Source organism: Streptomyces sp. NPDC039462 (genome assembly GCF_055639375.1).
Window position 1 is genome coordinate 1 of sequence record NZ_JBVKAO010000011.1, and the last position, 55954, is coordinate 55954.

Here is a 55954-nt window from a genome sequence, read left to right on the forward strand (position 1 = left end):
AGGGGTCCCCGTCGGCCCCACCCCTGGCCGTCCGGGTCAAAGTCAACGTGCGGTGGAGGGGCGGGAGTCAAGGGTGGAGCGGAGCGGAATCGGCGCAGCCGACGCGCAGCGCAGCGGAGCGCCCTTTACTGCCGGCCCGGAGCCGCCACACTCCGGAAAACACCGGGCGGCCCCGGTCACCATCCAAGGTGCAGGCCAACCGAAGTCACCGCCCCTCCACCCCGGTCGGCTTCGCGACAGAGTTGAAGGCCCCCAGCGGGAGCCGGCCCGTGGCGAGTTGGCCGACGCGCCGCGCCCCGCCAGGGTGCGGCGGCAAGGAACCCCCGTACGACCCAGGCCAAGGCCCCCCACCCCACCCGTCACACGCGTACGCGGCCGAACTCCCCCTGTCCGAAAGGCCCCCGGCCCCGGCGCGGATTGCCGCGAGCGGGTGTCGGCGACTACTCGACGTATCAAAGATGGCACCGGACGTCACCACACCAGCGCGACCGGAGGGGACCCTCATGAGCAAGCGCAACGAACCCGACCGGCCGGACCGGGCCGAGCAGCCGGTTCAGCCCGATCTGCAGGAGATGGACGAGCGGGAGGTGGCCGAGGCGATCGGGTCGGCTGCCCGCATCACCCTCGCCCCGGGCCCCCGCGAGGCCCGCGAGGCCCCCGCCGCCGCCCCGCAGCCCGACGACGAGTGGGCGCTGCCCGGCGGCACCGCCTGGGTGTACCTCGCCGACCGGGCGAAGGGCCTGACGCGGCCCGTCGTCATCAGCGACGGCTTCAGCTCGGGGCCGAGCGATCTCGACTTCTCCTGGGAGATCATGGAACGCGGCCCGTTCCCGTTCCTGAGTGCCCTGCGCGGCCGCGGGTACGACGTCATCCTCGTCGGCTTCGACGAGCGGAGCGCGTCGATCCTGGAGAACGCCGAGGTCGCCAGGGCCGCGATCCTGGAGACCATCGCGCGGCGCAACGGCGATCACCCGCTGGCGGTCGGCGGATTCAGCATGGGCGGACTCGTCACGCGGTACGCGCTCGCCAAGATGGAGCACGACGGCGGGACGGGCGAGAACGACCACCAGACCGCCCTGTACTTCTCGTACGACAGCCCCCACCGCGGCGCCTGGATACCCGTCGCGCTGCAGTCGTTCGCGCACTACATCCGGCGCCTCAACGCGGCGTTCTCGAACCAGATGAACAGTCCGGCCGCTCGCCAGCTGCTGTGGCAGCACATCAGCGAGTGGGGCGACACCCCGGACACGGACAAGGAGCGCGGCACCTTCCTCGCCGAGCTGGACCGGGTGGGCCGCTGGCCCTCGCGGCCGAAGAAGATCGGTGTGTCCAATGGCTCCCGCATCGGCGAGAGCAACGGCATCCCGGCCGGCGAGCAGGCCTTCCACGGCAAGGGCCTGGCCATCACCGGCACCCACCTGTACACGCAGTCCGCGGGCGAGGACCAGCTCGTCGCCCAGCTGCGGGTGGTGACCCTGCGCAGGCCCCGCATCCGCACCACGGGCCTGCCCGAGATCGACGGCGCGCCGGGCGGCACCCTGGAGGGCTTCGGCATCCTCGCCGACGAGCTGAACAAGATCCCCGCACTGATCGGCCTCGGCTCCGAGGCGGACTTCCGCGAGCACTGCTTCGTGCCGACGGTCAGCGCCATCGCCCTGCGCGACATCGACACCCACGAGAAGCTCTACGCGCCGATCACGGCCTCCGCGGAGGAGGAGAGCGAGCTGGACGAATTCCTCTGCGCCTCCCGGAACGAGGGCCACACCCTGGTCACCGAGGAACTCTGCACCTGGATCATGGACCGACTGCCGTAGAGCGGGACGGGAAACGCCCGAGGGCGGCACCCCTTCGTGAGAAGGAGTGCCGCCCTCGGTACGTACGGGACAGTGATCAACCAGAGGTCGATCAGAAGTCCATGTCACCGCCCGGCATGCCGCCGCCGGCCGGGGCAGCGCCCGCCTTCTCCGGCTTGTCGGCGATGACGGCCTCGGTGGTGAGGAACAGCGCGGCGATGGAGGCGGCGTTCTGCAGGGCAGAGCGCGTCACCTTCGCCGGGTCGAGGATGCCCTCGGCGATCATGTCGACGTACTCACCGGTCGCGGCGTTCAGGCCGTGGCCGACGGTCAGGTTGCGCACCTTCTCGACGACGACACCGCCCTCGAGGCCGGCGTTGACCGCGATCTGCTTCAGCGGGGCCTCGAGGGCCAGCTTCACAGCGGCGGCACCGGTGGCCTCGTCGCCCTCAAGCTCCAGCTTCTCGAAGACCTGGGAGGCCTGCAGCAGGGCCACGCCACCACCGGCGACGATGCCCTCCTCGACGGCCGCCTTCGCGTTGCGAACGGCGTCCTCGATGCGGTGCTTGCGCTCCTTGAGCTCGACCTCGGTCGCGGCACCGGCCTTGATGACGGCCACGCCGCCCGCGAGCTTCGCCAGGCGCTCCTGGAGCTTCTCGCGGTCGTAGTCCGAGTCGCTGTTCTCGATCTCGGCGCGGATCTGGTTGACGCGGCCCTGGACCTGGTCGCTGTCACCGGCACCGTCGACGATGGTCGTCTCGTCCTTGGTGATGACGACCTTGCGGGCGCGGCCGAGCAGGTCGAGACCGGCGTTCTCCAGCTTGAGGCCGACCTCCTCGGAGATGACGGTGCCACCGGTGAGGATGGCGATGTCGCCGAGCATGGCCTTGCGGCGGTCACCGAAGCCCGGGGCCTTGACGGCGACGGACTTGAAGGTGCCACGGATCTTGTTGACGACCAGCGTGGACAGGGCCTCGCCCTCGACGTCCTCCGCGATGATCAGCAGCGGCTTGCCCGACTGCATGACCTTCTCCAGGAGCGGAAGGAGGTCCTTCACGTTGGAGATCTTGGAGTTGACGATCAGGATGTACGGGTCGTCGAGCGACGCCTCCATACGCTCCATGTCGGTGGCGAAGTACGCCGAGATGTAGCCCTTGTCGAAGCGCATACCCTCGGTGAGCTCCAGCTCCAGACCGAAGGTCTGGGACTCCTCGACGGTGATGACGCCTTCCTTGCCGACCTTGTCCATCGCCTCGGCGATGAGCTCGCCGATCTGGGTGTCGGCGGCGGAGATGGAGGCCGTCGAAGCGATCTGCTCCTTGGTCTCGACATCCTTCGCCTGCTCGAGCAGGGCGCCGGAGACGGCCTCGACGGCCTTCTCGATGCCGCGCTTGAGGGCCATCGGGTTGGCACCGGCGGCCACGTTGCGCAGACCCTCGCGCACCAGGGCCTGGGCCAGGACGGTCGCGGTCGTCGTGCCGTCACCGGCGACGTCGTCCGTCTTCTTCGCGACCTCCTTGACCAGCTCGGCGCCGATCTTCTCGTACGGGTCCTCGAGCTCGATCTCCTTGGCGATGGAAACACCATCGTTGGTGATCGTGGGGGCGCCCCACTTCTTCTCGAGGACGACGTTGCGACCCTTGGGGCCCAGGGTCACCTTGACGGCGTCGGCGAGCTGGTTCATGCCGCGCTCGAGGCCGCGCCGTGCCTCCTCGTCGAACGCGATGATCTTGGCCATGTGAAGTGGTCCTCCCGGACGGGGTGGAAACGCAAACGGACCGTGCTGGTGCCCGCGACGGACGGACTGCGTGCCGTGTGGTTCCTTGCCCCACGCGGCCTGCGGACCTCACCGACCCGATCCAAGTTCTGTCACTCTCACTCGGAGAGTGCTAAGCCCAATGATTAGCACTCGACCCCCACGAGTGCAAGGTGCTCCCGCCAGATCCGCCCGGCGCGCGGGAGCACGGACGCACCCCGGGGGCCCGCACCGGACGCACACGAGGGGCCCGTACCCCTGTGGGATACGGACCCCTCGCGATGCTTGCTTCGGTGGTCGATCGCGCCGAGCTAGACGGCGAGCTTGACCATGTCCGCCTGCGGACCCTTCTGGCCCTGCGAGATCTCGAACTCGACTCGCTGACCTTCTTCAAGGGTGCGGTAGCCGTCCATCTGGATCGCGCTGTAGTGGACGAAAACATCCGCACCACCGTCGACCGCGATGAAGCCGTACCCCTTCTCCGCGTTGAACCACTTGACGGTGCCCTGAGCCATGCCTAACTCCCCTATTACTGGCCCTTGCACAGGACCGCACTTCGCGGACCCGGGTCAGACCTCACCCCCCACTGATTGGGGGTGTGCGCCGGAACGCGTCGACCGCCGCTGAATGTATCTGTCCAACTGCCGTCTGCAACAGGTCAATCGGACGAGAATTCTGGGCGCGCCCGATCGGTAATATGCGGAGAATTCACCGGAATCCAGGGCAAGTCGGGCCGGGCAAAAGGCACATGAGGCTCAAATGGGCAGTGCGCTTTGGCTACTTCTTGTCGGCTCCGGGCCGACTTCGTATATGCACTCGGCACTGACGGCGAAGCACGCTTCCCAACTGTACCGCGCTCAACCAAGCAGAATTGCCCCCTCCGCTTCTCTCGCGGAGGGGGCAATTCGAATTACGCAGGGTGCTTGCGAAAAGGTCAGCCGCCGGCGACGGCGGGAATGATCGAGACGCCCGCGCCGTCCGGCGTGGCCGTCTCCAGGCCCTGCTCGAAGCGGACGTCGTCGTCGTTCACGTACACGTTGACGAAGCGGCGCAGCTTGCCCTGGTCGTCCAGGACGCGGGCGGCGATCCCGGTGTGGTTCTTCTCCAGGTCGGCGATGACCTCACCCAGATTCGCCCCCTCGGCGGCGACCTCGGCCTTGCCGCCGGTGTAGGTGCGCAGAATGGTGGGGATGCGAACGTTGACACTCATGGTTCACCTCAGGGGGATACGGGCCCCGTAAGGGGCGCGGGGAACTGCGCGACCAGCCACAACGGCCCCGCAGGGAAGCAACAACCTCAGCCGGCAAGCCCCGCGGAGCGAAACGCCTCAAGGCTCGGCTTGATCGTGGCGGTGGCCTGCGAAGTCTCGGCGACAGCGTCAAGCGTCTTCAGGCCGTCCCCGGTGTTCAGGACCACCGTGGTGAGGGCCGGGTCGAGAAGCCCCGCCTCGAAAAGCTTCTTCGTGACGCCCACCGTCACACCCCCCGCGGTCTCCGCGAAGATCCCTTCCGTGCGGGCGAGCAGCTTGATCGCCTCGACGACCTGCTCGTCGTTCACGTCCTCGACCGCCCCGCCCGTGCGGCGCGCGATGTCCAGGACGTACGGCCCGTCGGCGGGGTTGCCGATGGCCAGCGACTTGGCGATGGTGTTCGGCTTCTGGGGGCGTACGACGTCGTGCCCGGCCTTGAAGGCGGTCGACACCGGCGAGCAGCCCTCGGCCTGCGCGCCGAAGATCTTGTACGGCTTGTCGGCCACCAGGCCGAGGGCGATGAGCTCCTTCAGCCCCTTGTCGATCTTCGTGAGCTGCGAGCCGGAGGCGATGGGGATGACGAGCTGGTCGGGCAGCTCCCAGCCGAGCTGCTCGCAGATCTCGTACGCGAGGGTCTTGGAGCCCTCGCCGTAGTACGGCCGCAGGTTGACGTTGACGAAGCCCCAGCCCTCGCCCAGCGGGTCGCCGATGAGCTCGGAGCAGAAGCGGTTCACGTCGTCGTAGTTGCCCTCGATGCCGACGAGTTCACCGCCGTAGACCGCGGCCATGACGACCTTGCCCTGCTCCAGGTCGTGCGGGATGAACACGCAGGAGCGGAAGCCGGCGCGGGCCGCGGCGGCGCCGACGGCGCCCGCGAGGTTGCCGGTGGAGGAGCAGGAGAGCGTGGTGAAGCCGAAGGCGCGCGCCGCTTCGAGGGCCTGCGCGACGACGCGGTCCTTGAAGGAGTGCGTGGGGTTGCCGGAGTCGTCCTTGACGAACAACTTGCCCTGCTCGAAGCCGAGTTCACGGCCGAGGTTGTCGGCCTTGACGAGCTGGGTCCAGCCGGGGTTGAGGTTCGGCTTGTCGGCCACGTCGGCGGGGACGGGGAGCAGCGGGGCGTAGCGCCAGATGTTGGCGGGGCCTGCCTCGATCTGCTTGCGGAGGGCTTCCGGGTCGCCGAGCGGCAGGTCGTACGCGACTTCGAGGGGGCCGAAACACTCGACGCAGGCGAAGATCGGGCCGAGCGGGAACGTGGTGCCGCACTCACGGCAGGAAAGGCCGGAGGCGGGCCCGAGGTCGACGGAAGGGGTGGTGCTCTGGGTGGCGACGGTCTGCACAGCCATGGAGGCGAGGCCCTTTCTCCTCATCTTCCTCGCGACGCATCTCGCCGCGAGACGGAATTGGCACCTTCCCCACCGTGACCTCGCGGTCGGCGGGAGGGTTGCCGGGGCTTCAACGGGCCGTTTCCCTCTGCCCCTCTGGATGAGCGGTTTTCGATTATGGGTTTCAGTTGTCGATCTCAACGCGGCGGTGACCCCGACATGCGATGGTCACCGGCGTTGTTCAAGACTGTAACCGAAGCCCCGGACCCTTGAGATAGTCGTCCGAACCGCGAGATGGATCACATCGATCACCTCATCGATCACCTATGGGAGGACCGCGACCGTGCTGGAAGAGGTCGAGCGCTGGCTCAGCAGGCGTTCCTGGTCCGTCGCCGACCGGCCGCCGGCCCGGCTCGCCGAGGCCAAGCGCGCCGGCGGCGCCTCGGTGAGCGTCGTGCTGCCCGCGCTCGACGAGGAGGGGACGGTCGGCGAGATCGTCGCCGAGATACGCCGCGAGCTGATGGAGAAGGTCCCGCTGGTCGACGAGCTGGTGGTGATCGACTCCGGCTCCACGGACCGTACGGCCGAGGTCGCCGCGGCGGCGGGCGCGAAGGTCGTCCGCAGGGACGAGATCCTGCCGCGCGTCCCCGCGGTCCCGGGCAAGGGCGAGGTGCTGTGGCGCTCGCTGCTCGCGACGAGCAGTGACATCGTCGCGTTCGTCGACGCTGACCTGCGGGAGTTCTCCGCGGACTTCGTCTCGGGGATCGTGGGACCGCTGCTCACCGACCCGGACGTGGCCTTCGTGAAGGCGATGTACGACCGCCCGCTCGGCGAGGCCGCCGGGCAGGGCGGCCGGGTGACGGAGCTGATGGCGCGGCCGCTCCTGAACATGCACTGGCCGCAGCTGGCGGGGTTCGTCCAGCCGCTCGGCGGCGAGTACGCGGCCCGCAGGTCGCTCCTCGAGCGGCTGCCGTTCCCCGTCGGGTACGGCGTGGAGCTCGGCCTGCTCGTCGACGCGCTGCACACGGTGGGTCTGGACGCGCTGGCGCAGGTGGACGTCGGGGTGCGCAAGCACCGGCACCAGGACGGGCAGGCGCTCGGGCGGATGGCGGCGGCGATCTACCGGACGGCACAGCTGCGGCTCGCGCGCGGGCATCTCGTACGCCCCGAGCTCACGCAGTTCGAGCGGGGCGAGCACGGGTTCGTGCCGCGGACGTACGCGGTCGACACGGAGGAGCGGCCGCCCATGACGAGCATCGCCGAGTACGCGCACCGCCGCGTGGCGTGACCGGGAGCCCGTACGTTTGCCCGACCCCGGGACGGGCTACGTTTTGCCACATGGTCTCCGAGCACGGTTCGTCAGCAGCACAGGTACTCGTCGCGTCCAACCGCGGCCCCGTCTCGTACACCGTCGGAGAGGACGGTGAGCTGACCGCCAGGCGTGGCGGCGGCGGCCTGGTCTCCGGGCTCAGCGCCATCGGTGACGAGGCGGACGCCCTGTGGGTGTGCGCGGCGCTCGGCGACGGCGACCGCGAGGCGGTGCGCCGGGGCGTCGGTGAGCCGGGCGTACGGATGCTGGACATCGACGCGGACGTCCACGCGGACGCGTACAACGGCATCGCGAACTCGGTGCTGTGGTTCGTCCACCACCTGCTCTACCAGACGCCGTTGGAACCGGTCTTCGGACCGGAGTTCCGCGCACAGTGGGCGGCGTACGAGACGTACAACCGGGCGTTCGCCGAGGCGCTCGCCGAGGAGGCGGGGCCGGGGGCGGCCGTCCTGGTGCAGGACTACCACCTGGCGCTGGTGCCGGGCATGCTGCGGGAGCTCCGCGAGGACCTGCGCATCGGCCACTTCTCGCACACCCCGTGGGCACCCGCCGACTACTTCCGGATGCTGCCGGACGACGTGGCCGAGCAGTTGCTGCGCGGGATGCTCGGCGCCGACCGGCTCGGCTTCCTCACCGGGCGGTGGGCGGACGCGTTCACGGAGTGCTGTGTGCGGCTCGTCGGCGGGACCTCGGGCACCAGGATCGGGGTGCACGGGCTCGGCGCCGACGCCGACTTCCTGCGGGAGCGGTCGCGGCGCGACGACGTCGAGGAGCGGATGCGGGCGCTGCGGGAGCAGGCGGGCACGCAGGACGGCGAGGACCGGAAGTTGATCGTCCGGGTGGACCGGACGGAGCTGTCCAAGAACATCGTCCGGGGCCTGCACGCCTACCGCGAGCTGCTCGACACCCACCCCGAGTGGCGTGAGCGCGTCGTGCACGTCGCCTTCGCCTACCCGTCCCGGCAGGACCTGGCGGTCTACCGCGACTACACCGCGGAGGTCTCCCGGGTCGCCGAGGACATCAACGCCACGTACGGGACGGACGGCTGGACCCCGGTGGTCCTGCACGTCAAGGACGACTTCGCGCGCTCCCTCGCGGCCTACCGCATGGCGGACGTGGCCCTGGTCAACCCCATCCGCGACGGCATGAACCTCGTCGCGAAGGAGGTCCCGGTCGTCTCCGACGAGGGCTGCGCGCTGGTCCTGTCGCGGGAGGCGGGCGCCCACGAGGAGCTCGGCGAGGACGCGCTCTCCGTGAACCCCTTCGACGTCACGGCCACGGCGGAGGCCCTGCACACGGCCCTCCTGATGCCGCCGGAGGAGCGCGCCGAGCGCACGAAGCGCCTCGCGGCGGCGGCGACGGCGCTGCCGCCCGCGCAGTGGTTCCTGGACCAGCTGCGGGCCCTGACGGGCTGAGGCGCCCCGCGCGCCCGCGCGCGCTCAGGTCAGCCGGGCGCCGATCGCCGACAGCAGCCGTACGACACCCTGCGGGCCGTCCACGACCAGGTCGGCCCGCCCGGCCAGCTCCTTGACCTCCGCGCTGCCGCTGCACACGAGCAGGCCCGCGACACCGTCCGAGCGGAGCTTCTCCACGGCGCCGAAGGCGGGCAGGTCGCCGAGGTCGTCGCCTGCGTAGAGAACGGACTCGGCGCCCACCTCGTGCAGGTACTCGGCGAGGGCCACGCCCTTGTCCATGCCGGGCGGCCGCAGCTCCAGGACGAGCCGGCCCGGCTCGACGATCAGGCCGTGCCGGTGCGCCAGCTCGCCGAGCGGCTCGCGCAGCGCCTCGAAGGCCGCCTGCGGGTCCTGCGCCCGGCGCGTGTGCACGGCGACGGCGCGGCCCTTCTCCTCTATCCACGATCCGCGCCAGGCGCCGATCCCGTCCAGGAAGCCGGGCAGCTCGGCGCGGACGGCCGCGACCCCGGGGTGCGGCTCGGCGGCGCGGACCGTGCCGGTGACGGCGTCCCAGCGCTCGGCGCCGTAGTGCCCGAGGACGACGAGGTGCTCCAGGCCGGGGACGCCCGCGAAGCCGCCGTAGCGGACGGCGACACCCGCCGGGCGGCCCGTGACGACCGCCACCGACCGCAGGCGGGGGGCGAGCGCGGCGAGCGCCGGCACGGCGTCCGGGTGGGCGCGCGCCTGTTCGGGATCGGGCACGATCGGGGCGAGCGTCCCGTCGAAGTCCAGCGCCACCACGGCGCGTTCCGGCCGGGCGAGGAACGCCGCGAGGCCGTCGCGCCCCGCAGACGTCACGGGCTCGGGCAGGCCGGGCGGCTCGGGCAGGTTCGACAGCGAGTACGTAGGGTCACCCATGGGCCCGACCTTAGCCGCGTCAGCGCTCGGCGCGCCGGGACTCCCGCACCCGGCGCAGCCGATTGACCGTAATCGGGTCGTGGGCGAGCGCCCGCGGGTCGTCGAGGAGGGCGTTCAGGAGCTGGTAGTAGCGCACCGGCACCATGCCGAGCTCCTCGCGGACGGCGCGCTCCTTGGCGCCCGGGCCCGGCCACGGCCGCCGCTCGAGGGCCAGCACCGCGCGGTCCCGCTCGGAGAGGCCCTCCCGCTCCTGATCGGTCATGCCCGCCACGCTACCGGCCGCCTCGGACAAGGCCGCATCGGCTACTCGGCGTTCTCCGCGGTCATCGCCCGGGTCTGGATCCGGCCGAGCACCGACTTGGGGTCGCCGCCCTCGCCGACGGTCTTGCCGATGTCCTTCTTGATGTCCGCCGAGACCTGCGCCCAGGACGTCTTGCCCACCGGGTAGAGCTCCGAGGTGGGGAGCTCCTTGAGGAACTCGCCGAGCGCGGTGTGGCCGCGGTCCTTCGCCATCGCCTGCGAGGCGGAGGTCGTCACGGGCAGGATGTCGTACTCGTTCGAGAATTCGAGCACGTTCTTCTTGCTGTAGACGTAGTCGAGGAACTTGCCGGCCTCCTTGCGGTGGCCGTTCTGCTTGAACGCCATCATCCAGTCGGCGACGCCCATCGTGGCCTGCGCCTTGCCGTTGACGCCGGGCGCCGGCACCATGCCGAACTTCACGCCCTTCTTGGCGGCCATCTTCATCAGCGTCGGGTGACCGTTGAGCATGCCGACCTCGCCGCGCGAGAACGCCGCGAACGCCTCGGCGCGGTTCAGCTGCGCGGGGGGCGTGGGACCGGTCAGGCCCTTGCCGACGAGCTCGTCCCTGAGCCAGGCGAACGTCTTGGCGTTCTGCGGGGAGTCGAGGGCGTACGAGCCGACGTTGTCGGTGTAACCGCCGCCGCCGCTCAGCATCCACATGAGCGTCTCGGCGGGGGCCTCCTCGGGGCCCAGCGGCAGCGCGTACGGGATCTTCACGCCGCGCGCCTTGAGCGCCTTCGCGTCGGCCTGCAGCTCGCTCCAGCTCTGCGGCGGAGTGAGGTGGGCGTCCTTGAAGAGCTTGGTGTTGTAGAAGAGCAGCCGCGTGGAGGAGGCGAACGGCATGCCGTACTGGATGCGGTTGACCTCGCCGGCCTGCGAGAGCGGGGCCAGGAAGTCGGCCTGCGTGGCGATGGAGAGGAGCTCGTCGGCCTCGTAGAGCTTGCCCTGCGCGGCGTAGTCGGCGTAGGCGCCGATCTGTGCCAGGTCGGGGGCCTCGCCCTTCTTGACCATCTCCTTGACCTCGCGGTCGACGTCGTTCCAGGAGTGAACGGTCACGTCGACCTTGATGCCGGGGTTCTCCTTCTCGAACCCCTCGACGACCTTGGCCCAGTACTTCTTCGAGCTGTTCGCCGCCGAGTCGCCGTAGTCGGCGGCCACCAGCTTGAGGGTGACGTCGCCGGAGTCGCCGGGACCGCCGCAGCCGGCGAGTACGCCCGCCATGCCCAGTGCGGCCACCGCCGCGGTCAGTCCTGTCACGCGCCGCTGCACAGCTGTCCCACCCTCGTTGCTTCCACAATCCGCTTGAACCGCGAGTTTCCCCCGAGTCCGGACACAAGGTCTACACCACCCGCGTATCACTTGTGCAACGGCGGTCCCGCCGATGACCATGGCGGGAGTCCCGCACCAGCCCCGCACTGACGAGGAGCCCCGGCGCATGTCGCGTACCGCAGCAGAGATAGCCACCCAGCCCGCCTGCTGGCACCGGGCGGTGGAGGCGGCCGCCACATTCGAGGCCTTTCCGCAGCCGGGAGAGCGGGTCGCCGTCACCGGGTGCGGCACGTCGTGGTTCATGGCCATCGCGTACGCGGCGCTGCGCGAGGCGGCCGGGCTCGGCGAGACGGACGCCTTCGCGTCGTCGGAGTTCCCTGCCGGGCGGACGTACGACCGCGTCGTCGCGATCACTCGCTCGGGCACGACGACGGAGGTCCTTGACCTGCTGACGCGCCTGAAGGGCACGGTTTCGACGCTCGCCCTCACGGCCGACCCGAAAACCCCCGTCATGGACGCGGCGGACACCGTGGCGGTCCTGGACTGGGCGGACGAGGAGTCGGTCGTCCAGACCCGCTTCGCGACGACGGCCTTCGCCTTCCTGCGGGCCGGGCTCGGCCACATTCCCGGCCTCAAGACGGTGGCCGAGGCGGCCGTCGACGCGGAGCTCGCGGTGACCGAGCCGCTGCCGGCGGCGGTGCTGGGTGCGGAGCAGTGGACGTTCCTGGGGCGCGGCTGGACGTACGGTCTGGCCCTGGAGGCCGCCCTGAAGATGCGGGAGGCGGCCGGCGCCTGGACGGAGGCGTATCCGGCGATGGAGTACCGCCACGGTCCGATCTCGATCACCGGTCCCGGCCGGGTGGCCTGGATGTTCGGCACGCTGCCGGAGGGGCTCGCGGGGGACGTGGCCCGTGTCGGCGGGGAACTGGTGGCCCGCCAGGAGGCGGACCCGCTCGCCGACCTCGTCCGCGCCCAGCGCCTGGCTGTGGCCCTCGCGGAGTCCCGTGGCCAGGACCCGGACCGCCCCCGCAACCTGACGCGCAGCGTGATCCTGAGCTGACCCTGGTGGGCCGCCTTGGCGGCACCGTCGCCGCGGGGCTACGGCCGCTCCCGGCTCGGCACCGGGGCGGGGCCCCTGTTTGCCTCCCGGTCGTCCGACCCGCCCGGCCGAGGATGTGGTCCCCTGCACCGCCACCGCACCGAACGCTGCCGCCGCCCGGTCCTCACCTCTCGCTCGTGGGGCCCACGCCCTGAACCGCCGCTCCGCGGCGGCCACCTCCCACCCACCCACCCGTGCACCCCGCACCGAAACGCAACGTAGGGCAACGGGTGGGTGGGGTTCTGCCAGCGGTCGTCAGGTGCGGAGCAACGGGTGGGCGGGTGGGAATAGATCCGCCGCGAAGCGGCGGGGTTGTGCCAGTGGTCGTCAGCTGCGGAGCAACGGGTGGGTGGGTGGGGCAGTTTCGCCGCGAAGCGGCGAGGCAGTGCGGCAACCGATCGTTGCGGAGTGCCGGGTGGGCGGGTGGGAAAGATCCGCCGCGAAGCGGCGAGGAAAGGACGGGCGGAACAGCCCGGGGCGCGAAACGCCGACCACCCCCCGCCCCGGAGGGGCCGCCACCCCCTCCCCCGAGGCCCCCACAAGCGGACAGCTGCGCCCAAAAAGATCGCGCGCCCGGCACGGGAGCACGAAGTGGACTAGACCTGTCACGGCCGACGCGCGAGACTGTCCCCGTGAGACACGTCATCGCCCTCGATGTGGGCGGCACCGGAATGAAGGCCGCCCTGGTCGGGGCCGACGGCACCCTGCTGCACGAGGCGCGCCGCCCCACGGGCCGCGACCGCGGCGCCGACGCCGTCGTCGAGTCCATCCTCGGCTTCGCCGCGGAGCTGCGCGCCCACGGCGTCGAGCGGTTCGGGGAGCCCGCCGCCGCGGCGGGAGTCGCCGTGCCGGGCATCGTGGACGCGGAGCGGGGTGTGGCCGTGTACGCGGCCAACCTCGGGTGGAGCGACGTCCCCCTGCGCGACCTCCTCAGCGCCCGCCTGGAGGGCGTCCCCGTGGCCTTGGGCCACGACGTCCGGACGGGCGGCCTCGCCGAGGGCCGCATAGGGGCGGGGAAGGGCGCCGACCGGTTCCTGTTCGTACCCCTGGGCACCGGCATCGCGGGCGCCATCGGCATCGGCGGCGCCATCGAGCCCGGCGCCCACGGCTCGGCCGGCGAGATCGGGCACATCGTCGTCCGCCCTGGCGGCCCGCCCTGCGGCTGCGGCCAGCGCGGCTGCCTGGAGCGCCTCGCCTCCGCGTCCGCGGTCAGCAAGGCGTGGGCCGAGGCGAGCGGCGACCCGGAGGCGGACGCCGCGGACTGCGCGAAGGCCGTGGAGTCCGGCGACCCGAGGGCCCAGGAGGTCTGGCGGAACGCCGTGGACGCCCTGGCCGACGGCCTGCTCACCGCCCTCACCCTGCTGGACCCGCACACCCTGATCATCGGTGGCGGTCTCGCGGAGGCCGGGGAAACCTTGTTCACGCCGCTGCGGGCCGCCGTCGCGGCGCGCGTCGTGCGGTTCCAGACGCTGCCGGAGATCGTGCCCGCGGCCCTCGGCGACACCGCCGGATGCCTGGGCGCTGGCCTGCTGGCCTGGGACCTCATCGGCCCGACGACCGACGGCCCGACCACCGACGGCCCGCCCACGGAAAGCCCCACCACCGACCCCGACCCGACACCCCACCACCCCACGGAGGTAGCCACCTGATGGCCACTAGCAAGGTTCTCGCCGGTGCCCAGGTGGTGCTGCCCACCGGAACCGTCCCGAACGGCCGCGTGATCGTCGACGGCACCCGCATCGCGGGGAGCCCGCCCGCCGGCGCCGAGACCGTCGACCTCACCGGCCACTGGGTGGTCCCCGGCTTCGTCGACATCCACAACCACGGCGGCGGCGGCGCCTCCTTCACCTCGGGCACGGTCGAGGACGTCTTGAAGGGCGTCCACACCCACCGGCTGCACGGCACCACGACCGTCGTCGCCTCGACGGTCACCGGCGAGATGAACTTCCTCGCCCAGCGGGCCGGCGTGCTCTCCGAGCTCGCCGAGCAGGGCGACATCGCGGGCATCCACTTCGAGGGCCCCTTCATCTCGCCGTGCCGCAAGGGCGCGCACAGCGAGGGCCTGCTGCGCCACCCCGACCCCGCCGACGTCCGCAAGCTCCTCGACGCGGCCCGCGGCCAGGCGAAGATGTGCACGCTCGCCACCGAGCTGCCGGGCGGCATCGACTCCGTGCGGCTCCTCGCCGAGCACGGCGTCATCGCCGCCATCGGCCACACGGACGCGACGTACGAGCAGACCGTCGAGGCGATCGACGCGGGCGCCACCGTCGCGACGCACCTCTTCAACGCCATGCCGGGCCTCGGCCACCGCGCCCCGGGCCCGATCGCCGCGCTCCTGGAGGACGAGCGGGTCACCGTCGAGCTGATCAACGACGGCACCCACCTCCACCCGGCCGCCTTCGAGCTGGCCTTCCACCACGCGGGCGCCTCCCGCGTCGCCCTCATCACGGACGCCATGGACGCGGCGGGCTTCGGCGACGGCCGCTACATGCTCGGCCCGCTGGAGGTCGAGGTGAAGGACAGCGTGGCGCGGCTCGTCGAGGGCGGCTCGATCGCGGGCTCCACGCTGACCCTGGACCGCGCGTTCAAGCGCTCGGTGACCGTCGACGGCCTCTCCGTCGACGACACCGTCCGCGCCATCTCCGCCAATCCGGCGAGGCTCCTCGGCCTGTACGACCGGGTGGGCTCCCTGGAGCCGGGCAAGGACGCGGACCTGGTGGTCCTGGACGCGGCCTTCGACCTGAAGGGCGTCATGCGGAAGGGCGAATGGGTGGTTGAGCCCTTTTAACCCCCAACTCGGGTGATTTCACCACCCGTTCGGGTGTCCTGAACAGAAGGCGGTTGGCCCTCCCCCCTGGGCCAACCGCCTTCTGTTTGGCATGATCAGGGCCCAAGAGAGGCGAACGGCAGGCACGTTCGACAGGCACTTCGGGGGTGGTACGCGTGATCCTCACCGTCACGCTGAACGCGGCCCTCGACCTCACCTACCGCGTCCCCGCCCTCGTCCCGCACACCACGCACCGCGTCACCGAGGTCGTCGAACGCCCGGGCGGCAAGGGTGTGAACGTCGCCCGCGTGCTCGCCGCCCTCGGCCACGAGGTGACGGTCACCGGCTTCGCGGGCGGCGACACCGGCCGCACCCTGCGCGAGCGCCTCGCCGCCGAGCCGCGCGTCACGGACGCGTTCGCCCCGGTCGCGGGCACCACCCGCCGCACCCTCGCCGTGGTCGACGCGGCGACCGGCGACACCACCCAGCTCAACGAGCCGGGCCCGACGGTCACCCCCGCCGAGTGGGCCGCCTTCCTCGACTCCTACGAGGAATCGCTGCACCGCGGCGACCTGGCCGCGGTCGCCCTCTGCGGCAGCCTGCCCCCCGGCGTCCCCGTCGGCGCGTACGCCCTCCTCATACGGTCCGCCCGGTCCGCCCGCGTCCCCGTCCTGCTCGACACCAGCGGGGAGCCGCTGCGCCGCGGTGTCGCGGCCCGCCCCGACATCGTCAAGCCCAACGCCGACGAGCTCGCCGAGCTGACCGGCTCCCACGAGCCGGCGCAGGCCACCCGGGACGCCCGCCGCAGGGGCGCGCACGCCGTCGTCGCCTCGCTCGGCGCCGACGGCCTCCTCGCGGTCACCCCGGACGGCGGCTGGCGCGCCAGGCCTCCGAAGCGGGTGGGCGGCAACCCGACCGGCGCCGGCGACTCGGCGGTCGCGGGGCTCCTCTCCGGGTTCGCCGAGAAGCTGCCGTGGCCCGACCGCCTGGCCCGCGCCGTGGCGCTGTCGGCGGCGACGGTGGTGGCGCCGGTGGCGGGCGAGTTCGACCCCGCAACGTACGAAGAACTGCTGCCTCGGGTCGCGGTGACCGCTCAGGCCACCCCGGCGTGACCCACCGCGGCTGAGCACAGACCCGCATCTCGCACCGCACAACGGGGCGCAGCGCCCTGGGAATTGGGGAGCACGTGCCACTGGTCAGCACCGGCGAACTCGTCGCGGAGGCCCGCGCCGCGGGTCACGGCGTCGCCGCGTTCAACGTCATCACCCTGGAGCACGCGGAGGCGGTCGCGCTCGGCGCCGAGCGGGCCGGGACGCCTGCGATCCTCCAGATCTCCGAGAACGCCGTGAAGTTCCACGGCGGCCGGCTCTCCGCCATCGCGGCGGCGACGGCCGCGGTGGCCCACGCGTCCACGGCCCGCCTCTCGCTCCACCTGGACCACGTGACGGACGTCGAGCTGCTGCGGGCCGCGCACCCGGAGGGCTTCAGTTCCGTCATGTTCGACGCGTCGAAGCTGTCGTACGGCGATAACGTGAAGGCGACGGCGGACGCGGTCCGCTGGGGCCACGAGCGCGGCATCTGGGTGGAGGCGGAGCTCGGCGAGGTGGGCGGCAAGGAGGGTGAGGCGCCGCTGGACGCGCACGCGCCCGGGGTGCGCACCGATCCGGCGGAGGCGGCCGCGTACGTCGCCGACACGGGCGTCGACGCCCTCGCGGTGGCCGTCGGGTCCACGCACGCGATGACGGAGCGCACGGCCACCCTGGACCACGAGTTGATCGCCTCCCTCACGGCGGCCGTCCCCGTCCCCCTCGTACTGCACGGCTCAAGTGGCGTACCGGACACGGAGATCCGCCGGGCCATCGCGTCCGGCATCGTGAAGGTGAACGTGGGCACGGCGCTCAACTCGGCGTTCACCGGGGCGGTGCGGGCATTCCTGGAGGCGCAGCCCTCGGCGGTGGACCCGCGCAAGTACGTGGCGCCGGGGCGAGAGGCCGTGGCGGAGACGGTGGCGCATTTCCAGCAGCTCATCGTGTGAGCGGTTTGCCCCTCCATAACGGACATGGGAAGATCAACAACTCACTGCCCCGAGCTCCGCGAGAATGGATACACCCCCGTGAGAATGCGCTCCTTGCTGCTGGCCGGTGCCGCCCTGGCCGCCACCCTCCCGATCGCCGCCGTGCAGCCGGCTTCCGCCGCGCCGGTGTGCGCCAAGGGCAAGGTCTGCACCTGGGTGAAGAGGAACTTCGAGGGCACCCGCCAGAATCGCAAGCTCACGCCGGGCTGCTACGACGTGCAGAGCGGCGGTGCGCGCACGGTGTCGAACCAGTCCGGCAAGCGCATCACGCTCTACAGCGACGCCGGATGCTACGGCAGGAAGCTCGACATCAAGACCGGGCACTTCTCCAGCGCCACCCCCTTCGTGGTCACGAGCATCGCCGTGTGGGGCCCCTGAGTCCTCGGCCTCGGACCGACGCGAAGCGCCGCTCGACCGGAAGGTCCCGGTCGAGCGGCGCTTCGCGTCGAGGTCCGCGCGGTCACTTCTCCACGTGACCCGCCTTCAACCAGAACTGGTCCAGGTTGGCGTCGCACTTGTCACCCGGCTGGCAGGAGACCGTGAACGTGTTGGTGCCCTTGGCCAGCTCCGCGTACACGTAGGTGTACGTCCAGCCCTTGTCCCAGGCGCCTTCCGCAGCATTCGCGAAATTGCCCATGCGGAGCTTGCGCTCGGAGACCTTGCCGTTCACCGCGAGGGTGGTCTCGGCGTCCTTGCCGGGCACGCCATAGCTCACGAAGAGCGTGTAGGGGCCGTCCTTCGGAATGCCGTTGACGGTCCACGTCACCTGCGCGCCGGTCTTGTTGAGCCCCGCCACGTACACCCCGCCCGCGGCCTTGGCGCCGTCGACGTCGGACGCCGTGGTCGTGCCGCCCTCCAGCTTCAGGGCCTTCGCGTCCGTCTTGGGCAGTTCGACCGGCTTCTCGGGCTTCTTGCTCGGCTTCTCGCTGGGCTTGACGGACTCGGCCTGCGTCGGCTTGCCGCCCGCCTGCGCCTCGCCGTCCTTCTCGTCGCCACCGCCGCCGAAGATCATCGCGGCGCCGATGCCGATGGCGACCACGGCCACCACGGCGATGGCGGCGATCAGCAGCCCCTTCGTGTTGGGGCCACGTCCGCGGCCGCCGCCCGCCGGCTGCATGGGCTGCGTCACCGGGGCGCCGCCGGGCTGCGCCTCGGGGGCGGTGTAGTGGGCGTTCGGCCGGCCGTAGGCCTGCTGCTGGGCCTGCTGCGGCACCTGCTGACCGTACGTCTGCTGCCCGTAGGCGGGGCGGCGGTCGCCGACCGCTCTGACCTGGTTGTACGAGGACCGGGGCCCCGGGTACCCGTAGCCACCGCCACCGCCGGGCGGGGTCGCGCCGGCGGCCTGTCCGTCCTCGTACAGGTAGCCGAACGGATCGTCGTCGCCCTGCGGCGCGCTCGGCGTGTTCTCGCCGTTATTGCCGGGCGTCATTCCCAGGTCACTCCCTTACATCGCTGACGCGGGGAGCCTACCCGGTCCGAGTGAGCCCAAGGAGTGGCCTTGACCTCATCGGTATCGCTATCCGGCCCGCCGGTGCTGCTTGGCACGTGAGCGTTTCTCCACGTACATCCGCTGGTCGGCGGAGTGCAACACTTCGTCGGCCGACATCCCGCAATGCGCCCAGCCGATGCCGAAACTGGCCCCCACCCGGACCGCTCTGCCGTCGACCCGGATCGGCGGGATGATCGCGTTCCGCAGGCGGACCGCGAGGTCCTGGGCGTCGGCGCGGCCGAGGCCGTCGGCGAGGACGACGAACTCGTCGCCGCCGAGCCGCGCCACCGTGTCCCCGTCCCGCACCCCGCTGGTGAGCCGGCGCGCGACCTCGATGAGGACGGCGTCACCGGTGTGGTGCCCGAACCGGTCGTTGATCGACTTGAAGCCGTCGAGGTCGCAGAAGAGGACGGCGAGCCCCTTGGTGCCGTCGTCCACGTCGCCCTCGCCGCCCTGGGGGGCGACGGTGTGGACGTGCGGGTCGAAGCCCTCGTCCTGCTGGAGCGAGGCGTGCCCGAAGTCGAAGCCGTGTTCGTAGGCGGCGTCGAGGGAGTCCACGGCGCTCGGGCGGCCCGCGTGCGGCCTGCGGCAGAGGCGGGCGCTGAGCCGGGCGCGCAGCTCGGCGGAGTTGGGCAGGCCGGTGAGGGAGTCGTGGCTGGCCCGGTGGGCGAGCTGCAGCTCGCGGCGCTTGCGCTCCTCGATGTCCTCGACGTGCGTGAGCAGGAAGCGGGGACCGTCGGCGGCGTCGGCGACCACGGAGTTCCGCAGGCTCACCCACACGTACGTGCCGTCACGCCGGGCGAGCCGCAGCTCGGCGCGGCCGCCCTCGGCGGAGGTGCGGAGGAGCGTCCCGATGTCCTCGGGGTGCACGAGGTCGGAGAAGGAGTAGCGCCGCATGGCGGATGCGGGGCGGCCGAGGAGGCGACAGAGCGCGTCGTTGGTCCGGAGGATCCGGCCGTGCTGGTCGCCGCCCATCTCGGCGATGGCCATGCCGGAGGGCGCGTACTCGAAGGCCTGCCGGAAGGACTCCTCGCTGGCCCGCAGCGCCTGCTGCTCCCGCTCCAGGCGGACCAGGGCGCGCTGCATGTTGGCCCTGAGCCGGGCGTTGCTGATCGCGATGGCGGCCTGGAACGCGTACATCTGGAGGGCTTCGCGGCCCCAGGCGCCGGGCCTGCGGCCGTTGCGCGGCCGGTCCACGGAGATCACGCCGAGCAGTTCGCCGCCGGCCGCCCCGGTCGCGTACATGGGGGCGAAGAGGCGGTCGGAGGGGTGCCACTCGTCCTCGAAGCGGGGCTCGGGCCCTTCCGTGTACCACTGCGGGACGTCGTCGTCGTCGAGGACCCAGCCCTCGGTGTGCGAGATGAAGCGCAGCGCGCCCCATGCCTCGCCCATGGCGAGGCGGCGCTCCCAGGCGTCGCGGGAGCCGACACGTCCGGTGATGAGGGCCTCGGCGGAGGGGTTGCCCGCGAAGGCGGCGACGACGAGATCGCCGTCCGGGCGCACGAGATTGACACACGCCAGTTCATAGCCAAGGCCGTTGACGACGCCGTCGGCGACGGTCTGCAGCGTGTCCGCCAGGCTCCGGGCCGTGTTCAGCTCCGCTACCACCTGGTGCAGCTGCCGCAGGGTCGCAAGACGGACGTACGGCTCCGACTCGGTCTCCATGCTCGTTCTCCCCGAGACCTCGACAGCAACTCCAGGATGCGCAGCGCCCGCAGTGTTCTTCCGTGGTGGTCTTCCGTGCCGTGTGACTGTGTCTTGTGCCTTTGTGCCCTCAGTGTCTTATTGCCACCGTCACTGAATCACAGCGAGCTGCCCACTCGGTACACAGGGTCAACAAAATATGGGTCCTGTGACTCAAGTCACAGGTGAGAAGCCGCCGTTGGTCCAGTCCCTTGGACTAGTCCACCGCATCGGGCGGCACTGCGTGCCTGCTTTGCCGAGTTCTTTCCCTTCGGTTGTCCCTTCGTGCGGCTCCGCCGTCGGTCCTAGGACCGGTCTGGGACCGGAGCCCGATGTTTCGAGGAGGGCTCACCGGCTAGCTTCGACGTCGTGGCTCACGTACTGAAGACTCTCCCGGCCCCGCCTTCCCCACGCGTCCCGTCGAAGGATGGGCATGCTGATGGGGTGAGCAACGACGAGTTCCGCGCGGCGATGTCCCGCCTGGCCGCGGGCGTGGTCCTGGTGACGGCGCGCGAGCCCGGCCTGGACCCGGACGATCCGGCCGCGCCGGTGGGCGAGGACGTGGGCATGACGGCCACGGCCTTCCTGTCCGTCTCCCTCGACCCGCCCCTGGTCATGGTGAGCCTGCGCGAGGGCTCCCGGATGGACGACCTGCTCGCCGAGCAGCCCCTGTGGGGGGTGTCGGTCCTCTCGGAGAGCCAGCGGCACATCGCGGGCCGCTTCGCGATGAAGGGCCGGATCAGCGACCGGCTCCTCTTCGAGGACATTCCCTACGTACGGGGTGCCGCGTCCGGTGCGCCGCTGGTCGGCGGCGCGCTGTCGACACTGGAGTGCCGCACCGAGCAGACGGTGGTGGCGGGCGATCACACACTCGTGATCGGCCGCGTCCTGACGGCCGCCCTTCCCAGCGGGGAGGGCGGCCCGCTCCTGTACTTCCGCGGCCGCTACCGCCAACTGGGCTAGCGCCCCGTCCGGCTGCGCCCCGTCAGGGGCGCGGGGAACTGCGCGAGCAACCACGAAAAAGCCGCAGACGCATCTGCCGGGATCCCGGCAGTCGCGACTGCGGCTTCTCTCTGGCTGAGCGCGCAGTTCCCCGCGCCCCTGACGAGGCGCCCCCTGACGAGGGCTAAACCCAGCCCTGGCCGGAGCGGCCCCGTTTCGTGTCGCTCCGGGCCTTTTTGTTGCGCAGGCGCCGTTCGTTGATGCCACGAGGAACCTTCGTGGCACGCCGCGGCTTAGGCGGCGGCGCGGTCGCTTCGGCGAGGAGGGAGGCGAGCCGCGTGGCCGCCATCTCCCTGTTGCGCCACTGGGAGCGGTGCTCACTCGCCCGTACGCTGACGACGCCGTCGACGAGCCGGGACGCGAGCCGCTCCAGGGCGCGCTGCTTCCACACCTCGGGGAGCGCGTCGGTGCCGGCGAGGTCGAACCGCAGCTCGACCTGGGAGTCGGTGGTGTTGACGTGCTGCCCGCCCGGCCCCGACGACCGCGAGAAACGCCACATGAGCTCGGCCTCGGGCAGACAGACGGAGCCGCGGATGGGATAGGGACCGGACATGCCTCCATGGTCCCGCGTCTGTCGGGCTCACGTCACACGCTTTTCGTGGGACCACGGGTAAAGAAAGTAAAGCGATGCGGAACCCTGGGGACCCTGGTCCGCGTTGTTAGGGGTGAACGGTAGCTTCGTCCCCAGTACGAAGCCCGTACGTATGCAACGAGGGAAGGGACTCCCAACAATGGCAGTAAGCCTGTCCAAGGGTGGCAACGTCTCGCTCACCAAGGAGGCTCCGGGCCTGACCGCCGTCACCGTGGGCCTCGGCTGGGACGTCCGCACCACCACTGGCACCGACTTCGACCTGGACGCCTCCGCGATCGCGGTGAACACCCAGGGCAAGGTCTTCTCGGACCAGCACTTCGTCTTCTTCAACAACAAGGCGACGCCGGACCAGACCATCGTCCACACCGGTGACAACGTCACGGGCCAGGGCGAGGGCGACGACGAGCAGATCAACGTGAACCTCGCGGGTCTGCCCGCCGACATCGAGAAGATCGTCTTCCCGGTCTCGATCTACGACGCCGAGAACCGCTCGCAGAACTTCGGCCAGGTGCGGAACGCCTTCATCCGCATCATCAACCAGGCCGGTGGCACGGAGATCGCGCGCTACGACCTCTCCGAGGACGCCGCCACCGAGACCGCCATGGTCTTCGGCGAGCTGTACCGCAACGGCGCGGAGTGGAAGTTCCGCGCCGTCGGCCAGGGCTACGCCTCGGGCCTGGTCGGCATCGCGCAGGACTTCGGCGTGAACGTCTGAGATGACGGCTCGGAGGGCCCCGGCGGTGTCGCCGCCGGGGCCCTCCGTCGTGCCCGGGACCGGGACGGTCCCCCGGCACCGCGGAGCGGTCCCGTAACCCGTGCGGCGGCTGGTTCGTTGGCCTGGTCTGAGCGGTTGGTGGCCACGTGACCGCTGTTCCGATGAGAGCGGCACATGCGTACCACCTTCTCGATGGATCATCGCGAACAAGGAGCGGTACGAAGTGGAAGCTGAAGTGGAAGCTACTGATCGCGTCCGGGATCTGTTGCGAAAGAACTTCGGGGTCCGCCTCGAGGACGTCTCCCCCGACACTCCGTTCCACCAGCTGCGCATCGATTCCCTCGCGCTGGAGGAGCTGCGCTGGCTGGTCGAGGACGAGTGCGCCGTCGATCTGGCCGACGTGAGCCTCAACTCGCGTGACACGGTCGCCACTTTGCTGAACGTCGTGCGCCAGAAGACCACGGGCGAGTGACGGCCGCGACGGAGTGACGGCTGCACGGAGTGACGGCTGCGACGGAATCGAGAAGCACATGACCGAGGAACACATCCGCACTCTGACGGTGCGAGGCGTGTCGTACACCTACCGCGAGATGCGCCGGCCGGCCCCCACCACCGAACCCGTGGTCCTGATGGGCGGAATCCTCGAGGGCATGTACGACTGGACGTATCTGGAGGACGTGGTCCTGCCCCGGACCAGTCTGATCACCGTGGACATGCCCGGCCTGGACCCCGCCGCCTTCCAGTCCCCGGATCAGAGCAGCATCGACAAGCTCTCCGAAGGGCTCGCGGCCATCGTCGCCGACACGGGCCACGCCCGCGTGAATCTCTACGGCTACTCCCTCGGGGCGGCGGTCGCCTTCCACTACGCGCAGCGGCACCCCGGTCAGGTCGCGCGTCTCCTCATCGGCGGGGTGCCCGTCGAGCTCACGAAGGAGATCGTCGCCCACCTCGGGCACGCCATCGGCAAGGCGAAGGCCGGTGACACCGCCGGTTTCGCCGACCACATGGCCGCCGGCCTGCTCTGCCTCGACGAGAGCCACCACGTCCACCGCCGGGCCCTGTCCCTCGGCTACGTCCGGCGCTCCCTGCGCGCCCTGGCCCGCGATCCGCAGAACGTCAACCTGCTGGAGACCGCCCTCACCGAGCACCGCTCCCTGTCGGGCGGCCTCGTAGGGGTGCCCACCCTGGTCTTCACCGGTGAGCACGACCATCTCCACACCCTCGAACGGCAGCGGGCCTTCGCCGAGACGATCGACGGCAGCCGATTCGCCACGTTCCCCGACTGCGACCACATGATGCCGTTGCAGCGCCCCGAAGCCATCAGCTCCCTTGTCACCTCCTTCCTCATGAACGACGGGGTTGTACAGAACGCCGACTATTATGAATACTCGAATAGTCAGTCGGGCTGAAGAGCCGTCAGCCCGTGAGCCGTGACGAAAGAGGGCGCCGTGGCCACTCCGCCCACCGCATGGACGCGGGCCGCGCTGCCCCTCTGCCTGCTCGGGATCCTCGACAGTGAGACGAGGAGTTACGGGTACGCCCTGCTCGGGCGGCTCGGCGAGGCAGGGCTCGACGGCGTCAAGGCCGCGACCCTCTACCCCGCCCTCACGCGCCTCGAAGAGGAGGGCGCCGTCGAGGTCGAGTGGGGCGCGGGGGACGGCGGGCCCGGGCGCAAGTACTACCGGATCACCGAGGAGGGGCGGGCGAGGCTGCGGCGTGACCAGGCCGCCTGGGGGGCGTTCTCCCGGACCGTCGACTCGCTCCTTCCGGTGAAGCTCCCGGCGAAGGGGGACGAGGAATGAGCAGGGCAGGTACGACCCGTACACCTGAGGTCAGTTGGGCACGCGAGGAGGACGAGAAGTGGGCCGCGACCGTCCAGGTGCGGCTCGCGTTCGACGAGGGCGTGCCCGTCGGGTTCGCCGAGGAGATGCTCGCCGAGGCCCGCCAACTGGTCGAAGAGGCCGGGCAGCCCGCCCTCGACGTGCTCGGTGACCCGACCGCGTACGCCCGTACCGTCGCCGCCGAACGCGTCAGCGAGCGGTACCGCGCCCAGCTCGACACGCGCGGCATGCGCCCCGGCGAGCGGATCACCGCCTCCGTCGGGACGCTCGGGGTGATCTGGGCGGCCGTCTTCGGCCTGTACTGGTACCAGGACGGGCTGTGGGCCGGGGTGAACCGGTCATCGGTCGCGGGAGTCACGGGCATCGTCCTGGCCGCCACACTGGCCTGCGTCGCCTTCGCCGCCCGCGCCGCCGGACGGCTGCGGGGCATGTGGGCGTTCCTCGCGGCGGCCGCCGCGACCCTGGTGACCGGGATCGCCTGCGCCACGGCCCTCTCCGACGAACAGCTGTTCCGCGTGCCCGCCCCGGTGCTCATGCTGGCCGGCGCCGCGTGGGCCGCCGGCGCCTTCCTGCTCCCGGACGCCACGATCGACCGCTGGTTCACGCCCGCGCACCCGGCAGGCGGCCCCGACGACGAGCGGTGGCTGGCCCGCCTGGAGGGACTGCTGCGCGGCCGGCACGCCATGAAGGCCGGCGAGGCGCGCGGCCACGTACAAGAAGCGCGGCAGCACCTCGCCGAGGCCCGGCGGGCCGGGCGCGCCGAGGACGTCTTCGGCGACGTCGAGATCTACGCCCTGCGCCTCTCCGAGGGACCGCGCAGGGCCCAGCGCGTCACGCGGCAGAAGTTCTACGGCGCCCTGGCCTCGTCGCTGCTCTTCGCGGCCCTCACCGTCGACACGCTGCTCGACCCGCAGGAGCGGTCGTCCGGCTGGGTGGCCTGCCTGGTGGGCGCGTTCGGCTGCGCGGCGTGGGGCGCGGTCGGCGAATGGCGCACCCTTCGCAAGCAACGGACGTAACTGTGGGGACGGCGTCCGAGCCGTAACCTGCCCCGCATGATCCTCGAACCGCTCACCGCCGTCGACGGTGCCCTGCCCGGCCACGTCCTCACCGAGGTGACCGCGCTGTACGCGTCGAACCGCGAGTTCTTCGCGCTCAGCGGCGACTTCCCCGACCCCGACGACATCCGCGTCGAACAGGTCGCCAAGGCACTCGCGGACGAGCTCGCCCACCCGGGCGCCGACGTGCTCCTCGCCCGCTCGCGCGGCCGGCTCGTCGGCATCGCCCTCACCCTCGACCGGCACCCCGACCCGACGGACCCCGACCCCTGGATCGGGCTCCTGATGATCGACGCGTCCGCACACCGGACCGGCCTGGGGCGTGAGTTGGCGACCCTCGTCGAGGACCGGTTCCGGAGCGCGGGGCGCGAGGCCGTGCGCCTCGCCGTCCTGGAGAACAACCCGAAGGCCCTGCGCTTCTGGACCGCGCTCGGCTACCTGGTCATCGGCCACCGCGAGGACCGCGCCTTGCACCGCCCGTGCGCGGTCCTGCGCAAGCGGCTCTGACCATCGGGTCGGTCAGATGTCGAGGCAAGATGCCTACGGACGGTCCGGCTTGCCGTCGCCGTAGAGCCAGTCGCCCCAGATCCGGCTGACCTTCTCGCGTGCCTCGTCGCCGCCCGCGTGCTTTTCGACGTACTCCGTGAAGTCCCTGGTGTCCGCGTTCTTGTGGCGGTACGTCTTCGCCCAGCCCTGCACGATGTCGTAGAACGCGTCGTCGCCCACCGCCTGGCGGATCTTGTGGATGACCATGGCGCCGCGCTCGTAGACGGGCGGGTCGGAGATGCTCGCGGCGTCGGTGGGCTTGGCGGGCGGGAAGGCCCAGATGGCCTCGTTGTCTTCCTTGTCCTCGTAGTAGTCGCCCTTGTAGAGCGCGTCGAAGACGTCCTGCGCGCTGTCGCCGTCGTTGTCCTCCGCGTACAGCCACTCCGCGTACGTCGCGAAGCCTTCGTTGAGCCACATGTCCTGCCACGACTTGGGCGTGACGGAGTTGCCGAACCACTGGTGGGCCAGCTCGTGGACGAGGAGTCCGGTGTCGGGGGCGCCGGGGAAGACGGGCCGGGTCTGGGTCTCCAGGGCGTAGTCCACGTCCTCCTCGCGGTCGACGATCGCGCCCGTGGAGGAGAAGGGGTAGGGGCCGAAGTTGTACTCCGCCCACTCCATGACGTCCGGGATCTTCGCGAGGACCTTCTCGCTCGCCTTCGCCTGGGAGGGGTCGACGGCCGTCACGATCGGCAGGCCGTCCTCGGTCGTCGACGTCTTCAGCTCGTGCTTGCCGATGGCCACGGTCGCCACGTAGCTCGCCATCGGTTCGGCGCTGTGCCAGGCGAAGGTGGTGCGGCCGTTCTTCGTCGACTCGCGGGTCAGCTCGCCGTTGGAGACGGCCTTCAGGCCCTTCGGGACGGTGATCTGTATGTCGTACGAGGCCTTGTCGCTCGGGTGGTGGTTGCCCGGGAACCACGCCATGGAGCCGGTCGGCTCGCCGAGCGCGAGCGCGCCGTCGCCCGTCCTGAGCCAGCCCTCCTCGGCGCCGTCCTCGTCGGTGATGGTCTCCGGGGTGCCGGAGTAACGGACCGTGGCGCGGAACGTCTCACCCCGTTCGAGCTCATCGGCCGGGCGGACCCGCAGCTCCTGACCGGCGCGCTGGAAACGGGCCGCCTTGCCCTCGACGGTGATGCCGGAGACGTCGAGGCCCTTCAGGTCGAGGTTGAAGGAGCTGAGGTTCTTGGTGGCGCGGGCGGTGATCTCGGCGGTCCCCGTGAGGTGCCGGGAGCCGGGGTCGTAGCCGAGGGTCAGGCCGTAGTGCGCCACGTCGTACCCGCCGTTGCCCAGCTTGGGGAAGTACGGGTCCCGCACGCCCGGTGAGCCCGGTGTGCCGTCGACGCCCGCGCCGCTGCAGGCACTGACGGTGGCGAGCAGGGCGAGGCAGGAGGTGACGGTGGCGGCTCGTACGGCCGTAGATCGCAGGTCCACGCCGGTGATCTTATGCGGCAATTGTTCGGGAGGGGCTTGATATGGGCCCGGCCGCCGGGGCCCCCGAGCCGCCTCAGAGGACGGCGATTCCCAACGGCCGCTCACCCGCCGGGAGTCGGCGCACCGACCCGTCCGCCGTGTCGACGACGGAGATGCCGTTCCAGTGGCCGTCGCGGGTGAAGCCGCCCGTGACGTACGCGGTGCGGCCGTCCTGCGAGACGGCGACGTCCTCGTGCGGACCGTCCAGCGGGATGATCCGCTCCGTGCCGTCCTTGCTGTTCTTGCTGTTCTTGCTGTTCTTGCTGTTCTTGCTGTTCTTGCTGTCCTTCGTCCGCACGGTCAGGGAGGGGCCCTTGTCGGTGTCGGGGTCGATGGGCCCGGTGCCGACCGCGAAGAGGGTGCCGTCATCGGTGACCGTCACGCCGTGCTGGTGCGTGTTCGCGGTCATCTTCTCGACGTCGTACGCACCGGTGCGCGGATCGAGTACGACGAGCTTCTCGCCCTCGAAGGGCAGCAGGAGCCGCCCGTCGGAGGGCCGCACGGCCGCGTAGTGCGGTTTCAGCCAGGAACCGAGGCCGCCCTCTGTCCCGTAGGGGGCGACTTCGATGCGGCGGGGCTTCAGGGAGCCGGCGTGCACGACGGTGACGTCGAAGGAGTCGTGGCCGGTCGCGTAGATCTCGCGGCCGTCCTTCGACACGTCGACGTCGAAGGGCCGCCGGCCGACGGGCACGGTGCCGGTCACCTCGCGCTCGCCCGTGTCGATGACCTCCAACACGCCCTTGGCGTCCGGCACATTGACGCCCACGTAGACGTGTTCGCCGTCCGGCGCGAGGGCGATGCCCATGCCGCCGCCCCGGTACTCGCCCGTCGTCACCGGGCCGGTCTCCGTCTCGTACGGGATGCGGTCGATCCGTTCCCGGGTGCGCGTGTCGACCACGGCGACGGCGTCGGCGGTCGCCACCCAGGCGCGGCCGTCGTCCCCGACGGTGAGCCCGTAGGGGGCCGCGCCGACCTTCACCGAGTCGACGGGGCCTTTCTCCGGGTCGACGAAGGTGACGGTGTCGGATCCGAAGTCGGCGATCAGGAGGGTGTTTTGGGGTGTGGGGGTGGGGGTGCGGGTGGCGGGGGCGATGACGGTGGGGGTTGCGCGGGCGGGCTCGGGGGCGGACGCGGCGGGGCTTTCGCCTGCGGCGCAGCCCGCGACGAGCGCGACAGCGAGCAGGGCGGTGCCTGCGCCTGCGGCGGATATCCGGGGCATCCGGAGCGTCCAGGGGATCCGGCCCTGCCGGGGCATCCGGCCCTGCCGGGGCGTCCGGCCCTGCCGGGGCGTCCGGTGCGTCCGGTGCGTCCGGTGCGTCCAAGGCGTCCCGCCCTGCCGGGGCATCCGGAACGTCCAGGGCATCCGGGCCTGCCCGGGCATCCGGAGCGACCAAGGCATCCGGCCCTGCCCGGGCACCCGAAGCGACCAAGGCCTCCCACCCTGCCCGGGCATCCGAAGCGTTCGGCCCTCTCCGGGTGCCCCGGGCGTCCGGGATGTCTGGAGGGGCGCCTCGGGATTCCGAGGCTTGCCGGGTGCCTTCATGCCGCGCGCCTCCTCAACAGCTCCGCGATCTCCGCGAAGCCCCGCCGCTCCGCGTGCGCGAGCGGCGTGACACCGTCCCGGTCGGCGAGGTCCGGCGTCGCGCCTGCGGCAAGGAGCAGTTCCACGATCTCCTGGTGCGCGCGGCCGCCGTCGCCGAGGATGACGGCCTCCAGGAGGGCGGTCCAGCCGAGGTCGTTGACGTGGTCGACGTCGATGTCGGTGACGCGCAGGACCTCCCGTACGTACGCGACGTGGCCGCGCTCCGATGCGGGGATCAAGGAGACCCCGCCGAAACGGTTGCGCAGCGTCAGGTCGGGCCCCGCGGGCAGCAGGACGTGCAGCATGGCGACGCTGCCCGTCACCCCGGTGACCAGCCACGGGCTGTCGGAACGGTGGTCCTGAGCGTCGACGTCGGCGCCGGCGGCGACCAGCACCCGGGCCGCCTCGACGTGATCGCCGAGGGCGGCGAGCAGCAGCGGTGAGCGCAGCTCGGTGTCGCGGGCCTCCACGCGGGCGCCCGCGGCGAGGGCGGCGGCCACTTCCGCGGTGTTCCCGGCGCGTGTGGCGTCGAGCAGCCGCTGGTCGGCAGCGGTGGTGTTCATGCCGGATCTCCTCGTCCTACGAGTCCTACGAGTCCTGCGGGTCCTGCGCATCCTGCGGGTCTTGCGGGTGCTACAGGTTCCGCGGGTCCCCGCGCGGACGGGCGCGGGGACCGGGAACAGCCGCGGCAGCATGCGGTTCAGCATGCAGCGTGGGTGGGCTCGGGGCTCAGCGGCCGAGCGCCGCCACGCCCGCCTTCGCGAACTTCTCGTCCAGGTCGCCGCTCGGGGCGCCCGCGACGCCGATGCCCGCGACGGGCGCGCCCTTGGCCGTGACCGGCGCGCCGCCCGCGAGGAACAGGGTGCCGGGGATGTCCTTCAGGTTCGGGGCCTGCTCCAGGCGCTTGGTCAGCTCGGAGGTGGGCGCGTTCCAGGAGACGGCGGTGTACGCCTTCTTCACGGCGGACTCGGGGGACTGCGGCCCGGCACCGTCGCCGCGCAGCTGGACGATGGTGTTGCCGTTGCGGTCGACGACGGCGACGGAGACGCGCTGGTTCTCCTTCTTCGCGGCGTCGAGGGTGGCCTGCGCGGCCTTGGTGGCGGCGGCGACGGTGAGGTGCGTCGACTGGGTGAGGTTCTTGTTGCCCGCGTCGGCGGTGACGGCGGCCTTCGTGGCGGCGTCGGGGGTGCCGGCGGTGGCGGAGACCGCGCCGAAGGTGCCGGCGCCCAGGACGGCGGCGGTGGCGGCGACGGTGAGGACGCGGGTGCGGCGGGAGAGCTTCTGCATCAGGGGCTCCTAGGGGCGAAGGCGACGGGGGCGGGGTGAGGCGGGTGGGCCGGAGGGACGAAGCTCACGGGGCTCGTCTCCCTCGGCTCCCTCTGCCATCAATCCTCCGGGCGCGCCCGGGGCCCACCCCTCGACGTACCGGCTCCCAGCCGCGCGCGACTCGGCCGACACCAGGGTCAACCGATCGGTTGACCCTTCCGTGGCCCCACCGGGCCACAATGAGGGTGTTTGCCCAGTTCAGGCCCGCGCGACGGCAGTACGAAAGGGAGGCGCCCCGTGGGAGAGCGCAGGCCGGGGCTCGACCCCCGCACGCCGGACCCCGACGCCCGCTGGCTCGCGGCCGTCATGCACACGGCGTTCTTCCTGCTCCTGGGGTCGTCGCTGACCCGCTTCCTGATGCGGCACCCCGGCGAACCCCGCACCCCGTGGATCATCGCGCTCTCGGTCTCCCTCGCACTCCTCTACGTACTCGGCCCCGTCATCGGCGCCCGCCCCACCGCGCCGCGCCGGCTCGCCTGGCTGATCCTCGTCGTCGCCGTCTGGGTCGTGCTCGTCGTCCTCGCGCCGAGCTTCGCGTGGTGCGCGGTGCCGCTCTTCTACACCGGCCTGCGGACGCTGCCGCCCCGCGCCGCCCTGCTCCTCGTGGCCGTCCTGACCGCCTTCGTCGTCGTCGCCCAGCTGCAGCTCGCCGGCCGCTTCGACCCGAACCTGCTGCTCGCGCCGCCCGCCTGGGCCGCGGTCGCCACCGCCGTCTTCATCCACATGCAGCGCCAGGGGGCCCGCCAGCGCGAACTCATCGACGACCTCATCCGCACCCGTCGCGAACTCGCCGCCACCGAACGGCGCGAGGGCACGCTCGCCGAGCGCCAGCGCCTGTCCATGGAGATCCACGACACCCTCGCGCAGGGCCTGTCCAGCCAGCAGATGCTGCTGCAGGCCGCCGACCGCATCTGGGACACGGACCCGGCGAAGGCCCGCACCCACGTCCGTACCGCCGAGTCGATCACCGAGCGCGGCCTCGCCGAGGCCCGCCGCTTCGTGCACGACCTGGCCCCCGCCGACCTCGCGGACGGCGGCGGCGTGGCGCAGGCGCTGCGGGCGCTCGCGGAACGCGAGTCCGACGCGGGCCTCACCGTCCGCTTCCACGTGGACGGCACGCCGGTGCCGCTGCCGGACCGGGTCAGCTCGGCGCTTCTCCGCATCGCGCAGGGCGCCCTCGCGAACGTACGCGAGCACGCGGACGCCACCACCGCCGCGCTGACCCTCACCCTCCTCGACGACCAGGTGGTCCTCGACGTCGCGGACGACGGCCGCGGCTTCACGCCGCCGCCCTCGCCCGGTCCCGAATCCCCGGCAGGTGTACGAGGCCACGGTCTGCCCGCGATCCGCGCTCGGGCCGGCCAGCTCGGCGGCACACTGACGATCGAGTCGGCGCCGGGTGAGGGCGCGGTCCTCTCCGTATCGATCCCGCTGCCGAGCCCGCTGCCGGGTCCGCCGTCGAGCCCCTTGGAGTCCCAGCCATGAACGCCGCACCGTCCCGCCCCGTCCGTCTGCTGGTCTGCGACGACCACGTCGTCGTACGCGCCGGGCTGCTCGCCCTGCTCGGCAGCGCGCCCGACATCGAGGTGGTCGGCGAGGCGGGCACCGGCGAAGAGGCGGTCGCCCTCGCCGCGAAACTGTCACCGGACGTCGTCCTGATGGACCTGCAACTGGGCGACGGCATCGACGGCGTGGAAGCCACCCGCCGCATCACGTCGTCCCCGCCCCCCGCCCCGCACGTCCTGGTCCTCACCACCTACGACACCGACGCCGACATCACCCGCGCCATCGAGGCGGGCGCGACGGGGTACCTCCTCAAGGCGGAGCGCCCCGAGGAACTCTTCTCCGCGATCCACGCCGCGTCCCAGGGCCGCACCACGCTCTCGCCCCCCGTCGCCTCCCGCGTCATGGCCCGCATGCGCGCCCCGCAGCCGACGCTCACCGACCGCGAGCGCGACATCCTCGGCCAGCTCTCCCAGGGCCTCGGCAACCGCGAGATCGCCCGCGCCCTCTTCATCAGCGAGGCCACGGTCAAGACCCACCTGGGGCGGATCTACGACAAGCTGGGCGTGGACACGCGGGCGGGTGCGGTGGCCGTGGCGAAGGAACAACGCCTCCTGCCCTGAGCGGCATCGCACCGCACGCCCCACGCTGCCCGGTCCATGACACCATCGAACCGTGCTCGACATCGGCTATGCCCTCTCCCGCCGCTTCCCCGACCCCGCCCAGCTGGACTACAGCCGGGCGGATGTCCATACGCTCCGCCACGACCTGTTCTGCGGGGACGTGTACCTGGCGGACACCAAGGCGGACCGGGAACTGTCCACAGCCTGGGGATGGGTGCCCGTCCTCGACTTCGCGTGGGCGCTGTGCGACATCGTGGAGACCCTGGACAAGGACCCGCTCGGCAGCCGGGCCTCTCGCCCCCAGTACGCGGAGCTCGACTTCACCGAGTCGACGGACCGCATGCTGTTCGCCCGCCGCTTCGGCTGGGTCGACATCGAGGCGGACTGGATGGATCCCGAGGATCCTCCGCTGACCTTCTCCCACACGGAGCTGCGTCGTGAGGCCCGCGACTTTCTGCACGACCTCGTGGCGGATCTGACCGACCTCCACGAGTCCCTGTCGGACAACCCCACGATCTGGTCCCTCCTCGCCCGCTTCCCCCGCACCGCCTAGGCCCCGTTACGGGTGAGCCCGCGCCGCCCCGCCGAGGCAGGACCCCAAGCCCGCCGCTCCGCGGCGGATGTTCCCCACCCACCCACCCGTTTGCCCCGCAACGTCCCGCGGGAGTAGGGGCGGGTGGGTGGGTGTCCCCCCGCAACGTCCTGTGGGGGTAGGGGCGGATGGGTGGGTATCCCCAGCGACGCCCCGCGGGGGTAGGGGCGGGCGGGTGGGAGCTACCCTGCGCCGTCCTGCGGGAGTAGGGGCGAGTGGGTGGGTATCCCCCGCGACGTCCTGCGGGAGTAAGGGCGGGTGGGTGGGGATTGCCCCGCGACGCAGCTGCCGCGCAGGGGGGAGCGGAGACGAGGAGCGCCCGAGGAACCCCCACCGGGGCGCAGCCGCCAGCGCGCCCGAGGGGACGTGGGGGTATGTGCGAACGGAGCACCGAGCACACTCTGGCGCCTTTGGACTTGAGGCGCGGCGCAGGGATGGCGAGTACGCACATACCCCCGCGGCCCCGCCCCACGGGCGGGCAGAAGGCGCAAACCCCCACAAGGCGAACGACGCCAGAATCCGCCCGGCCTACAAACGAAGCAAAGGCGAACCCCGCCCCCAGGTACCGCCCTACTCCCCCACCCCAGCCACCCGCACCCCCACCTGTGCCGCGAACGCCGGTGCCAGTTCCAGGAGTTGGGACGGGCTGATCACCGCGCCGGCCAGGCACTCGATCCCCCGCGCCACCTCCAGCTCTCCCGCCTCCCGAAGATCCACGTCCTTCATCCGCGCCCCCGTGAAGTCGACCCCCCGCACCACGCACCCCCGAAACTCCACCCGCTCCAGCGAAGCCGCCCCGAAGTCCGGCTCCACCAGCACGCACCCCTCGAAGACGACATCCCGCAACCGCGCCTTCCGCAGGTTCAGGTAGTCGATCTTTCCGCCCCGCACCACCACCCGCTCCAGCACGCCCCCGTGCAACTGCACCCCGCCGAGCCGCGCGTCCACGATCTCCACGTCCCGCAGCGACGCCTCCGCGAGGTCCGTCCCCACCCCCCGCAGCTCCGTCAGCACGGAGTCGACGAACCGCGCCCGCGCCAGCCGCGTCTCGTCGACGCCGCACCCCGCCACCGCCGAGTCCATGAACAGCGCCCCGGCCCCGTCCTGCCCGCCGAGGTCAAGGTCACGGAACTCGACCCCGTCGTAGTCCCCGTCGGGCTCCAGCTCCCCTCCCTCGAACGGCCGGAGCGGCGGCAACCGCACCTCGGCCTCCCGAGCCGCCTTGACCACCCGCACCGCCCGCCCGGCCTGTTCCCGCACCGCCTGCACCGCCCGCGTCGGTTTCGCTTTCTGAGCCATGCCCCCATCGTGCCCGCCCCCACTGACAACGCCCGACACCACAAGCCCTACGCCCCCGAGAACGAGACCGAAACCGAACCCGAGCCGTCATGTCACATCCAGGCCACCCCCACACGTCCAAGTGGTGAAGTCCAACCACCAAGGGAGCCCACCCATGCCCACCGCGCGGCAGAACCACATCACCGTCGTCGGCGGCGGCTTCGCCGGCCTCACCGCGGCCATCAGCGCCGCCGAGGCAGGCGCCCGCGTGACCCTCCGCGAGGCCCACCACACGCTCGGCGGCCGCGCCCGCACCTCCGAAGGCACGTACAAGACGAACGAGGGCCCGCACGCGCTCTACAACGGCGGCCCCCACTGGACCTGGCTGAAGCAGCGCGGCCTCATCGGCCCGCTCGCCCCGCTGCCGCCCCTCGAAGGCGCCCGCCTGCGCCTGCTCCACAACGGCGCGCTGCGCCGCACACCGCCCCTCGCGATGCTGAAGCTGCTGCGCCGCAAGGCGGAGCAGGCCCCCGTGGACCGGGATTTCACCGGCTGGGCCACCGAGCAGGTCGGCGAGGAGGGCGCGAAGGCCGCCGCGCACTACATCGCCGTGGCGACGTTCCACCACGACCCCGGTTCGCTCTCCGCCCGTTTCGTGCAGGAGCGCCTGCGCCGCGCCACGAAGCTGCCCCCGGAGGCGCACTACCCGCGCGGCGGCTGGGGCTCGGTCATCGACCGCATGGCCGCGCTGGCCTGGAACATGGGCGTCCGCACGGAGACGCTGGACCGCGTCGACAGCCTCTCCGACCTGGGCCTCCCCCAGGACGGCCCGGTCATCGTCGCGACCTCCCTCGAAGCAGCCCGCCGCCTCCTCGGCGACGATTCCCTGCGCTGGGAGAGCGGCCGCACCGCACTCGTCGACGTGGCCTTCCGTACCCGTAAAGGCGACGCCTTCGTCGTATCCGACCTGGACCGCACCGGCTGGGTCGAACGTTTCACCGCGCAGGATCACACCCTCGCCCCGGCCGGCGAACAGCTCGTACAGGCACAGATTCCGCTCTCGCCCGAGGAGACGAAGGCCGACGGCGTGGCCCGCGCCGAGCACCTGCTCGACCTCGGGTACCCCGGCTGGCGCGAGCGCCTGACGTGGCGCCGCGCCTCCGTCGCGAACGGCCGTACGGGCGCGCTGGACCGCCCCGGCACCACCTGGCGGGACCGCCCCGCGATCGACCGGGGCGACGGCGTGTATCTGGCGGGCGACCAGGTGGCGGCGCCGGGACTGCTGTCCGAGGTCTCGTTCAACAGCGCCATGGAGGCGGTGTCGCTCGCGCTGGCGAAGTCGGCTCTTGACCTCAAGTCCACTTCAGGTTGAAGGGTGAGGGGCGTACGCGATCAACGGCGCACAGCGCCCCATCACACCCCCGAGGAGCGGTCATGCCCACGCCCACCCCCACCCCCGCAGGCCCCGAGAAGCACACCACCATGCGAGCCATCCGCCTCCATGCCTTCGGCCCCGCCGAGAACCTCGTCCTGGAGGAGACACCGGTCCCCGAACCGGCCGAGGGCCAGGTCCGGATCAGCGTGGCCGCCGCCGGCGTGCACCTCCTGGACACCTCGATCCGCGAGGGCATCCAGGGCCCGCTGCCCGAACTCCCGAGCCTCCCCACCATCCCCGGCAGGGAGATAGCGGGCATCGTCGACGAGCTCGGCGAGGGGACCCCCGCGCACTGGCTGGGCAAGCGCGTCGTCGCCCACATCGGCTTCGCCCCCGGAGGCTACGCCGAGCGCGTCGTCACCGACGCGTCCCGCCTGCACGAGATCCCCGACGACCTGGACGCCGCGGAGGCGGTCGCCCTGATCGGCACGGGTCGTACGACGATGGGGATCCTGCAGTTCACGGAGCTGACCCCCGACACCGTGGCGGTCATCCCCGCCGCCGCGGGCGGCATCGGCACGCTCCTCACGAAGTACGCCAAGCACCGAGGCGCCACGGTGATCGGCCTGGCGGGCGGACCGGAGAAGACGGACCGCGTCCGCGCCAACGGCGCCGACCTCGCCGTGGACTACACCGACCCGGCGTGGCCCGACGAGGTCCGCGCGTACCTCCGGGAGGAGCGCGAAGGGCGCGCGGCCACCGTCGTCTTCGACGGAGTGGGCGGCAAGGCGGGCCTGGCCGCGGTCGACCTGCTGGGCCCGGGCGGCACCCACGTCGTCTTCGGCTGGTCCGGCAAGGGCCCGCACGACGACGGAGAGCTGAAGTTCACCGACGCGGAGCTCGCCGAGCGCGGCATCACGCAGATCAACGTCCTCGGCCCGGCGATGATGCGCAAGGCGGGCGGCGACAACCCCGTCCGCACCCTGGAGCTCGCCGCCCTCACCGCCGCCTCGCTCGGCCACTTCACACCGGCCGTGCAGCGCTACCCCCTCGCGGAGGCGGCCGCGGCCCACCGCGCGCTGGAGACCCGCGCCACGATGGGCAAGGTCGTCCTGATCCCCTGATCCCTTGGTCCCCCGATCCCCCGATCCCCCGGCCTTCCGGGCAGGCCGAAATCCGGATGCCCGCACGACATTCGGGAACTACCGTCCGTTATATGGCTATGGCTATCGCTACGACCCCGGAATCCGTCCAGTTCCGCGACATCCCCGAGGCGGGGATCGACCGCGCGCTCTCCCTCGCCTACCTCGTCTTCCACGAGACCCCGGAGGAGGAGAAGCGCAAGCACCACCACGAGCTGCTGCGCGACTGCACCCGCGTCGGCGCGTACGAGAACGGGGAACTCGTCGGGTTCGTCGCGGCGTTCCCCTTCACCCTGTCGGTGCCGGGCGGCGAACTGCCCTGCCCGTGCCTGACGTTCGTGTCCGTGGCGCCGACGCACCGGCGCCGCGGCGTGCTCTCCGGCATGCTCGCGGAGCTGTTCGCGCGGGCGACGGCGGACGGCTCGCCGATCGCGGCCCTGTGGGCGTCGGAGGACGCGATCTATGGCAGGTTCGGCTTCGGGTCCGCCACCCACGGCCACACCCTGGAGATCGACTCCACGCGCCCGCTGGCCCTGCGCATCACCCCGGACGACCGCCCGCTGCGCCTCGTCGACCCGTCCGACGCCCCCGAGCTCCTCGCGGCGTACTACGACCGCACCCGCGCCGAGCGCGCCGGCCGCATCGCCCGCACCGAGGCGTGGTGGCGCGAGGAGTGGCTGGTGACGGAGGACGAGGAGGACGACGAGCTGTCGCCGCCCCGCATCGTCGTCCTCGGTGACCCCGCGGGCCCGCCGGCCGGTTATGCGATCTACCGCACCAAGACCCGCGACGACGCCCCCGGCCTGGTCCGCCTGGACGACCTGGAGGCGGACACCCCGGCCGCCGCGGCCGCCCTCTGGCGCTACCTCGCGTCGATCGACCTGACCGGCCGGATCCGCGCCTGGGGCCGCCCCCTGGACGACCCGCTGCACCTCTTCGCCGCCGACCGCGACCAGGTGCGCGTCACAGGCGAGTTCCCGGCGCTGTGGGTCCGCCTCGTCGACGTGCGCAAGGCACTGGAGTCCCGCTCCTGGGCGGCCCCGGTGGACGTCGTCCTCGACGTGCGCGACGACCGCCTCCCGGCCAACGAGGGTCGCCACCGCCTGACGGCGTCCCCCGACGGCTGTACGTACGAGAGGACCGAGGACCCCGCGGACCTCACCGTCGACGTACGCGACCTGGCCGCCTGCTACTTGGGCGGCACGAAGACCGACGCCCTGGTCCGCGCGGGCCTGGCGACGGAGCACACGGCGGGCACGGCGACGGCACTGGACGCGGCGCTGCACACGCCTCTCCTGCCGCACACCGTGGACGAGTTCTAGAGGAGTTCCAGACGAACCGCCTGGCCCGTACAAGAACTGCCTAGGCACGCCCCAGTGCCGTGAGCGCGTCGTCGGTGAGCCGGTACACGGTCCACTCGTCCTGGGGCAGCGCCCCGAGCGACTTGTAGAAGTTGATCGACGGCTCGTTCCAGTCGAGTACGGCCCATTCCAGCCGCTCGTAGCCGCGCTCCACGCAGATCCGCGCGAGCTCGGTGAGGAGCGCCTTGCCGTGTCCGCCGCGGCGCGCCTCGGGGCGTACGTACAGGTCCTCCAGGTAGATCCCGTGCACGCCGCGCCACGTGGAGAAGTTCAGGAACCACAGCGCGAAGCCGACGGCCTCGCCGGAGGTGTCGTCCTCCGCGATGTGCGCGAAGGCGGCGGGGCGCTCCCCGAAGAGCGCCTCGCGCAGCTGCTCCTCGGTGGCCCTCGCCTCGTCGGGCACCTTCTCGTACGCGGCGAGATCGCGGACCAGCGCGTGGATGACGGGGACGTCGGCGGGTGTGGCGGTACGAATCATGGGAGCAGCAAGCCACGGCGGGCCCGCCGTGGTCAACGCGGTCTCACCGGCCGAGCAGCCGCCGCGCGATCTCCATGTCGTCGGCCACCGGCGGCCTGCCGTCCTCGACCTCCCACAGCGTGTTCTGCAGGACGCGGCCGAGCGTCCAGGCGCGGGCCCGCTCGCGGTCGAGACCGAGGACCTCCGTCATCGCGTCGAACCGCCACAGCACGTCGTCGGCGTCGAACTTGTTGTCGAGGGCGGGCCACAGGTCGAAGCCGGGGTCCCCGGCGAGCGGCTTCGGGTCGATGGCGAGCCACGGCTCGCGGTCGCTCGCCAGGACGTTCTCGAAGTGCAGGTCCCAGTGCAGCATCCGGTCGCCCGCCTCGCCCATGACCTCGCGCACCGCGCCCCCGCACCGCTCGACGAGCGCGCGCTCGTCCGGATCGGTGAGGGACTTCAGGGCCCCGGGCAGCTCCTCGACCATCTCGGCCGCGATGCCGGCGAGCGTGCGCATGCCGGCGGGGGCGGGGGTCGCGGTGAGCCGGGCGAGGAGCTCGGCGAGGACGAGGACGGCCTTGCGGGTGTCGGTCATCGTCGACAACATCCGCCCGGAGTCGAGGCGTTCGAGCAGCATCGTGCCCGTGTCGGCGTCGTGGTCGAGGAGGCGCACGGCCCCGTCCCCGTCCCAGGTCCGCAGCGCGACCGGCTCGCCCTCGGTCTCCTCGTCCAGGAGCTGGAACTTGACCGCGGCCGGCGTGCCGTCGGCGCGCACGACGGGCAGGACGAGCGCGGCCATGCCGTGCATCGGGTCGCCGTCGACGGTCAGGTCCCAGCGGTCGACGAACTCCTCCACGCGCGCGGGCAGCCCGGCGATGAACGCCCGGCCGGGCTCCCCCGCGTACATGTGCTGCGACTCGACCAGCTCGTCCGGAATGCGAATGTCGATCACGAGCGGGAGATTACCGACGTACGCGCGGACGCCGCACGCGGATTTCTCCGTCCTTGAAGGCCGAGGTCAGGAAATACCCGCCGCCTTGAGCTCCTTGGCGAACGCCGCCTCCTCGTACAGCGCCTCACCCCCGGACTTCTTGCCGTCGATGAAGACGGTCGGCGTGCCCTGGATGCCGTCCTTGCTGAAGGAGTCCATCGCCTCGCCGACCCACTTCTTGTACGTCCCGTTGGTGACCGCCTTGTCGAAGGCGCCGCCGCGCAGCCCGTCGACCTTGTCGGCGATCTTCAGCAGGTAGGCAGGGGTGTAGGCGTCGTCGGTCTCCTCCGCCGCCTGGTGGGCGAAGACGGCGGCGTGGTACTGCGGGAACTTGCCCGCCTCCACGGACGCCCGCAGCGCGTTCGCCGCGTTCACCGAGCCGCTGCCGCCGAGGTTCTTGTCGAGGAACGAGGCGATCGTGTACTCGACCTTCACCGTGCCGTCGGCCACCGGCTTCACCAGCGCCTGCGCCCCGCCGTCCTCGAACTTCTTGCAGAACGGACAGCGCGGGTCCTCGTACACCTTGACCGTATGCTTGGCCTTCGGATCACCGACGGTGATGACGCCGCCCTTCACCGACGCGGGCGCGGCGGGCTTCTCGGCGGGCTTCTCGGCGGGCTTCTCGCTGACGGTGCCGCCCTTGCCGTCGTTGCTGCCGTCGTCGGGTCCGCAGGCCGACGCGGCCGCCCCGATCAGCGCCGCCGCTGCCACCGCGGCTGCGACGCGCCCGGCCTTGCGCCCGGCCTTGTGTACGGCCATGAGTTGAGCCCTCCCAGTTTCGACACGTACCGCTCAAAGCACCGGAATCTACCCGGCCCTCCGCCCGCCGGACGACCCGCCCCGCTGTACCCCGCCCCCGACCCCTGCCCACGGCCCCCACCTGCGCAGTAACGTCCGCCCATGAGCAGCGCGAACAACGGGAACACCACGCACCACGCGGCGGACACGGTCAACGGCGGCATATCGTTCTGGTACGCCGACGACGGCCTGCCCACGGCCCGCGAACCCCTGACCTCCGACGCCACGGCGGACGTCTGCATCGTCGGCGGCGGCTACACCGGCCTGTGGACCGCGTACTACCTGAAGAAGGCCGCCCCCTTCCTCCGCGTCACCGTCCTGGAGCAGAAGTTCTGCGGCTACGGAGCCTCCGGCCGCAACGGCGGCTGGCTCTACAACGGCATCGCGGGCCGCGACCGCTACGCCAAGCTGCACGGCCACGAAGCGGCGGTCCGGCTCCAGCGGGCGATGAACGACACGGTCGACGAAGTGATCCGCGCCGCCGCCGAGGAGTCGATCGACGCGGACATCCACCGGGGCGGCGTACTCGAAGTGGCGTACACGCCAGCGCAGTTGGCCCGCCTCAAGGCCTTCCACGAGACGGAACTCTCGTACGGCGAGAAGGACCGCACCCTGCACGGCGCCCGCGAGACGGCCGCGCGGATCCGTGTCGCCGGAGCCGTCGGCTCGACGTGGACCCCGCACGGCGCCCGCCTGCACCCGGTGAAACTGGTCAAGGGCCTGGCCGACGCCGTGGCGGCCCTCGGCGTCACGATCCACGAGTCGACGCCGGTCACGGAGATCAGGCCGAAGCACGCGGTCACGCCGTACGGCACGGTCCGCGCCCCCTACGTCCTGCGCTGCACGGAGGGCTTCACGGCGTCCCTGAAGGGCCAGCGCCGCACCTGGCTCCCCATGAACTCCTCGATGATCGCGACGGAACCCCTGTCACCCGCCCAGTGGGAGTCGATCGGCTGGGAGGGCCGCGAGACGCTCGGCGACATGGCGCACGCGTACATGTACGCCCAGCGCACCGCCGACGGCCGCATCGCACTCGGCGGCCGTGGCGTCCCGTACCGCTACGGCTCGAAGACCGACAACGACGGCCGCACCCAGCAGCCCACGGTCGAGGCCCTGCACGCCATCCTGCGCCGCTTCTTCCCCCAGCTCGCGGGCGTCCGGGTGGCCCACGCCTGGTCCGGCGTCCTCGGCGTGCCCCGCGACTGGTGCGCCACGGTCACCCTGGACCGCGCCACGGGCCTCGGCTGGGCGGGCGGCTACGTCGGCTCCGGCGTCGCCACCGCCAACCTCGCCGCCCGCACCCTGCGCGACCTGGTCCAACAGGACTCGGGCCAGGCGGGCCCCACCGACCTCACCACGCTCCCCTGGGTGAACCACAAGGTCCGCAAGTGGGAACCGGAACCGTTCCGCTGGCTCGGCGTCCACGGCATGTACGCCACGTACCACGCGGCCGACCGCCGCGAACTGACCACCCACACCACCGAGTCCTCCCACCTGGCCCAGTGGGCAGACCGCCTGGCGGGCCGCCACTGAGCAGCCACCGCTCCTGAACCCGGACGCCCCTCCAGGCCCGTTGACACACCCTTGTGTCACGATCACCCGATCCGCTCCCGATCGACCGATCCGGAACGTCCGTACAGCCTGGGGGGGCTCGATGCCTGAACCACGTCCTTGTCCGAGATCCACGAGATCCACAAGATCCACTAGATCCGCGAGACCCGCGAGATCCGCGAGACCCGCGAGACCCGCGAGACCCGCGAGACCCGCGGTCTCCACCGTGGTGCTCTTCACCCTGACCGCACTCCTCGCCGTGCTCATACCGTCCGCGCTGCCCGCGACGGCCGCCCACGCCGCCGGAACGGAGTGCGCGCCCCTCGCCCTCGCCCCGTTCGGCGACCCGGGCGGCGCGGTCGGCAGGGCGACGGTCGCACCCGACGCGTCCACCTGCTACACCTTCACCGCCGACGAGGCGGGACTCCACCGGATCTCGCTCACCGACAGCGGCAACGAGTCGTACACCCAGGTCTACTCCGGTGCGACAGAGATCGACTGCACCGGCGCAAGCTGCGACCTGCCTGCCGCCGGCGACTACACCCTGAAGGTGGTCAACAACGGCTTCGAGGACGCGAAGACCGCCGTCACCGTCGTGCCGCTGAACGGCACCCGCGGCTGTGCCGAACCCGTCGGCACCTCATGGGACCTGCCGGCCGCCACGCGGACCGTCGGCGGCCCCCTGGAGGTCAACTGCCTGCCCTTCGAGGCCGAGCCCGGCGACCGCATCCTGCTCACGCACGGCACCAAGGCCCACGACAACTCCGGCGCATGGATCACGGACAGCACCGGCGCCCGGGTCTGCACGTCCGAGGACGACGAGAACAGCTGCGTCCTGGCCGGCAAGAGCCCGTATCGCGTGCTGTCCCGCGTCACGAGCACCGAGGCGGGGTTCCCCACCGAGTACGGGGTGAAGGTCCGCCGTCTGAACGACCCCCGAGGCTGCCCTTCTTCGCCGGTCCGGCCCTACGGTCCGCTGGACCCCCAGGACTTCACCAAGACGTCCTGCTTCACCGTCACCCCCGAGCGGGCGGGCCGCCACCTCATCGACTCCGTCGACGGCGAAGGCACCACCGAACCCGTGCGCGTGTACGACAGCTCCGGCAAGACCGTCTGCCGCACCACTGAGGAAGGCTGCCGCCTGCCCTCCGCGGGCACCTACACCGCCGTCCTCAGCGGCGCGTCCCCCCTCCACGCCGGCCCGCGCGGCCTGATCGTCCTCGACCGCGCCTCCGGACGCGGCTGTGTGAAGGCGGACACGGGCCCGAACCGGGGCGAGTTCAAGACGGCCGGACAGTACGACTGCCTGGAGCTGGCGGCACCCAAGGACGCCCGGGTCGCCGTGCTCACCGCGCTCGGCGGCTCCGGGGTCGACGCCGACGCGGAGCTCCTCGACAGCGAGGGCACCGCCCAGTGCTCCGGCGAAGAGCTCGCCGCAGGCGACTGCGCGCTCACCGGCACCGCCCCCTACCGCGCCCTCGTCCACGCCGACGGCACCCCCCGCACCGGCCCGTACACGGTCGCCGTGCACCGCACCGACGCCGCGAACGACTGCCCCGTCCTGCCCGCGGGCAGCTTCTCCCCCGACGGCGCCAAGGCCACGCTCACCACCGGGGGCGGCACCTTCTCCCACTGCCTGACGATCCCGGCGGACGCCCACACTTCCGCCGAGCTGCTCCAGCTCACCGCCGTCTCCGGAGACGTCCCCGCCAAGTTCTCCGTGCTGGACTCCACCGGCAAGCGCGTCTGCGACCGCTACGCCACCACCAACGGCTGGACGGTCTGCTCACTGAGGCCCGGCAAGGCCCACACGGTCCTGGTCACCGGCAGCGACCAGGCCGCCGAGTACACCCTGACGCGCCGCGACGTGACGTCGACGGCGTCGTCCGCGGGCTGCGCGAAGACGACGGCCACGAAGGTCGGCGGCCCCTCCGTGAAGGGCTCGTACGGCACTCCGGGAAGCATCCGCTGCCACCAGGTGACCACGGCGGCCGACACCGACGTCCTGCACGTCGACGTACGCGACGCCCTCGGCACCGCCAACGTCGCCGTCATGGGCGGCGACGGCACCCCCGAGTGCTCGTTCCGCAACCGCGCCTGCGCGGCCACCGGCAGCACCACCCACCAGGTCCTCGTCCAAGTGCCGGCCCACCTCAAGGCGGCGCCCGCGTACCGTCTCGACGCCCTGCGCGTCGCCACCGCCGAAGGCCCCGCCGCCGAGTGCGCCAAGGTCCCCTCCGTCGCCTACGGCTACGGACCGATCACCGGCACCCTCGACGAGTCCCGCACCGCGGTGTGCGCGGTCCTGCCCACCGTCGACGGCGACCAATTCGACACGGAGATCACCGACACGACCGGTGCCGGGACGACCGCGGTCCCCGCGCTCTACGACAACAAGTGGACCAACGGCTGCTCCCTGTACATCCCGGACGGCTACGTCTGCGGAGTGCACGAGTCGACGTCGGCACCGACCAGGCCCTCCCTCCTGGTCCTCGGCCTCCCCGAGAAGGCCGGCAAGACCGCCTACCGCGCCACGCTCAAGTGCTCGTTCGCCCGCTGCGGCGGCGAGAAGGTCACCGTCACCGGCGTGACCCCCACCACGGCGCCCAGCGGCACCAAGCCCACGCTCACGGTGACGGGCACCGCCCTCCACCCCGACTTCACCGTCAAGCTGACCCGTGCGGGCAAGACCCTCACGGCGAAGACCACGTCGGTGTCGGCCGACAACCGCACGCTGAAGGCGACGCTCGACCTGACGGACATCCCCGCCGGCGACTGGGACGTCAGCGTCTACGCGAACGGGCAGTACCAGCGCGGCACTTTCACCGTCACCGAGCCGGAGCTGCGCAACACCACCGCCCCGAAGGTGACGGGCACCGCCGCCGTCGGCTCCAAGGTCACCGCCGACCCCGGCACCTGGTCGCCCACCCCGTCCTCGTACACCTACCAGTGGAAGGCGGACGGCGAGCCCATCGAGGGCGCCACGTCCTCGACATACAAGATCCCGTCGAAGCACCTGACCAAGAACCTGACCGTCACCGTCACCGCCCACGCGGCCTCGCGGACGGCCTCCGCGAACTCCGCACCGGTGACGATCGCCAAGGGCACCGCACCGAAGGCCACGAAGAAGCCGGAGATCAGCGGCACCCCGAAGGTCGGCAAGACCCTCAAGGCGACGAAGGGCACTTGGTCGCCCACCCCCGGCACGTACTCCTACCAGTGGTACGCAAACGGAACGAAGATCACCGGCGCCACCAAGTCCTCCCTGCCCCTGAAGACCGCCCAGCGCGGCAAGAAGATCACGGTCAAGGTGACGGCCCACCGCACGGGCCACCACGACGGCACCGCCACAAGCAAGGCAACGGCAGCCGTCACCCGCTAACCACTACCCCCCTCAAAAACCCCAAAGGCCCAGGCCACCGAAAGGTGACCTGGGCCTTCGCCATACAGAGCCCCCTGTCGGATTCGAACCGACGACCTACGCATTACAAGTGCGTTGCTCTGGCCATCTGAGCTAAGGAGGCATGCACACCGGAGGTGCGCCGGACGTGCCCGAGCAGTGTAACCAACACCGCCCGCGTGCCCGTCGAAAATTTCCTCGAAGGTCACGGCACCGCGACTGCTGACAGACCACTGACCCCCGGGGTACGGTCACGAGCAGTTCACTCAGGTGGACTACACCACTCCCTCTACTCGGATCGTCCGGCACGTTCCTGCCGGTGAAGGGGGCCCTCACCATGGCCACTGTTACGTTCGACAAGGCGACCCGGATCTACCCGGGTGGCGACAAGCCCGCCGTCGACGGCCTCGACATCGAGATCGAGGACGGCGAGTTCCTCGTACTCGTCGGCCCGTCCGGCTGCGGCAAGTCCACCTCGCTCCGCATGCTCGCGGGGCTCGAGGACGTGAACGCCGGCGCCATCCGCATCGGTGACCGCGACGTCACACACCTGCCGCCGAAGGACCGGGACATCGCCATGGTGTTCCAGAACTACGCGCTGTACCCGCACATGACCGTCGCCGACAACATGGGCTTCGCCCTGAAGATCGCCGGCGTGAACAAGGCGGAGATCCGGCAGAAGGTCGAGGACGCGGCGAAGATCCTCGACCTCACCGAGTACCTCGGCCGCAAGCCGAAGGCGCTCTCCGGTGGTCAGCGTCAGCGTGTCGCCATGGGCCGCGCCATCGTGCGTGAGCCGCAGGTGTTCCTCATGGACGAGCCGCTCTCCAACCTCGACGCCAAGCTGCGCGTGTCGACGCGTACGCAGATCGCGTCCCTCCAGCGCCGCCTCGGCATCACCACCGTGTACGTCACCCACGACCAGGTCGAGGCCATGACCATGGGCGACCGCGTGGCCGTGCTGAAGGACGGGCTCCTCCAGCAGGTCGACTCGCCGCGCAACATGTACGACCGGCCCGCCAACCTCTTCGTCGCCGGCTTCATCGGCTCCCCCGCCATGAACCTCGTCGAGGTCCCGATCACCGACGGCGGCGTGAAGTTCGGCAACTCCGTGGTTCCGGTGAACCGCGAGGCGCTGTCCGCCGCCGCCGACCGCGGCGACCGCACGGTCACCGTCGGCGTCCGTCCGGAGCACTTCGACATCGTCGAGCAGGACGGCGAAGCCGTGAAGTCCCTCTCCAAGGAGACCGCGGACGCCCCGGCCGGCCTCGCCGTCTCCGTGAACGTCGTCGAGGAGCTCGGCGCCGACGGCTACGTCTACGGCTCCGCCGAGGTCGGCGGCGAGCACAAGGACCTCGTGGTCCGCGTGAACGGCCGCCGGGTCCCGGAGAAGGGCGCCCAGCTGCACGTCGTGCCGCGTCCGGGTGAGACCCACGTGTTCTCGACGTCGACGGGCGAGCGCCTCAGCGACTGACGCCCGGCCTCCCCCGTTTTCCCGAAGGGCCCCGCACGCCGCGTGCGGGGCCCTTCGCGTACGCCTCCGCGCACACCCCTCGCGTACGCCCAAGCGGACTCCCGGAGAAACCCCGGAAACCCTCTCGTTGTCGACAAATACCCCGGCACATCGGTCATTTCACCTGCGGACGTCAACACCGCATCAGAGAAACCCACTTCACTGTCGCTCGACCGGGTGACTAAATGTCGCCAAATCATCACCTAGCGCTACGCTCCTCGCGTGACGCACTCCGCCAACTACACCCAGAAGCCGCGCCGAGCCCACCGGGGCCCCGCCCGCCGCATCGGCCGCACGCTCGCTCTCGTCCTGCCCGTGATGCTGGTGCTTTCCGGGACCCTCGCGGTCACCAGCGTCAACTGGTCGGGGAACTCCTCGGACTCGATGCTCACCGCATCCGCCGACAACCTCTCCAAGCCCGCCAAGTCCCGCGCCCCGCAGGACATCCTGCGCGACCGACTCCTCCTGGAACTCCAGGAGAAGAACCCCGGCGTCGCGCTCACCCATCTCCAGCAGGAGGTGAACCGCCACCCGTCGCTCGCCCGGCACTGCGCGGCCATCGCCCGCGCGCTCGGCCGCGCCGCCGTGCGCGTGTACGGCCCGACCCGCGCCCAGTCGTACGCGAGGCCCGTCTGCGACACCTCCTTCGCGACGGGCGTGGCCGCCGCCCACCGGAACGGCTGAGCGGGCCGCCGCGCGGCGCCGCGTAGGGTTTCCAGCATGACCATGCTGAAGCCCACGCAGGCTGTCGTCCTGGCCGGAGGCCAGGGCTCCAGGCTCCGCCCGTACACCGACGACCGGCCCAAGCCGATGGTCGAGATCCCCGGCACGGGGACCCCGATCATCGGCCATCAGCTTGCCTGGCTGGCCGAGGAGGGCGTGACGGACGCCGTCGTCTCCTGCGGGCACCTCGCGGAGGTCCTCCAGGAGTGGCTGGACTCCGCCGACCTCCCGCTGAACGTCAGCACGGTCGTCGAGAAGGAGCCGCTCGGCCGGGGCGGCGGCCTCAAGTACGCCGCCCGGCACCTGCCGCACGCCGACCAGCCCTGGTACGCGACGAACGGCGACATCTGGACCCGCTTCTCGCTGCGCGACATGGCGGCCTTCCACGCCGAGCGCGACGCCACCGCGACCCTCGCCCTGGCCCGCCCCCGCATCCCGTGGGGCGCCGTCGAGACGGACGCGTTCGGCCACATCACGGACTTCATCGAGGCCCCGCCGTCCCCGTACCTCATCAACGCGGGCGTGTACGTCTTCTCGGCCTCGTTCACCGCGCTCCTGCCGGACCTCGGCGACCACGAGCGCACCACCTTCCCGCGCCTGGCCCGGGAGAAGCGCCTCGCGGGCTACCCGCTGCCGCAGGGCGCCTACTGGCGCGCGATCGACACCGCGAAGGACCTCACCGAGGCCGCCAAGGAACTGGCCGCCCAGGGCCGTTGAGCGTCCGCACGCCGAACAGCTCCGTTGAGCGTCCGTACGCCGAAGGGGCCCCGCACAGTGTGTGTGCGGGGCCCCTTCGGCGTAGAGGGAGCAGGGGGGCTCCGGGGAGCTCAGCGGCCGAGTACGCCGCCCAGCAGGCCGCGGGGCCTCTCCTCGGCGCCACCGCTCGTGCCGCCGCCTGACGTACCCGCACCGCCCGTGCTGCCGCCGGAACCACCGCTGGACGACGGCCCCGCGGTCGTGGCCGACGGCTGCTGCGGCGCCGACTGCTGCGGCGGAGCCTGCCCCGCCGTGCTGCTGCCCTGCGGCTGGCTGGGCCGTCCCGCTCCCGTGGAGCCGGTCGTGCCCGTCTCCCGGGTGGCCGTGCCCGGCGCCGTGGCGCCCTGCGTGGGGGTCGCGGAGCTGCCCCGCGTCGGGGTCCCCGGCGCGGCGGACGGGGACTGCGACTGGCGCTCCTTGCGCTTCTTCGCGGGGTCCTGGGGCAGCGGCGAGCCCGGCAGTACGTTGCGCGGCGGCTCGCCGGGGCCCGGCACGGTGACCCGGTCCGCGTCGCGCACCGCGCCGCCCAGCAGCGACCCGATGAGCAGCGTGACGCCGACCACGACGGCACCGATCAGACCGCCGCGCCGCAGCACGCGCCGCCGCAGGTCCCAGATGTCGACGCGCGGGCCGAGCGTGCGCCAGGCCTCGCCCGCGAGCCGCCCGTCGACGGAGTAGACGGGCGCGCCCGCGATGATCAGCGGCGACCAGGCGGCGAGGTAGATGATGTCGGGCGCGTCGTAGGCGGGAACCGTCTTCCAGCTGACGGTGACGATGAGCGCCGCCGAGAGCAGCACGCCGATCGAGGCGGCGACCCGCTGCCAGAGTCCGAGCACGGTCAGGACGCCGACGACGACCTGGAGGAAGGCGATGCAGAGGCCGGCGCCCACCGGGTGCTGGAGGGCGAAGTCGCGCAGCGGCTCGGCGAGCGCCCAGGGGTGCAGCGAGTTGAGCCACTTGACCATGGAGCCGCGTTCGCCGCCGTCGAAGTAGACGGGGTCGCAGAGCTTGCCCATGCCGGCGTAGATGGAGATGAAGCCGAGGAAGACGCGCAGCGGGAGCAGGACGACGCCGAGGTTCATCCGGCGGCCGGGGTAGTAGGCGTGCCGGACGGGGTCGGAGCCGTGCCTGCGGACCCGCTCCTCGCCCTCGCCGCGCTCGTCGTCGTACGCGTCGTCATAGGCGTCGTCGGCATCGCCTGCGTAGTCGGCGTACCGGCCCTGCTGGTCGAGGCGCTCGTCGTAGTCGCTGCCGGACGGCCGCGTCTGCGGCAGCAGCCGGGTCCCGGACTCGGGGACGCGCGGCCCGATGACGGCGGGCGTCTCGACGGTCTCGGGGCCTTCGTCGATGTCGACGCGCGGGATGACCTGCGTGGCGCCGCCCTCGTCGTAGGGCCCCGCCTCTTCGGCCGAACGGAGCATGCCGCTGCCGCGCACGGCCTGCAGCAGTCTGATCGCGCCGGTGTCGTCCGGGTCGGACTTCCCGCTCCAGACGACGGGCGCGCGGCGCTTGGCGGCCGCGCCGACGGCGGGGATGCGCACCGTCTCGTCGGGCGTGCCCAAGTGCCGTGAGATACGAGGGGATTGAGTGCGCCCAGCGGCGGGAAGCTGCACGCGGAAACTCGCGTGATTGACGATGACCTGCGCCGGGTCGCTCGGCACCTTCACCATGCTCAGCGCGGGAGCATCGTCGAAACCTGACGAGCTTCCCCCTGTGGGAGTGCGGGGTGTTCTGGTGTCCACACTCATCTAACCGAGTGATGTGTGTTTAGGACACTGCTTTGACCACGGGGAAATGTCCGGACCGCGTCAAGAGATCCCCGTCAAGGGATCACACGGCCCGGACATTTGTACGCCGGGGAACTCCTACGCGCGGCGCCGCGCGGCCTCGTACAGCACGACACCGGCCGCCACACCGGCGTTCAGGGATTCCGCGCCACCCGGCATCGGGATCCGCACCCGGAAGTCGCACGTCTCACCGACGAGCCGCGAGAGGCCCTTGCCCTCGCTGCCGACAACGATGACGACGGGGCCGCTGAGCGCCTCCAGGTCACCGATCTCGTGCTCGCCGTCCGCCGCGAGGCCGACGATGGCGACGCCCGCCTTCTTGTACGCCTCCAGGGCGCGCGTCAGGTTCGTGCAGCGGGCGACCGGCGTGCGCGCGGCCGTGCCGGCCGAGGTCTTCCACGCGCCGGCCGTCATGCCGGCGGCCCGGCGCTCGGGCACGACGACTCCGTGGCCGCCGAACGCGGTCACCGAGCGGACGATCGCGCCGAGGTTGCGCGGGTCCGTCACGCCGTCGAGCGCGACGATCAGCGGGTCCTCGCCCTCGTCGAACGCGGCGGCGACGAGGTCCTCCGGGTGCGCGTACTCGTACGGCGGGACCTGGAGGACGAGGCCCTGGTGGTTCAGGCCGTTCGTCATGCGGTCCAGCTCGGGGCGCGGGGCCTCCATGAGGTGGATGCCGCCGCGCTCGGCCGCGAGCTGCAGCGCCTCGCGGACCCGCTCGTCGTTGTCGATGAACTGCTGGACGTAGAGCGTGGAGGCGGGCACGCCGTCGCGCAGCGCCTCGAAGACGGGGTTGCGGCCGACGACCATCTCGGAGGTCCCCTTGCCGCCGCGCCCCTTGGGCGTGCCGCGGCGGCCCGCGGCCTTCTTGGCCTTGGCGGTGGCGATGCGGTTCTTCACATGCCCCTTGCGCGCCTCGGCGGGCGGCGTCGGACCCTTGCCCTCGAGGCCGCGGCGCCGATTGCCGCCGCTGCCGACCTGCGCGCCCTTCTTGCCGGACATGCGGCGGTTGTTAGCGGCCATGACCTACCTGTCTGTTGTGATGCGTGTGCGCGTACGTGCGTACGCGCAGAGGTGTACGTCTATGAAGTGTGCCGCCCGGAAGGCCGGGCGGCACATCAGAGGGCCCCTAGCGCGGGCCGAGCGTCCAGCGGGGCCCGCTCGGGCTGTCCTCGATGACGAGGCCCGACTGGTTGAGCTGGTCGCGGATGGCGTCGGCGGTGCCCCAGTCCTTGCGGGACCGGGCGGCCTCGCGCTGGTCGAGGACGAGCCGCACCAGGGTGTCGACCGCGCCGTGCAGGTCTTCGCCGCGGTCCTGCTCCCCGCCCGCCCAGTGCGGGTCGAGGGGGTCGAGGCCGAGGACGCCGAGCATGGCCCGCACCTCGGCGAGGCGCTCGACGGCGGCTTCCTTGTCGTCGGCGGCGAGGGCGCTGTTCCCCTGCCGGACCGTGGTGTGGACGATGGCGAGCGCCTGCGGGACGCCCATGTCGTCGTCCATGGCGTCGGCGAAGGCGGGCGGCACCTGGGCGGCGGGCTCGACGACCCCGCCGGCCTTCTCGACCACGCGCTGCACGAAGCCCTCGATGCGGGCGAACGCGGACTCGGCCTCGCGCAGGGCCTCCGGGCTGTACTCGATCATCGAGCGGTAGTGCGGGGTGCCCAGGTAATACCGCAGCACGATCGGGCGCCACTGCTTGACCATCTCGCTGACGAGGACCGAGTTGCCGAGCGACTTCGACATCTTCTCGCCGCTCATGGTGACCCAGCCGTTGTGCACCCAGTAGCGCGCGAAGGTGTCACCGAAGGCCTTGGCCTGGGCGATCTCGTTCTCGTGGTGGGGGAAGATCAGGTCGATCCCGCCGCCGTGGATGTCGAACTCGCGGCCCAGGTACTTGTGGGCCATCGCCGAGCACTCCAGGTGCCAGCCGGGCCGGCCGCGCCCCCAGGGGGTCTCCCAGCTGGGCTCCCCCTCCTTGGCGGCCTTCCACATGGCGAAGTCGCGCGGGTCGCGCTTGCCGGTCTCGCCCTCGCCCGAGGGCTGGCGCAGCTCGTCCAGGTCCTGGTTGGAGAGCTCCAGGTACCCCGGGAAGGACCGCACGTCGAAGTAGACGTTGCCATCGGCCTCGTATGCGTGCCCGCGCTCGATGAGCCCGCGCATCATCTCGACCATCTCGGTGATGTGGCCGGTGGCACGCGGCTCGTAGGTGGGCGGCAGGCAGCCGAGCGCGTCGTAACCGCTGTTGAACGCGCGCTCGTTCTCGTACCCGATGGACCACCAGGGCCGGCCCTGCTCGGCCGACTTCTTGATGATCTTGTCGTCGATGTCGGTCACGTTCCTGACGAACGTCACGTCGTAGCCGCGGTAGGTGAACCAGCGGCGCATGATGTCGAAGTTCAGGCCGGACCTGATGTGCCCGATGTGCGGTGCAGCCTGGACCGTGGCACCACAGAGGTAGATCGAGACGCAGCCGTCGTTGAGGGGGCTGAAGTCACGGATCTGCCGGGCGCTGGTGTCGTACAGGCGAATCGTCACGACTCCAGGGTAGTGGGCGTGGGACAGTGCCCCACGCCCCCTTGGTCACCGTGCACGGAACTGTGACGTCCCGACGCCCTCAGACCCGCCCGACGACCTTGCGCGCGGAGACCCGGACGACGACTCGCGGGGAGTCGTCCTTCGATGCCGGGTTGAACTCCGCGTACTTCTTGCCCGTGTACTTCACCGACAGCTCGTCGATCAGCTCCTGGCCGCCCTCCGTCGTCATCTCCGCGGTGCCGCGGATCTCCGCGTACGTGTACGGCGCGTCGAAGGGCTGAAGCAGCACCGTCACCCGCGGGTCGCGGCGCAGGTTCTTCTCCTTGCGGCGGCCGAGAGTCGTCGAGAACAGCACGTCGTCGCCGTCGCGCTTCACCCAGACCGGCGACAGCTGAGGACTGCCGTCGGGCTGGATCGTGGCGACGATGATGAAGGACGGGGCGTCGAGAAGAGCCTTGAGCTGGTCGGACAGTACGGCGGACATGGCGTCACTCCTTCGTGGACAGCGGCTGCGAGAGCCTTGCCTTGTAGGAGCCACGATTACCCGAAATCTCCGTCAGGGCGTCGTCCGTACGACCAACGCGGTGGCCACCGCGGCGAGGCCGTCGCCGCGGCCGGGGAAGCCGAGGCCGTCGGTGGTGGCGCCGGAGACCGAGACGGGGGCGCCGGCCGCTTCGGAGAGGACCTTCTGCGCCTCGTCCCTGCGCTTGCCGATCTTCGGGCGGGGGCCGATGACCTGGACGGCGACATTGCCGATGGTGAAGCCCGCGTCCCGGACGATGCGGGCGGCCTCGGCGAGCAGCGTCAGGCCGGGGGCGCCGGACCACTCGGTGCGTCCGGTGCCGAAGTGGGCACCGAGGTCACCGAGACCGGCCGCGGAGAACAGCGCGTTGCAGGCGGCGTGGGCGACGACGTCGGCGTCGGAGTGCCCGGCGAGTCCGGGCCCCTCGTCCTCCCACTTCAGGCCCGCGCACCACAGCTCGCGGCCCTCTTCGAAGGCGTGGATGTCGGTGCCGATGCCGACCAGGGGGAGCACCGGGGCGGGGGGCGTCTCAGAAGCCATCGTTGGCCCTCCTGCGGGCGAGGACGGCCTCGGCGAGCACGAGGTCGAGGGGGCGCGTCACCTTGAACGCCTCCTCGTGGCCGGGCACCACGACGACGGGCAGGCCGAGCTGCTCGACCATGCTGGCGTCGTCCGTCACGTTGTCGGTGACGGTCTCGTGGGCGCGCACGAGCGTGGCCCGGTCGAAGCCCTGCGGGGTCTGCACGGCACGCAGCCTGGCCCGCTCCGGTGTCGCCACGACGGGCTCGGGCTGCCCGGGCGTCGCCGCGGGCTCGACCTGCTTGACGGTGTCGGCCAGGGGCAGCGCGGGGACGACGGCGGGCGCTCCCTCGCGTACGGCCTCGATGACGCCGTCGACCGTGTCGACGGGCACCAGCGGACGGGCCGCGTCGTGCACGAGCACGATGTCGAAGCCGTCCGGCAGCGCGTCGAGTCCGGCCCGCACGGACTCCTGGCGGCTCTCCCCGCCGGGCACGACGAGGAAGTCGGTCCGCTCGGGCAGCGCGTGGTCGTCGAGGAGCGTCTTGACCTCGGGGGCGCCGTCCGGCGGCGCCACCACGACGACGAGGGAGACGGCACGGGATTCCGCCATGGCGCGCACGGCGTGGATGAGCATCGGGGTGCCGTTCAGCGCGCGAAGCGCTTTGGGGGCGCCCGGGCCGAGGCGCACGCCCCGCCCAGCCGCGGGAATGACCACCGCGGTACGGGATTCGCTAGACATCGGTTCCGTTCAGGTTTGTGTGCTCGGCCGACGTGGGTATGGCCTCACCGTGCCGGGGTGGCATCTTGACCGGACCCTTCCGTGACATCTGGTCGAGCCAGCTGCCGAGTCCAGCACGCCAACACGGCTCCCCGGGGGCCGCTCTCACATGTGCCAGGGTGCGAAGAATATGCGGGTACGAACATGCCGCAGCGCCCGGCGACTCCAGTAAGGGTCAGCGGGCACCGCGGCATTGCTGCGCCTGATCGACGCGGGACTGCCGAGGCGGGTGCCTCGGACTGTCCGCGTCAGGACGCGAGGACCTCGTCGAGCAGGGCCTCGGCCTTGTCCTCGTTCGTGTTCTCCGCGAGGGCGAGCTCGCTCACCAGGATCTGGCGGGCCTTGGCGAGCATGCGCTTCTCGCCGGCCGACAGTCCACGCTCGCGCTCCCGACGCCACAGGTCACGCACGACTTCCGCGACCTTGATGACATCGCCGGAGGCGAGCTTCTCGAGATTTGCCTTGTAGCGGCGCGACCAGTTCGTGGGCTCTTCGGCGTACGGCGCGCGCAGTACTTCGAAGACCCGGTCGAGGCCGTCCTGCCCGACCACATCACGCACGCCGACGAACTCCGCATTGTCCGCTGGCACACGCACCGTCAGGTCGCCCTGGGCGACCTTCAGCACCAAGTAGGTCTTGTCCACGCCTTTGATCTGGCGAGTTTCGATGGCCTCGATCAGCGCGGCCCCGTGATGGGGATAGACCACGGTGTCGCCAACCTTGAACGTCATGTGACAGGTACCCCTTCCGTGGCTATCCATCCTAACACGAGAATCGCCTCTTCTGAATGGCGTTTTCGCAGGTCAGGGCATATCTCGGGGCTTGACAACAGCAACAGGAACGTGCTGCGGAGGGGCATCGGAACGAGGTATTCGCAGGTCGGAGCGGCTCTTCAGGGAGCCGGAAACGCCCCCGTCGTACGCCCCCCGAGGGCGCTCGAAGCGGCCGAACGTCCCGGTTTGCGCGGTTCCAAGCGGTGAACTTCCGATACTCCGTTCGGACGCCGGAGAGATGTGCTCGACACAGTGCGAGACGTTTCCGAATTGATCAAGCCGAACGCGATCGGACAGGTCATCGGTCATCCGGCAGATGATCAATTCTCCGGCCGCCTCCGCATTCCTTACCGGAAATCCGCGGAGCGTGACACCGGAGCCTCTTGGTGATGCTTTTACGAAAGGG

The 55954-nt window shown here is 71.5% G+C and carries 52 protein-coding genes, 1 tRNA gene and 1 riboswitch; of the genes, 27 read left to right on the forward strand and 26 right to left on the reverse strand.

What is annotated here, in order from left to right:
- The first annotated feature begins 503 nt into the window (after nucleotides 1–503).
- On the forward strand, nucleotides 504–1814 hold the full coding sequence (locus ACZ7LU_RS38785) for an esterase/lipase family protein (protein ID WP_471919531.1): 1311 nt from the start codon (nucleotides 504–506) through the stop codon (nucleotides 1812–1814).
- A gap of 91 nt (nucleotides 1815–1905) precedes the next feature.
- Here ACZ7LU_RS38785 and groL read toward each other — a convergent pair whose 3' ends face one another.
- From groL to thrC, 4 genes are all read right to left on the reverse strand, one after another.
- On the reverse strand, nucleotides 1906–3531 hold the full coding sequence (gene groL / locus ACZ7LU_RS38790) for a chaperonin GroEL (protein WP_062776541.1): 1626 nt from the start codon (nucleotides 3529–3531) through the stop codon (nucleotides 1906–1908).
- 329 nt (nucleotides 3532–3860) lie between these two features.
- Nucleotides 3861–4064, reverse strand: a complete 204-nt coding sequence (locus ACZ7LU_RS38795) for a cold-shock protein (RefSeq protein WP_005315736.1) — start codon at nucleotides 4062–4064, stop codon at nucleotides 3861–3863.
- 419 nt (nucleotides 4065–4483) lie between these two features.
- The gene (locus tag ACZ7LU_RS38800) at nucleotides 4484–4759 is read right to left on the reverse strand and encodes a MoaD/ThiS family protein (RefSeq protein WP_150217764.1); all 276 of its coding nucleotides are present in this window, start codon (nucleotides 4757–4759) and stop codon (nucleotides 4484–4486) included.
- An 86-nt stretch (nucleotides 4760–4845) separates the two neighbouring features.
- Nucleotides 4846–6165, reverse strand: coding sequence for a threonine synthase (gene thrC / locus ACZ7LU_RS38805; protein WP_398302939.1), 1320 nt, complete (start codon nucleotides 6163–6165; stop codon nucleotides 4846–4848).
- Nucleotides 6159–6287: riboswitch (SAM riboswitch) on the reverse strand. Its footprint overlaps the gene before it by 7 nt.
- Before the next feature lie 176 nt (nucleotides 6288–6463).
- Here thrC and ACZ7LU_RS38810 point away from each other — a divergent pair.
- Nucleotides 6464–7408 carry a glucosyl-3-phosphoglycerate synthase gene (locus tag ACZ7LU_RS38810; RefSeq protein WP_471919532.1) on the forward strand — a complete coding sequence of 315 codons (945 nt, stop codon included), beginning with the start codon at nucleotides 6464–6466 and terminating at the stop codon, nucleotides 7406–7408.
- A 50-nt stretch (nucleotides 7409–7458) separates the two neighbouring features.
- Nucleotides 7459–8865, forward strand: a complete 1407-nt coding sequence (locus ACZ7LU_RS38815) for a trehalose-6-phosphate synthase (RefSeq protein ID WP_398302935.1) — start codon at nucleotides 7459–7461, stop codon at nucleotides 8863–8865.
- Nucleotides 8866–8889: 24 nt separating this feature from the next.
- On the opposite strand, the gene otsB is transcribed toward ACZ7LU_RS38815, so the two are convergent.
- From otsB to ACZ7LU_RS38830, 3 genes are read right to left on the reverse strand one after another with little or no spacing between them, the layout of a single operon-like run.
- Nucleotides 8890–9762, reverse strand: a complete 873-nt coding sequence (otsB, locus tag ACZ7LU_RS38820) for a trehalose-phosphatase (protein ID WP_471919533.1) — start codon at nucleotides 9760–9762, stop codon at nucleotides 8890–8892.
- Nucleotides 9763–9781: 19 nt separating this feature from the next.
- Complete coding sequence (locus ACZ7LU_RS38825; RefSeq protein WP_468305255.1) at nucleotides 9782–10024, reverse strand: DUF3263 domain-containing protein; 243 nt, start codon at nucleotides 10022–10024, stop codon at nucleotides 9782–9784.
- 41 nt (nucleotides 10025–10065) lie between these two features.
- Nucleotides 10066–11331, reverse strand: a complete 1266-nt coding sequence (locus tag ACZ7LU_RS38830; protein WP_471919534.1) for an ABC transporter substrate-binding protein — start codon at nucleotides 11329–11331, stop codon at nucleotides 10066–10068.
- Between the two features lie 166 nt (nucleotides 11332–11497).
- Between ACZ7LU_RS38830 and ACZ7LU_RS38835 the strand changes: the two genes are divergently transcribed.
- The 6 genes from ACZ7LU_RS38835 to ACZ7LU_RS38860 all read left to right on the forward strand — a co-directional run bounded on the left by ACZ7LU_RS38835 (nucleotide 11498) and on the right by ACZ7LU_RS38860 (nucleotide 17649).
- Nucleotides 11498–12391: an SIS domain-containing protein gene (locus tag ACZ7LU_RS38835; RefSeq protein ID WP_471919535.1), complete on the forward strand. Its 894-nt coding sequence runs from the start codon at nucleotides 11498–11500 to the stop codon at nucleotides 12389–12391.
- Between the two features lie 671 nt (nucleotides 12392–13062).
- A complete protein-coding gene (locus ACZ7LU_RS38840) occupies nucleotides 13063–14079 on the forward strand; it encodes an ROK family protein (RefSeq protein ID WP_471919536.1) in 1017 nt (338 codons plus the stop codon).
- Entirely contained in the window at nucleotides 14079–15218 is a 1140-nt protein-coding gene (nagA, locus tag ACZ7LU_RS38845; RefSeq protein WP_471919537.1) for an N-acetylglucosamine-6-phosphate deacetylase, read from the forward strand. The genes ACZ7LU_RS38840 and nagA overlap by 1 nt, the downstream gene beginning before the upstream one ends.
- Before the next feature lie 155 nt (nucleotides 15219–15373).
- Complete coding sequence (locus ACZ7LU_RS38850; RefSeq protein ID WP_471919538.1) at nucleotides 15374–16309, forward strand: 1-phosphofructokinase family hexose kinase; 936 nt, start codon at nucleotides 15374–15376, stop codon at nucleotides 16307–16309.
- A gap of 74 nt (nucleotides 16310–16383) precedes the next feature.
- Nucleotides 16384–17232: a class II fructose-bisphosphate aldolase gene (locus ACZ7LU_RS38855; RefSeq protein ID WP_471919539.1), complete on the forward strand. Its 849-nt coding sequence runs from the start codon at nucleotides 16384–16386 to the stop codon at nucleotides 17230–17232.
- An 84-nt stretch (nucleotides 17233–17316) separates the two neighbouring features.
- The gene (locus ACZ7LU_RS38860; protein WP_471919614.1) at nucleotides 17317–17649 is read left to right on the forward strand and encodes a peptidase inhibitor family I36 protein; all 333 of its coding nucleotides are present in this window, start codon (nucleotides 17317–17319) and stop codon (nucleotides 17647–17649) included.
- 82 nt (nucleotides 17650–17731) lie between these two features.
- On the opposite strand, the gene ACZ7LU_RS38865 is transcribed toward ACZ7LU_RS38860, so the two are convergent.
- The gene (locus tag ACZ7LU_RS38865) at nucleotides 17732–18700 is read right to left on the reverse strand and encodes a carbohydrate-binding protein (protein ID WP_471919540.1); all 969 of its coding nucleotides are present in this window, start codon (nucleotides 18698–18700) and stop codon (nucleotides 17732–17734) included.
- An 87-nt stretch (nucleotides 18701–18787) separates the two neighbouring features.
- A complete protein-coding gene (cdgB, locus tag ACZ7LU_RS38870) occupies nucleotides 18788–20425 on the reverse strand; it encodes a diguanylate cyclase CdgB (RefSeq protein ID WP_398302917.1) in 1638 nt (545 codons plus the stop codon).
- A 399-nt stretch (nucleotides 20426–20824) separates the two neighbouring features.
- Here cdgB and ACZ7LU_RS38875 point away from each other — a divergent pair, with 399 nt between their 5' ends.
- Nucleotides 20825–21406: a flavin reductase family protein gene (locus ACZ7LU_RS38875; protein ID WP_398303736.1), complete on the forward strand. Its 582-nt coding sequence runs from the start codon at nucleotides 20825–20827 to the stop codon at nucleotides 21404–21406.
- Nucleotides 21407–21569: 163 nt separating this feature from the next.
- On the opposite strand, the gene arfB is transcribed toward ACZ7LU_RS38875, so the two are convergent.
- Nucleotides 21570–21998 (reverse strand): alternative ribosome rescue aminoacyl-tRNA hydrolase ArfB, encoded by a 429-nt coding sequence (gene arfB, locus ACZ7LU_RS38880; protein ID WP_398302915.1) that lies wholly within the window; start codon nucleotides 21996–21998, stop codon nucleotides 21570–21572.
- Between the two features lie 178 nt (nucleotides 21999–22176).
- On the opposite strand from arfB, the gene ACZ7LU_RS38885 reads away from it, so the two are divergent.
- The 6 genes from ACZ7LU_RS38885 (at nucleotide 22177) to ACZ7LU_RS38910 (ending at nucleotide 26155) form a co-directional block, all read left to right on the forward strand.
- The gene (locus tag ACZ7LU_RS38885) at nucleotides 22177–22752 is read left to right on the forward strand and encodes a TerD family protein (RefSeq protein WP_030791572.1); all 576 of its coding nucleotides are present in this window, start codon (nucleotides 22177–22179) and stop codon (nucleotides 22750–22752) included.
- Nucleotides 22753–22975: 223 nt separating this feature from the next.
- Complete coding sequence (locus ACZ7LU_RS38890; RefSeq protein ID WP_398302913.1) at nucleotides 22976–23224, forward strand: acyl carrier protein; 249 nt, start codon at nucleotides 22976–22978, stop codon at nucleotides 23222–23224.
- Nucleotides 23225–23282: 58 nt separating this feature from the next.
- Complete coding sequence (locus tag ACZ7LU_RS38895; RefSeq protein ID WP_398302911.1) at nucleotides 23283–24161, forward strand: alpha/beta fold hydrolase; 879 nt, start codon at nucleotides 23283–23285, stop codon at nucleotides 24159–24161.
- A gap of 39 nt (nucleotides 24162–24200) precedes the next feature.
- Nucleotides 24201–24554: a PadR family transcriptional regulator gene (locus ACZ7LU_RS38900; RefSeq protein WP_471919541.1), complete on the forward strand. Its 354-nt coding sequence runs from the start codon at nucleotides 24201–24203 to the stop codon at nucleotides 24552–24554.
- Nucleotides 24551–25609: a hypothetical protein gene (locus ACZ7LU_RS38905; protein ID WP_471919542.1), complete on the forward strand. Its 1059-nt coding sequence runs from the start codon at nucleotides 24551–24553 to the stop codon at nucleotides 25607–25609. The genes ACZ7LU_RS38900 and ACZ7LU_RS38905 overlap by 4 nt, the downstream gene beginning before the upstream one ends.
- 36 nt (nucleotides 25610–25645) lie before the next feature.
- A complete protein-coding gene (locus ACZ7LU_RS38910; protein ID WP_398302905.1) occupies nucleotides 25646–26155 on the forward strand; it encodes a GNAT family N-acetyltransferase in 510 nt (169 codons plus the stop codon).
- Between the two features lie 33 nt (nucleotides 26156–26188).
- On the opposite strand, the gene ACZ7LU_RS38915 is transcribed toward ACZ7LU_RS38910, so the two are convergent.
- The 4 genes from ACZ7LU_RS38915 to ACZ7LU_RS38930 form a co-directional block, all read right to left on the reverse strand.
- The gene (locus tag ACZ7LU_RS38915) at nucleotides 26189–27568 is read right to left on the reverse strand and encodes a M1 family metallopeptidase (protein ID WP_471919615.1); all 1380 of its coding nucleotides are present in this window, start codon (nucleotides 27566–27568) and stop codon (nucleotides 26189–26191) included.
- Nucleotides 27569–27695: 127 nt separating this feature from the next.
- Nucleotides 27696–28880, reverse strand: a complete 1185-nt coding sequence (locus ACZ7LU_RS38920; RefSeq protein WP_471919543.1) for a YncE family protein — start codon at nucleotides 28878–28880, stop codon at nucleotides 27696–27698.
- 320 nt (nucleotides 28881–29200) lie between these two features.
- The gene (locus ACZ7LU_RS38925; protein ID WP_471919544.1) at nucleotides 29201–29806 is read right to left on the reverse strand and encodes an ankyrin repeat domain-containing protein; all 606 of its coding nucleotides are present in this window, start codon (nucleotides 29804–29806) and stop codon (nucleotides 29201–29203) included.
- Between the two features lie 166 nt (nucleotides 29807–29972).
- The gene (locus ACZ7LU_RS38930) at nucleotides 29973–30530 is read right to left on the reverse strand and encodes a GlcG/HbpS family heme-binding protein (RefSeq protein WP_468555508.1); all 558 of its coding nucleotides are present in this window, start codon (nucleotides 30528–30530) and stop codon (nucleotides 29973–29975) included.
- A 345-nt stretch (nucleotides 30531–30875) separates the two neighbouring features.
- On the opposite strand from ACZ7LU_RS38930, the gene ACZ7LU_RS38935 reads away from it, so the two are divergent.
- Genes ACZ7LU_RS38935 through ACZ7LU_RS38945 form a run of 3 tightly spaced genes read left to right on the forward strand, consistent with a single transcriptional unit; the run spans nucleotide 30876 to nucleotide 33248 of the window.
- Nucleotides 30876–32054: a sensor histidine kinase gene (locus ACZ7LU_RS38935; RefSeq protein ID WP_468305660.1), complete on the forward strand. Its 1179-nt coding sequence runs from the start codon at nucleotides 30876–30878 to the stop codon at nucleotides 32052–32054.
- Nucleotides 32051–32695: a response regulator gene (locus ACZ7LU_RS38940; RefSeq protein ID WP_398302894.1), complete on the forward strand. Its 645-nt coding sequence runs from the start codon at nucleotides 32051–32053 to the stop codon at nucleotides 32693–32695. The genes ACZ7LU_RS38935 and ACZ7LU_RS38940 overlap by 4 nt, the downstream gene beginning before the upstream one ends.
- Before the next feature lie 52 nt (nucleotides 32696–32747).
- Nucleotides 32748–33248 (forward strand): hypothetical protein, encoded by a 501-nt coding sequence (locus ACZ7LU_RS38945; RefSeq protein ID WP_468305298.1) that lies wholly within the window; start codon nucleotides 32748–32750, stop codon nucleotides 33246–33248.
- 609 nt (nucleotides 33249–33857) lie between these two features.
- Here the strand turns inward: ACZ7LU_RS38945 and ACZ7LU_RS38950 are convergent.
- Complete coding sequence (locus ACZ7LU_RS38950; RefSeq protein WP_471919545.1) at nucleotides 33858–34586, reverse strand: pentapeptide repeat-containing protein; 729 nt, start codon at nucleotides 34584–34586, stop codon at nucleotides 33858–33860.
- A gap of 154 nt (nucleotides 34587–34740) precedes the next feature.
- On the opposite strand from ACZ7LU_RS38950, the gene ACZ7LU_RS38955 reads away from it, so the two are divergent.
- From ACZ7LU_RS38955 to ACZ7LU_RS38965, 3 genes are all read left to right on the forward strand, one after another.
- Entirely contained in the window at nucleotides 34741–35937 is a 1197-nt protein-coding gene (locus tag ACZ7LU_RS38955) for an NAD(P)-binding protein (RefSeq protein WP_398302888.1), read from the forward strand.
- A 110-nt stretch (nucleotides 35938–36047) separates the two neighbouring features.
- The gene (locus ACZ7LU_RS38960; protein WP_471919616.1) at nucleotides 36048–37064 is read left to right on the forward strand and encodes a zinc-binding dehydrogenase; all 1017 of its coding nucleotides are present in this window, start codon (nucleotides 36048–36050) and stop codon (nucleotides 37062–37064) included.
- Between the two features lie 92 nt (nucleotides 37065–37156).
- Entirely contained in the window at nucleotides 37157–38404 is a 1248-nt protein-coding gene (locus ACZ7LU_RS38965; protein ID WP_471919546.1) for a GNAT family N-acetyltransferase, read from the forward strand.
- A 40-nt stretch (nucleotides 38405–38444) separates the two neighbouring features.
- Here the strand turns inward: ACZ7LU_RS38965 and ACZ7LU_RS38970 are convergent, their stop codons facing one another.
- The 3 genes from ACZ7LU_RS38970 to ACZ7LU_RS38980 form a co-directional block, all read right to left on the reverse strand.
- Nucleotides 38445–38921, reverse strand: coding sequence for a GNAT family N-acetyltransferase (locus ACZ7LU_RS38970; protein WP_398302884.1), 477 nt, complete (start codon nucleotides 38919–38921; stop codon nucleotides 38445–38447).
- A gap of 43 nt (nucleotides 38922–38964) precedes the next feature.
- Nucleotides 38965–39807: an aminoglycoside phosphotransferase family protein gene (locus tag ACZ7LU_RS38975; protein ID WP_471919617.1), complete on the reverse strand. Its 843-nt coding sequence runs from the start codon at nucleotides 39805–39807 to the stop codon at nucleotides 38965–38967.
- Nucleotides 39808–39918: 111 nt separating this feature from the next.
- Nucleotides 39919–40650 (reverse strand): DsbA family protein, encoded by a 732-nt coding sequence (locus tag ACZ7LU_RS38980; protein ID WP_471919547.1) that lies wholly within the window; start codon nucleotides 40648–40650, stop codon nucleotides 39919–39921.
- A gap of 141 nt (nucleotides 40651–40791) precedes the next feature.
- Here ACZ7LU_RS38980 and ACZ7LU_RS38985 point away from each other — a divergent pair, with 141 nt between their 5' ends.
- Complete coding sequence (locus tag ACZ7LU_RS38985) at nucleotides 40792–42222, forward strand: NAD(P)/FAD-dependent oxidoreductase (protein ID WP_471919548.1); 1431 nt, start codon at nucleotides 40792–40794, stop codon at nucleotides 42220–42222.
- A gap of 244 nt (nucleotides 42223–42466) precedes the next feature.
- On the forward strand, nucleotides 42467–45622 hold the full coding sequence (locus tag ACZ7LU_RS38990) for a Tat pathway signal protein (RefSeq protein ID WP_471919549.1): 3156 nt from the start codon (nucleotides 42467–42469) through the stop codon (nucleotides 45620–45622).
- 68 nt (nucleotides 45623–45690) lie between these two features.
- Here ACZ7LU_RS38990 and ACZ7LU_RS38995 read toward each other — a convergent pair.
- Nucleotides 45691–45764, reverse strand: a tRNA-Thr gene (locus tag ACZ7LU_RS38995).
- Nucleotides 45765–45977: 213 nt separating this feature from the next.
- On the opposite strand from ACZ7LU_RS38995, the gene ACZ7LU_RS39000 reads away from it, so the two are divergent.
- The 3 genes from ACZ7LU_RS39000 to ACZ7LU_RS39010 all read left to right on the forward strand — a co-directional run bounded on the left by ACZ7LU_RS39000 (nucleotide 45978) and on the right by ACZ7LU_RS39010 (nucleotide 48593).
- Nucleotides 45978–47114, forward strand: a complete 1137-nt coding sequence (locus ACZ7LU_RS39000) for an ABC transporter ATP-binding protein (RefSeq protein ID WP_362993800.1) — start codon at nucleotides 45978–45980, stop codon at nucleotides 47112–47114.
- A 261-nt stretch (nucleotides 47115–47375) separates the two neighbouring features.
- Nucleotides 47376–47837, forward strand: a complete 462-nt coding sequence (locus tag ACZ7LU_RS39005; RefSeq protein ID WP_398302872.1) for a hypothetical protein — start codon at nucleotides 47376–47378, stop codon at nucleotides 47835–47837.
- A gap of 36 nt (nucleotides 47838–47873) precedes the next feature.
- The gene (locus ACZ7LU_RS39010; protein WP_398302870.1) at nucleotides 47874–48593 is read left to right on the forward strand and encodes an NDP-sugar synthase; all 720 of its coding nucleotides are present in this window, start codon (nucleotides 47874–47876) and stop codon (nucleotides 48591–48593) included.
- 110 nt (nucleotides 48594–48703) lie between these two features.
- Here the strand turns inward: ACZ7LU_RS39010 and ACZ7LU_RS39015 are convergent, their stop codons facing one another.
- The 7 genes from ACZ7LU_RS39015 to ACZ7LU_RS39045 form a co-directional block, all read right to left on the reverse strand.
- Nucleotides 48704–50380 (reverse strand): DoxX family protein, encoded by a 1677-nt coding sequence (locus ACZ7LU_RS39015; protein ID WP_471919550.1) that lies wholly within the window; start codon nucleotides 50378–50380, stop codon nucleotides 48704–48706.
- A gap of 117 nt (nucleotides 50381–50497) precedes the next feature.
- Nucleotides 50498–51442, reverse strand: coding sequence for a 23S rRNA (guanosine(2251)-2'-O)-methyltransferase RlmB (gene rlmB / locus ACZ7LU_RS39020; RefSeq protein WP_398302866.1), 945 nt, complete (start codon nucleotides 51440–51442; stop codon nucleotides 50498–50500).
- A gap of 106 nt (nucleotides 51443–51548) precedes the next feature.
- Nucleotides 51549–52952, reverse strand: a complete 1404-nt coding sequence (gene cysS, locus ACZ7LU_RS39025; RefSeq protein ID WP_470975244.1) for a cysteine--tRNA ligase — start codon at nucleotides 52950–52952, stop codon at nucleotides 51549–51551.
- Nucleotides 52953–53031: 79 nt separating this feature from the next.
- Nucleotides 53032–53436 (reverse strand): PPOX class F420-dependent oxidoreductase, encoded by a 405-nt coding sequence (locus tag ACZ7LU_RS39030; RefSeq protein ID WP_471919551.1) that lies wholly within the window; start codon nucleotides 53434–53436, stop codon nucleotides 53032–53034.
- Nucleotides 53437–53508: 72 nt separating this feature from the next.
- Nucleotides 53509–54015: a 2-C-methyl-D-erythritol 2,4-cyclodiphosphate synthase gene (ispF, locus tag ACZ7LU_RS39035; protein WP_471919552.1), complete on the reverse strand. Its 507-nt coding sequence runs from the start codon at nucleotides 54013–54015 to the stop codon at nucleotides 53509–53511.
- On the reverse strand, nucleotides 54005–54736 hold the full coding sequence (gene ispD / locus ACZ7LU_RS39040) for a 2-C-methyl-D-erythritol 4-phosphate cytidylyltransferase (RefSeq protein ID WP_471919553.1): 732 nt from the start codon (nucleotides 54734–54736) through the stop codon (nucleotides 54005–54007). The genes ispF and ispD overlap by 11 nt, the downstream gene beginning before the upstream one ends.
- A gap of 287 nt (nucleotides 54737–55023) precedes the next feature.
- Entirely contained in the window at nucleotides 55024–55506 is a 483-nt protein-coding gene (locus ACZ7LU_RS39045) for a CarD family transcriptional regulator (protein ID WP_003953493.1), read from the reverse strand.
- Nucleotides 55507–55954 lie beyond the last annotated feature (448 nt).

Bases quoted from the DNA above. Each gene is read 5' to 3' on its own strand.
- ACZ7LU_RS38785 (WP_471919531.1), top strand. From the start codon at position 504: ATGAGCAAGCGCAACGAACCCGACCGGCCGGACCGGGCCGAGCAGCCG.
- groL (WP_062776541.1), bottom strand. From the start codon at position 3,531: ATGGCCAAGATCATCGCGTTCGACGAGGAGGCACGGCGCGGCCTCGAG.
- ACZ7LU_RS38795 (WP_005315736.1), bottom strand. From the start codon at position 4,064: ATGGCTCAGGGCACCGTCAAGTGGTTCAACGCGGAGAAGGGGTACGGC.
- ACZ7LU_RS38800 (WP_150217764.1), bottom strand. From the start codon at position 4,759: ATGAGTGTCAACGTTCGCATCCCCACCATTCTGCGCACCTACACCGGC.
- thrC (WP_398302939.1), bottom strand. From the start codon at position 6,165: ATGAGGAGAAAGGGCCTCGCCTCCATGGCTGTGCAGACCGTCGCCACC.
- ACZ7LU_RS38815 (WP_398302935.1), top strand. From the start codon at position 7,459: ATGGTCTCCGAGCACGGTTCGTCAGCAGCACAGGTACTCGTCGCGTCC.
- otsB (WP_471919533.1), bottom strand. From the start codon at position 9,762: ATGGGTGACCCTACGTACTCGCTGTCGAACCTGCCCGAGCCGCCCGGC.
- ACZ7LU_RS38825 (WP_468305255.1), bottom strand. From the start codon at position 10,024: ATGACCGATCAGGAGCGGGAGGGCCTCTCCGAGCGGGACCGCGCGGTG.
- ACZ7LU_RS38835 (WP_471919535.1), top strand. From the start codon at position 11,498: ATGTCGCGTACCGCAGCAGAGATAGCCACCCAGCCCGCCTGCTGGCAC.
- nagA (WP_471919537.1), top strand. From the start codon at position 14,079: ATGGCCACTAGCAAGGTTCTCGCCGGTGCCCAGGTGGTGCTGCCCACC.
- ACZ7LU_RS38860 (WP_471919614.1), top strand. From the start codon at position 17,317: ATGCGCTCCTTGCTGCTGGCCGGTGCCGCCCTGGCCGCCACCCTCCCG.
- ACZ7LU_RS38865 (WP_471919540.1), bottom strand. From the start codon at position 18,700: ATGACGCCCGGCAATAACGGCGAGAACACGCCGAGCGCGCCGCAGGGC.
- cdgB (WP_398302917.1), bottom strand. From the start codon at position 20,425: ATGGAGACCGAGTCGGAGCCGTACGTCCGTCTTGCGACCCTGCGGCAG.
- arfB (WP_398302915.1), bottom strand. From the start codon at position 21,998: ATGTCCGGTCCCTATCCCATCCGCGGCTCCGTCTGTCTGCCCGAGGCC.
- ACZ7LU_RS38885 (WP_030791572.1), top strand. From the start codon at position 22,177: ATGGCAGTAAGCCTGTCCAAGGGTGGCAACGTCTCGCTCACCAAGGAG.
- ACZ7LU_RS38895 (WP_398302911.1), top strand. From the start codon at position 23,283: ATGACCGAGGAACACATCCGCACTCTGACGGTGCGAGGCGTGTCGTAC.
- ACZ7LU_RS38905 (WP_471919542.1), top strand. From the start codon at position 24,551: ATGAGCAGGGCAGGTACGACCCGTACACCTGAGGTCAGTTGGGCACGC.
- ACZ7LU_RS38910 (WP_398302905.1), top strand. From the start codon at position 25,646: ATGATCCTCGAACCGCTCACCGCCGTCGACGGTGCCCTGCCCGGCCAC.
- ACZ7LU_RS38920 (WP_471919543.1), bottom strand. From the start codon at position 28,880: ATGCCCCGGATATCCGCCGCAGGCGCAGGCACCGCCCTGCTCGCTGTC.
- ACZ7LU_RS38925 (WP_471919544.1), bottom strand. From the start codon at position 29,806: ATGAACACCACCGCTGCCGACCAGCGGCTGCTCGACGCCACACGCGCC.
- ACZ7LU_RS38930 (WP_468555508.1), bottom strand. From the start codon at position 30,530: ATGCAGAAGCTCTCCCGCCGCACCCGCGTCCTCACCGTCGCCGCCACC.
- ACZ7LU_RS38935 (WP_468305660.1), top strand. From the start codon at position 30,876: ATGCACACGGCGTTCTTCCTGCTCCTGGGGTCGTCGCTGACCCGCTTC.
- ACZ7LU_RS38940 (WP_398302894.1), top strand. From the start codon at position 32,051: ATGAACGCCGCACCGTCCCGCCCCGTCCGTCTGCTGGTCTGCGACGAC.
- ACZ7LU_RS38950 (WP_471919545.1), bottom strand. From the start codon at position 34,586: ATGGCTCAGAAAGCGAAACCGACGCGGGCGGTGCAGGCGGTGCGGGAA.
- ACZ7LU_RS38955 (WP_398302888.1), top strand. From the start codon at position 34,741: ATGCCCACCGCGCGGCAGAACCACATCACCGTCGTCGGCGGCGGCTTC.
- ACZ7LU_RS38960 (WP_471919616.1), top strand. From the start codon at position 36,048: ATGCGAGCCATCCGCCTCCATGCCTTCGGCCCCGCCGAGAACCTCGTC.
- ACZ7LU_RS38965 (WP_471919546.1), top strand. From the start codon at position 37,157: ATGGCTATGGCTATCGCTACGACCCCGGAATCCGTCCAGTTCCGCGAC.
- ACZ7LU_RS38970 (WP_398302884.1), bottom strand. From the start codon at position 38,921: ATGATTCGTACCGCCACACCCGCCGACGTCCCCGTCATCCACGCGCTG.
- ACZ7LU_RS38975 (WP_471919617.1), bottom strand. From the start codon at position 39,807: ATGTACGCGGGGGAGCCCGGCCGGGCGTTCATCGCCGGGCTGCCCGCG.
- ACZ7LU_RS38980 (WP_471919547.1), bottom strand. From the start codon at position 40,650: ATGGCCGTACACAAGGCCGGGCGCAAGGCCGGGCGCGTCGCAGCCGCG.
- ACZ7LU_RS38985 (WP_471919548.1), top strand. From the start codon at position 40,792: ATGAGCAGCGCGAACAACGGGAACACCACGCACCACGCGGCGGACACG.
- ACZ7LU_RS39000 (WP_362993800.1), top strand. From the start codon at position 45,978: ATGGCCACTGTTACGTTCGACAAGGCGACCCGGATCTACCCGGGTGGC.
- ACZ7LU_RS39010 (WP_398302870.1), top strand. From the start codon at position 47,874: ATGACCATGCTGAAGCCCACGCAGGCTGTCGTCCTGGCCGGAGGCCAG.
- ACZ7LU_RS39015 (WP_471919550.1), bottom strand. From the start codon at position 50,380: ATGAGTGTGGACACCAGAACACCCCGCACTCCCACAGGGGGAAGCTCG.
- rlmB (WP_398302866.1), bottom strand. From the start codon at position 51,442: ATGGCCGCTAACAACCGCCGCATGTCCGGCAAGAAGGGCGCGCAGGTC.
- ACZ7LU_RS39030 (WP_471919551.1), bottom strand. From the start codon at position 53,436: ATGTCCGCCGTACTGTCCGACCAGCTCAAGGCTCTTCTCGACGCCCCG.
- ispF (WP_471919552.1), bottom strand. From the start codon at position 54,015: ATGGCTTCTGAGACGCCCCCCGCCCCGGTGCTCCCCCTGGTCGGCATC.
- ispD (WP_471919553.1), bottom strand. From the start codon at position 54,736: ATGTCTAGCGAATCCCGTACCGCGGTGGTCATTCCCGCGGCTGGGCGG.
- ACZ7LU_RS39045 (WP_003953493.1), bottom strand. From the start codon at position 55,506: ATGACGTTCAAGGTTGGCGACACCGTGGTCTATCCCCATCACGGGGCC.